Source organism: Pseudomonas sp. S37 (assembly GCF_016658545.1).
Lineage (GTDB): Bacteria > Pseudomonadota > Gammaproteobacteria > Pseudomonadales > Pseudomonadaceae > Aquipseudomonas.
Genome location: NZ_JACVZC010000033.1, coordinates 1 through 49,114, shown reverse-complemented (window position 1 = coordinate 49,114; position 49,114 = coordinate 1). Strand labels below are relative to the sequence as shown.

Here is a 49,114-nt window from a genome sequence, read left to right as displayed (position 1 = left end):
CCCCCCCCCCCCCCCCCCCCCCCCCCCCCCCCCCCCCCCGCTCCTACAGAGTCCGCGAAAGGGCTATGCTCAACTGTCGCGGCGCAAATCAGGCGGGATCGGGAGGTCTTCTTTCAAAGGCTCCGGCCGCTTGCCCTTGCCCGCGCGGTACTGGCGGATCTGGAACACATAGGCCAGCACCTGCGCCACCGCCAGGTACAGGCCGGCGGGGATTTCCTGCTCGATTTCGGTGGAGTAGTAGATCGCCCGCGCCAGCGCCGGCGACTCGAGGATCTGAACCTTGTGCTCCACGCCAATCTCGCGAATCTTCAAGGCCACGAAATCCGTGCCCTTGGCCAACAGCAACGGCGCCACCCCACCCTTCTCCGGGTCATACTGCAAGGCCACCGCATAGTGGGTCGGGTTGGTGATGATCACGTCTGCATCGGGTATTGCGGCCATCATGCGCCGCTGCGATGCCTCCCGCTGCAGCTGACGAATGCGCTGCTTGACCTCAGGCTTGCCCTCGCTGTCCTTGTATTCGTCCTTGACTTCCTGCTTGGTCATTTTCAGCTTCTGGTGCGCCTGGTACAGCTGGAACGGAACGTCCGCCGCAGCAATCAGCAGCAACCCGGCGGCCATCCACAAGGCACTCCAGCCCACCACTTGCAGGCTGTGAATGATCGCCTGCTCCAGCGGCTCATTGGCGATCGCCAGCAGCGCCTGGCGGTCATTGGACAGCACCACCACCGCAACCACCAGAATCACGAAGAACTTGGCCAACGCCTTGAGCAGCTCGGTCAGGGCATTGACCGAGAACATGCGCTTGATGCCCGACAAGGGGTTCATGCGGCTGAACTTCGGCTGCAGCAAGCTACCGGAGAACAGGAAACCGCCCAACGCGATTGGCCCGATGAAGGCAACCACGAATAGCAGGACCAGGATCGGCTGCACCGCCCAGATGGCCATCTTGCCCGACGCCAGCAAGAAAGCCGCCATGGCCCGCTCATCGACGATCATGTCGCGGGTCAGGCTGAAGTTCATGTGCATGATGGCCAGCAAGGTTTCAGCCAGGTGGCCGCCAAAAGCCAGCAAACCACCGGCACCCGCCAGTGTCACCGCCACCGTGTTCAGCTCCTTGGAGCGCGCGATCTCGCCTTTCTCGCGGGCAGTGCGCTTGCGCTTGTCGGTGGGCTCTTCTGTCTTGTCCTGGCCGCTCTCGCTTTCTGCCATGCTCAGCGCGCCCTTGCCAGTTCACGCAGCCATTGCAGCGCTTCGCTGGCCAATGCCTGATAGTGGGAGAGGATATCGGCCAGGCCAATCCAGAAAACCACCATGCCCATGACCAGGGTCAGCGGAAAACCGATAGAGAAAATGTTCAGCTGCGGCGCGGCGCGGGTCATCACGCCGAAGGCGATGTTCACCACCAGCAAGGCGGCAATTACCGGCAGGATCAGCAGCAAGCCTGCCGCGAATACCCAACCCATGCGCCCGGCCAGCTCCCAGAAGTGGTTGACCACCAGCGCGCTGCCCACCGGCAAGGTGGTAAAGCTTTCCGTCAATACCTCGAACACCACCAGATGGCCGTTCATCAGCAGGAACAGCACGCTCACCAGCATGGTCATGAACTGGCTGATCACCGTGACGTTGACGCCGTTGGCGGGGTCGACCATGGACGCGAAGGCCATGCCCATCTGCACCGCGACAATCTGCCCGGCAATCACGAACGTCTGGAACAGCAACTGCAGCGCCAGGCCGAACAGCGCACCCACAATGATCTGCTCGGCGCACAGCAGCAGGCCATTCAGGCTCAACGGGTCGAATTCGGGCAGCGGTGGCAACGCCGGCACGATGACCACGGTAATGGCCACGGCCACGTACAGGCGGACCCGCGCCGGCAGCATGCGGGTACCGAAGATCGGCATGGTCATCAACACCGCCGTCACCCTGAACAACGGCAGGATGAAGGTGGCGACCCAGGTGCCGATCTGCGTGTCGGTCAGCTCCAGCATCGCCGCATCAACCTATCAGCTGCGGAATGTTGGTGTAGAGTGTGGTGATGTATTCCATGAATTTCTGCACCAGCCACGGCCCGGCAACGATCAGGGTGATCAGCATCACCAACAGGCGCGGCAGAAAGCTCAGGGTCTGTTCGTTGATCTGCGTGGCGGCCTGGAACATCGCCACCACCAGGCCCACCAGCAGGCTCGGCACCACCAGCACGGCCACCATCAGGGTGGTCAGCCACAGGGCATCACGGAACAGGTCGACAGCGACTTCAGGTGTCATCGGCGGCTCTCCTTGACGGCGTCAGACGCCGCCGAAACTGCTGGCCAGGGTACCCATGATCAGCGCCCAGCCATCGACCAGCACGAACAGCATGATCTTGAACGGCAACGAGATGATCAGCGGCGACAGCATCATCATACCCATGGCCATCAGCACACTGGCCACCACCATGTCGATGATCAGGAACGGGATGAAGATCATGAAGCCGATCTGGAACGCGGTCTTCAGCTCAGAGGTGACGAACGCTGGCACCAGAATGGTCAGCGGCACCTGGTCGGGGCCGGCGATGTCGGTGCGCTTGGACAGGCGCATGAACAGGTCGAGGTCGCTTTGCCGGGTTTGCGCCAGCATGAAGTCCTTGAGCGGCCCCTGGGCCTTGTCGATGGCCTGCTGGGCGGTCATCTGCTCTTTCAGGTAGGGCTGCAAAGCGTCCTGGTTCACCCGGTCGAACACCGGGGCCATGATGAACATGGTCAGGAACAGCGCCATGCCGGTCAGCAACTGATTCGACGGTGTCTGCTGCAGGCCCAGGGCCTGGCGCAGGATCGAGAACACGATGATGATACGGGTGAAGCTGGTCATCAGGATGACGAACGCCGGGATGAAGCTCAGCGCAGTCATGATCAGCAGGATTTGCAGGCTGACCGAATATTCCTGCTGCCCGTCCGCAGTATTGGACAGGGTAATGGCCGGGATCGACAGCGGGTCGGCGGCCAGGGCCAATGGCGCGGCCAGCAGCAACGCCACCGCCAGCAACGGGCCCAACAACGTACGCAGCGCGCCGCTCATCACTTGTTGTCCTTAGGGTTCTTGCCCATCAACTCGATCAACCGCTGGGCAAACTCCGGCGTCGCCTGACGGGCGTTATCCGGCACTTGCACAGGTTCGGCCAGCACATGCAGGGCCTCGATGCTGCCGGGGGTATGGCCGATCAGGATCTGCTCCTTGCCCACCTGCACCAGCAGCAGGCGGTCACGCGGGCCAATGGCCCGGCTGCCGACAATCTCGATCACCTGCCCGCCCTTCACCGCCGTGCTCTGCAGGCGCCGCAGCAGCCAGGCCAGAAAGAAGATCAGGCCCACCACCAGCAGCAGGCCAAAGACCATCTGTGCCAGCTGCCCGCCGAGGCTGCCCGGCGCAGCCACCGGGGTGGCGGCTGGCGTGGCGGCGGCCAGGCAGGCGTGGCTGACCAGCAGCGCGGCAAGCGCCGCGATGGCGCGCATCGTGCCCTTCACTCAGCGCAGCTTCTTGATGCGTTCGCTAGGGCTGATCACGTCGGTCAGGCGGATGCCGAACTTCTCGTTGACCACGACCACTTCGCCATGGGCGATCAGCGTGCCGTTGACCAGCACGTCGAGTGGCTCGCCGGCCAGGCGGTCGAGTTCGATCACCGAGCCCTGGTTGAGCTGCAGCAGGTTGCGGATATTGATCTCGGTGCTGCCCACTTCCATGGAAATGTTCACCGGGATGTCCAGGATCACGTCCAGGTTCGGGCCTTCGAGGCTGACGTTTTCGTTCGGCTTCGGCGAGCTGGCGAACTCTTCCATCGGCAGGCGGCCGGGGCCACCGCTGCTGCCGGTGTCACCGCCCAGCAGTGCATCGATGTCGGCCTGGCCGGCAGCACCGGTTTCTTCCAGCGCGGCAGCCCACTCATCGGCCAGCGCCTGGTCCTCTGGGGAGGTGATCTCGTTTTCGTTAGCCATGGTTTCCTCGACAGGCATTCAATTCGTTGTAAGCGACCGGCACGCCGTCAGCGGCGTTCGATCGGGTCGATGATCTGCAGGGCCAGGTTGCCCTTGTGCGAGCCCAGCCGAGCCTTGAACGCCGGCACGCCGTTGGCGCGCAGCACCAGGTGCTCGGGCAGCTCCACCGGGATCACATCGCCAGGCTGCATGTGCAGGATGTCGCGCAGCTTCAGCTGGCGCCGGGCAACCGTGGCGGTCATTGGCACGGCCACATCCAGCACATCTTCGCGCAGGGCCTTGACCCAACGCTCGTCCTGGTCGTCCAGGTCGGACTGGAAACCGGCGTCGAGCATTTCCCGCACCGGCTCGATCATCGAGTACGGCATGGTCACGTGCAGGTCGCCGCCACCACCGTCCAGCTCAATGTGGAAGGTGGAAACCACCACTGCCTCGCTGGGGCCGACGATGTTGGCCATGGCCGGGTTGACCTCGGAGTTCATGTATTCGAAGGACACCGGCATGATCGCCTGCCAGGCTTCCTTGAGGTCGACGAAGCACTGGTCCAGCACCATGCGCACCACACGCAGTTCGGTCGGGGTGAACTCGCGGCCTTCGATCTTGGCGTGGCGGCCATCGCCGCCGAAGAAGTTGTCCACCAGCTTGAACACCAGCTTGGCGTCGAGGATGAACAGCGAAGTACCACGCAGTGGCTTGATCTTGACCAGGTTGAGGCTGGTCGGCACATACAGCGAATGCACGTACTCGCCGAACTTCATCACCTGCACGCCACCCACGGCCACGTCGGCCGAACGGCGCAGCAGGTTGAACATGCTGATACGGGTGTAACGGGCGAAACGCTCGTTGATCATTTCCAGGGTCGGCATGCGACCCCGCACGATACGGTCCTGGCTGGTCAGGTCGTAGCTTTTGATGCTGCCTGGCTCGGATGCACTCTCGGTCTGCACCAGCCCGTCGTCGACGCCATGCAACAGGGCATCGATCTCATCCTGGGACAGCAGGTCCTGTACGGCCATTGCGGACTCCTACTGCAATACGAAATTGGTGAACAGCAGCTGGTCGATGACCGGCTTGCCAAGTTCCTTCTGCGCCACTTCCTGAACCACTGCGGTTGCTTTCTGGCGCAGCATTTCCTGGCCTACCGGGCTGCTGGCGAGGGTGTCGAAACCTTGCCCGGAGAACATCATCACCAGGTTGTTGCGAATCACCGGCATGTGCACCTTGAGCGCGTCCAGGTCAGCCTGGTTGCGCGCCTGCATGGCGATGCTCACCTGCATGTAGCGCTGGCGGCCGTTCTGGTTGAAGTTGACCACGAAGGCCGGGGTCAGCGCCTCGTAGATGGCCGCAGGCTTGACGTTGCTGGCTGCGGCTTCGGCGGCCGGCGCCGGCTCGCTCTTGTGCATGATGAACCAGGTAGCGCCCACCGAAAGGCCGATCGCCAGCAACAGGCCTACCACGGCCATGATGATCAGCTTGAGTTTGCCTTTAGTGGCGGGGTCTTTGACTGCTTCGCTATTCGCCATGCCAATAATCCGTCGTCCATCGGGGGTTCAAGGGAGGATGGCTTGGCTTGAGCAAGTGTTATGCCAGATTTTACCGAAGGGAGGTTTCAGCAGGGACAACTGTGCTGGCTTCTTCGCGGGTGAACCCGCTCCTACAGGTACTGCACAGCACTCCAGGCCAGTGGAAATCCTGTGGGAGCGGGTTTACCCGCGAAGAGGCCGGCACAGCGAAAACCAGGGTCACGCGTAATAATCGACCGCACTGTCACCCACAACCACCTGCTGCTCCACAGGCCGGGCACTGTCGGCCACCTCACCGCCCCCCTGCTCGGCCCGGCGCGCAGCCACCCCGGACAGGTTGCTGCCCTGCGCCTGCGCTTGCGCCTGCTGTTGCTGCTGCCCACGCGACTGGTCGGCAACGTTGACATCCGGCTGGGCCAGCCCCTGCTGGGCGAACAGCTCGCGCAGGCGGTGAACCTGGCTGTCGAGGGCGTCACGCACCCCGGCGTGGCCGCTGATGAAGGTGACTTGGGTGGCCTGGTCCGCCGCAACATTGACGCGAATGTCCAGGCGGCCCAGCTCGGCCGGCTCCAGCTGGATGTCGGCCGACTTGAGGTTCTGGCTGGACAGGTACATGACCCGGTTCACCAAACCCTCGGCCCAGGCGTTCTGGTTCATCGGCAACGGCTGGTGCAGTGGGCTGGCACTGGCCGGCACGGCGTTGGCGGTCTTGGCCGTGGCTGCCTGGGTCAGGCTGGCCAGGCGGTTGGCGAAATCGTCGATACGGGTGTCGCTGCTGGCGCTCTTGGTGTCCTTCAGGCCATCTTCGAGCAAGGCGCCGAAGGCCTTGTCACCCGGCTCGCCGCTATCGCCCTCGGCATTCTCGACCAGATTCGCCAAGGTATTGACGGCAGCCCGCCCGTCCTCGCCTTGAGCCTGTGAAGGATCAAGGGCGTGTGCCGAGGTACTGCCCTTGGCCTGGGCGCTATGCTCCAGCGCCAGGCGCAGGGTTGGCAGGTTGGCCAAGGGGTCGGCATCCGGGTCGAAGGCTTCTTCGACAGGCGGCTCTTCTGGCAGCGCTACCTGGGGTTGCGCCGTAGCGGCCTGCAGCACCGGCGCTACCGCCTCGGCCTGGGCCTGGATCAGTTGCGCGCCCGGCTGGGCGTCGGTGACCTGCCCGGCTACCAGGCTGGCGTCACGCAAGCCGGTATCAGCCTGGGCCGCATCGTCTGCTGGCAATTTGTTGCCGTCATCGGCAACAGCGTTTTTGTCGGCCGGGTCTTTCTTGCCGCCCGCCGCCGCATCAGGCTTGTCCTTGGGCTTGGCCTGGGCCACCTTGTCCTCCGCCCCGGCAGCCTTGTCGCGCCCCTGCCTGGCCATCACCTGGCCAAAGCCATCACCCTTGTCGCCCCGCGCCTGCTGCGGTTTGTCCGCCTGTACGGCGGCCGAACGCGAGGCGCTGGCAATGGCATTGGCTTGCAACAAAGGGTTGGGTGCGACAGGCATCGAGCGGTCTCCGCGCCAGGAACTTGAAAATCATCCGGGCAGAGAAAAGCAAGACTCGCGCCAACTCGCGCATCAGCCTGCGGAAATACGCTGTTGCTCACCACGATAGAAGCGCTGTACCTCGATGAATTCCTGATCGATGCGGCTGATCAGGTCTTCAATGCCATAAAGCGGGGGTCGCCGAGCACGCTCTTCCAGCTGCTGGCACAGGCTGGCCAGGGCCACCGCGCCCATGTTGCTGCTGCTGCCCTTGAAACTGTGGGCGGCCGCGCCAAGCTCCTCGGCGCTCTTGGCCGCGTGCAGCTGGCCCAGGCGGCGCTCCGAGTCGTCGAGAAACGTCTGCACCAACTGCAGGTAGCCATCCTCCATGACCTCACGCAGGTCACTGAGTACCTTGTGGTCAATATGCATGTCAGTCACTTGTTCACTCCTTGATCAAGCCAGATTATGCCCGAGCCACCCAGTGGCTCACCATACGAACGCCGCATGCGCGCAACGCCCACCCTCACTCCAGCGCGCCTCACTGGCCAGCCGCTGTACCAGGTTCAGGCCACGACCGCTCAGCCCCTGGTCCCGCGCAGGCCGCGCCAGCACCCGCTGCACATCAAAACCGGCACCACTGTCGCGGACCTCGATCATCAGACGCCCGCCGTCGCCATGGGGTTCAACCTTGAAATTGATGCTTACAAAACCATCGGTCAACGAACCCAGGCGCCGGGCGCGCTCCTGATAATAGTCGGCAAAGCCCTGAACATCGCTTTTCAACTGCGAGTCCAGCCCGAGCACACCATGCTCCAGGGCGTTGGAGTACAGCTCGCTGAGCACGCTGTGCAGGTTGCCGGTACGCGCGCGCAGGCCGTGAATTTCCTGCAGCAACTGCACCAGGTACGGGACCGGGTTGAAGCGTTTCAGGCTCTCGCCACGCACCTCGAAGCCCAGCGACCAGTCCAGCGGGCTTGAGCGGCCGCTATCAGCGTAGATCATGGGCGCCGGCACCCGCTCTTCGGCGCCGAACATGCGAATGTCGCACAAGCTGATGTCATCGCGCGGGCGCCCGCCAAAACGCTCCAGAGCCTGCATCAGCTCGTCGAACAGCTGCGCCGGCTCACGGTTGTCGGCCAGCACCGCACGCAGGCGCTGCACGCCGAACAGGCGCTCCTGGTCATCGGCAGTATCGAGCACGCCATCCGACAGCAACAACAGGCGCTCGCCCGGCGCCATCGGCAGCACTTCGGTGCTGTCATCGAAGCGCTCGGCGGCGAGAATGCCCAACGGCAGATGCCGCGAACTCAGCACCGACAGCACCTGGCCATCCACCGACAGACGATAGCCATCGGGCATGCCGCCATTCCACACCTCGACCGAGCCGCGCTGCATGCTGAGGTTGAGCAGCAGCGCGCAGCAGAACATGTCCACCGGCAGGATACGCTTGAGCTTGACGTTCATCTCGCGCAGGATCTGCGCCATGCCATAGCCCTTGGCGGTCATGCCGTAGAACACCTCGGCCAGCGGCATGGCGCCCACCGCCGCCGGCAAGCCGTGGCCGGTAAAATCGCCGAGCAACACGCGCATGTCGCCTGCCGGGGTGAATGCCGCCAGCATCAGGTCGCCATTGAACAGCGCATAAGGCGACTGCAGGTAGCGGATGTTCGGCGCCGACAGGCAGCCAGAGTGGGCAACCTTGTCGAATACTGCCTTGGCCACCCGCTGCTCGTTGAGCAGGTGGTGGTGATGCCGGGTGATCTGGTCGCGCTGCTCCAGCACGGTGGCCTGCAACCGGCGCAGGCGGTCCATGGCACGGATCTTGGCCGCCAGGATTACCGCACTGTAGGGTTTGGCCATGAAGTCATCGCCGCCCGCCTCCAGGCAGCGCACCAGGCCTTCTTCCTCGTTCAGCGAGGTGAGGAAAATGATCGGCACCAGTGCCTCGCCAGCCAAGGCCTTGATCTGCCGCGCCGCCTCGAAGCCGTCCATCACCGGCATCAGCGCGTCCAGCAGCACCAGCTGCGGGCGCCGCTCGACAAACAGCGCCACGGCCTGTTCGCCGTTTTCTGCGGTGAACACCTCGTGGCCCTGGCGGCGCACGATCTGCGCCAGCAGCAGCCGGTCGGCGGCACCGTCTTCGGCGACCAGCACGGTCAACGCCTGTTCGGCAGGCATGCGGGCGCTCAACTGATATCGAAGAGTTTTTCGAAATTGGAAATGGCGAGGATCTTGCGCACGTCGGAGCTGGCGTGCACGACACGCACGTCCGATTCATCGCCGCCCGCGTGGTCACGCAGCAATAGCAACATGCCGAGCGCGGAGCTGTCGAGGTAGGTGGTATCGCTCAGGTCGACGACCACCGAATCGGGCCGGTCGGGCTGGCGTTCGTAGGCATCGCGAAATTCCTGATGCTTGCCGAAATCGAAGCGCCCCTTGATCTTGATCGTCAGCTTTTTCCCGTCCTGCGAAAAATCAGTCTCGACTGCCATGCTAGCGATTCCTTCGATGATGGCGGATGCAACACCTTTAAGGTTTAGCAGGCGATGATGGGGGCCGCAAGCGGATGTCGGGTCCTGGATTTAGCCTGTGCCGGCCTCTTCGCGGGTAAACCCGCTCCCACAGGATTCCCACCCATTTGAACATTGTGCAGAAACTGTGGGAGCGGGTTTACCCGCGAAGAGGCCGGCACAGGCTAAAGGTGATTCTGCCGCGGCAGGCGCTGGGACAGCTCGTCCAGCAAGCGCTGCTCGCGCTTGTCTTCAGCGCGCCGGGCCTCGTCCATGTAGCGCTGCACCAGCTTGCGCAAGCCCTCCACCCGGGCATAGGCCTGCTGCCAGGCGCCACGGGCGTTGTTGAGGTTGTTCTGGTGCCAGACCAGGCTCTGGCGCTGCTGGGTCATGGCCGTTTCCAGCTGCCCGAGGAAGCGCTGGTAATTGACCAGCCAACTGCCATTGACCCCCTGCCCGCCACGGTTGATCCACTGCAGCTGGTAGTCCTCGCGAAAGCGCTCCAGCTCGGCCAGCTTGGCCTGGGCCGTGGCCACCTGCTGCTGAAAGTGGCCCAGCCGCTGGGCGGCCTTGCGCTCGGCCTCTTCGGCCATGTCCACCACCGGCGCCAGGCGCACGGCGCGTCCGGGCAGTGCCATGGCCTATCAGCCTGCCGGGGGCGTGAAGATCGCCCCCAACTGTTCGCGGCTCTGCGCCATGCCCACGTTCTCGCTCAGCCCCTGGCGCAAAAACTCCACCAGCCTCGACTGCAACGCAATGGCCAGGTCGGTCTCCGGGTCGCCGCCAGCCACATAGGCGCCCACGCTGATCAGGTCGCGGCTTTGCGACAGGCGTGACCACAACTGCTTGAACTTCTGTGCCTGGCGCAAGTGGTCGGCATCGACCACTTGCGGCATTACCCGGCTGATCGAGGCTTCGATATCGATCGCCGGGTAGTGGCCCTCTTCCGCCAGCCGCCGCGACAGCACGAAGTGGCCGTCGAGCACGCCCCGCGCCGAGTCGGCGATCGGGTCTTGCTGGTCGTCACCTTCGGACAGCACGGTATAGAACGCCGTGATCGATCCACCACCCGGTTCGCCGTTACCGGCCCGCTCCACCAGCTTGGGCAGTTTGGCAAACACTGACGGCGGGTAACCGCGCGTGGCCGGCGGCTCGCCGATGGCCAGGGCGATTTCCCGCTGGGCCTGGGCAAAACGGGTCAGCGAGTCCATCAGCAACAATACGTTCTTGCCCTTGTCGCGGAAGTACTCGGCAATGCGCGTGCAGTACATGGCAGCGCGCAGGCGCATCAGTGGCGCATCGTCGGCAGGCGAGGCAACCACCACCGAGCGCTTGAGGCCCTCTTCACCAAGAATGTGCTCGATGAACTCCTTCACTTCGCGGCCCCGCTCACCGATCAGGCCGACCACGATGATTTCGGCTTCGGTGAAGCGGGTCATCATGCCCAGCAACACCGATTTACCCACGCCGGTACCGGCGAACAGGCCCAGGCGCTGGCCACGGCCGACCGTGAGCAGGCCGTTGATGCTGCGGATACCCACGTCCAGCGGCTTGCTGATGGGGTCGCGGTTGAGCGGGTTGATCACCGGGCCGTCCATCGGTACCCAGTCCTCGGCCTTCATCCCGCCCTTGCCATCCAGCGCACGGCCGGCACCATCCAGCACCCGGCCGAGCATGCTCATGCCCATCGGCAAGCGGCCGCCATCATCCAGTGGCACCACACGGGCGCCTGGGGCGATGCCGACAATGCTGCCAACCGGCATGAGGAACACCTTGGGGCCGGCAAAGCCCATGACTTCGGCTTCGACCTGTACCGGGTGGTAGCTGTCGTCGTTGATCACCAGGCAACGGCTGCCGACTGCGGCCCGCAGGCCTTCGGCCTCCAGGGTCAGGCCGACCATGCGCAGCAGGCGGCCCTCGACGACGGGCTGGGCCGGCAGTTCGATGGCCTCGGCGTAGCTGCCCAGGCGCTTGCCGAAGCTGGTGCGCTCAAGGCGCATCGGGGTTGCTCACGGCGCGCTCGACCGGCGCATCCAGGTCTACCGACACATCTGGCGCCGCCGGGTGCAGGGAATGGTCGTGCAACTGGTCGAACAGCTGCGCCACCGCTTTCTCGATGCGCGTTTCCATGCTCGCGTCGATGCGGCTGTGCGCGGTTTCGATACGGCAACCACCGGGCAGCAGTGCGCTGTCTTCCAGCAGCCGCCAGTTTTCTTCATGGCGTTCGCGCAGGGCCTTGGCCAGCTCGAAGTCCTGCGGGTTGAGGTGGATGCGGATGTTGTCGGCGCCCATGGGCAGCAACTTGAGCGCCTCGCGCAGCACCTGGGTGATCTGGCCGGAGTCGCTGCGCAGTTCACGGCCGATCACCTGGCGGGTCATGTGCGCGACCAGGTGCACCAGGGTTTTCTCGATCTGCGTGTCCTGCTCGGCGATCGGTTCCATCAGGTTGGCCATCAGCCGCTCGAGGCTGTCGAGCTTGGCCTTCAGGGCCTCTTCGGCCTCCTGGCGGACCTTGAGCTGGGTGCTGTGGAAGCCTTCGCGCTCACCGGTGGCGAAGCCCTCGTTATAGGCTTCCTGGCGGATGGCTTCGAGCTCTTCCAAGGTCAGTGGCTGGACTTCTTCCAGCGGCACTTCCTCGATTTCATCCTCAACCACTTCAGGTTCCGGCTCTGGCTCCGGGACGTACTCGGGTTGCGGGTCGAAGCTGGGCAACGCCCACACGTCCACGCCCTCGAGGTCGCGGGCGCGGATCAGGTCGCTGGGGTGGTGTTCTTTGGTGGGCATGCTGTCATGTTCTCAAACCATGTTCAGCCGACGCGATCCTTGTAGGAGCGGGTTTACCCGCGAATGCGTCGGCAGCGACAACCTCGATCTCCAGGGCCGACGCCTTCGCGGGTAAACCCGCTCCTACAAAGGCAGTGTCGGCCACTGGGTCGCGTACATATCAGATCATTTCCTCGGCGCCCTTGCCGCCAAGCACGATCTCGCCGGCCTCGGCCATGCGCCGGGCGATGGTGAGGATTTCCTTCTGCGCCGTTTCCACGTCGCTGACCCGCACCGGCCCCTTGGCCTCCAGGTCGTCGCGCAGCAGCTCCGAGGCACGCTTGGACATGTTCTTGAAGATCTTGTCCTTGACCCGCTCGTCGGCACCCTTGAGCGACACCACCAGCACGTCGGACGACACCTCGCGCAGCAGCGCCTGGATACCGCGGTCGTCGACATCGGCCAGGTTGTTGAAGACAAACATCAGGTCTTCGATCTGCTCCGACAGGTCGCTGTCGATTTCGCGGATCGCGTCCATCAGCGCACCTTCCACCGAGCTGTCGAGGAAGTTCATGATGTCGGCCGCCCGCTTGATACCACCCAGGGTGGTGCGCGCGGCGTTGGAATTGCCCGAGAACTGCTTCTCGAGGATCTGGTTCAGCTCTTTCAGGGCTGCCGGCTGCACCGTGTTCAGCGACGACACGCGCAGGACGATGTCCAGCCGCACCTTGTGGTCGAAGTTGCTCAGCACTTCACCGGCCTGGTCCGGGTCGAGGTAGGCGACCACGATGGCCTGGATCTGCGGGTGCTCGTAGCGGATCACGTCAGCCACGGCGCGTGGCTCCATCCACTTCAGGCTGTCCAGGCCGCTGGTGTTGCCACCCAGCAGGATCCGGTCGACCAGGCCGTTGGCCTTGTCCTCGCCCAGGGCCTGGTTGAGCATCTTGCGGATGTAGGCATCGGAGCCCACGCCCAGGCTGGTCTGGTCGCCGACGATGTCGACGAACTCGCTCATCACCTGCTCGACCTGGTCACGGTGCACATTGCCCATCTGCGCCATGGCCACACCCACCCGCTGCACTTCCTTGGGCCCCATGTGGCGCAGTACCTGGGCCGCATCGGTCTCGCCCAGCGAGAGCAACAGGATCGCCGCTTTGTCGACGCGGCTCAGCTTGGCGGTAACGGCTCGGTTGTCACTCATCGGCGTTGATCCAGTCTTTCACGACCTGGGCCACACGGCCCGGGTCTTCGGCCACCAGGCCTTTGATTGCGTTGAGCTGTGCCTCGTAACCCTCGCTCGGGCTAGGCAGCAGAATGCTTGTCGGGCCACCCAGGCTGACGCGGTCGTTGGCCAATTCGCCATCCAGACCGATCATGCCGCCCAGCTCCATGTCGCTATCCGAGGCAGCCTGCTTGCCGCCCCCTGTAATGTTGTTCAGCACCGGCCGCAGCACACCGAACACCAGCACCAGGATGAACACCACGCCCAGCACCTGCTTGACGATGTCCCAGAACCACGGCTGCTGGTAGAAGGCGATGTCGGCAATTTCCTCGCCACGGTCGGCGGCGAACGGCACGTTGATCACCGTCACGCTGTCGCCACGGCTGGCGTCGAAGCCAACGGCGTCCTGCACCAGGCGGGTGAAGCGTGCCAGGTCTTCGGCGCCCCACGGGGCACGCGTAGTGTCGCCAGTGGCCGGGTCGATCTTGACCTGGTCATCCACCACCACCGCTACCGACAGGCGGGTCATGCGCCCCTGTTGCTGGCGGGTGTGGCTGATGGAGCGGTCCAGTTCGAAGTTCTTGGTGCTTTGCTGACGCTTGTCTGACGGGTACGGCGCGAGCATCGGCTGGCCGGTGGCCGGGTCCATGATCTGCTGGCCGTTGGCATCCACCAGCGGCTGGCCGGGCTGGATGGCCGCAGCCGGGGTAGCGGCGCCACCGGTGGTTTGCGGTGCCGAGGCGGCGCCTGGCGGCTGGTTGCTCAGCGCGCCGGGTACACCTTGCGGGCCCTGGCTGCTGGCACGTTGTTCATCGACCGACTGCTCGCTGCGCAGCGCCGGCTGGTCGGGGTTGAACTGTTCGGCAGTCGATTCGACCGCGCTGAAGTCCAGGTCGGCAGACACTTCCGCCTTGTAGCGGTCATTGCCCAGTACTGGCTGCAGGATGTTGCGCACGCGCTGGGTGAGCATGCTTTCCATGCGGCGGCTGTAATCGTACTGCTTGCCGGCCTCGGTCAGGGCAGAATCCTGCAACTGCTCGGACAGCAGGTTGCCTTTCTGGTCGACCACGGTGACCTGGGACTTGTCCAGTTCCGGCACGCTGGTGGCGACCAGGTTGACGATGGCCATCACCTGCCCGGCTTCCAGGGCGCGGCCCGGGTACAACTCGACCAGTACCGAGGCGCTTGGCTTGCGTTCGTCACGCACGAACACCGAGCTCTTCGGGATGGCCAGGTGCACGCGCGCAGCCTTGACATTGTTCAGGCTGGACACGGTACGCGCCAGCTCGCCTTCCAGGCTGCGGCGGTAGCGGGTGGCTTCCATGAACTGGCTGGTACCCAGGCCCTGCTCCTTGTCGAGCAGTTCGAAACCGACGTTGCCGTCGGTGGGTGCCACGCCGGCGGCTGCCAGCTTCAGGCGCGCACGGGAGAGATCGTCGGCCTTGACCAGTAGGGCACCGGAATTGGGCTCCACGTTATAGGGGATGTCGGCAGCGGCCAGGGTGTCCATGACCTGCTTGGTGTCCATGCCCGACAGGCTGCCGTACAGCGGACGGTAATCGGGTTGTTGCGACCACAGCACCACGGCAAAGCCGATCGCCACGCTGGCCGCCAGGCCGACCATGAGGCCCACCTGACGCAGCATCGGCATCTGCGAAATGTTTTCCAGAAACGCCATGCCCGGGATCGGCGCTTTGGACGCAGGCTTGCCACTTTTGGCAGGGGCGTTATCGACGACTGCTTCAGCCATGGTTTACGTCCGTCCTCAAACCGGCATCTGCATGATGTCCTGGTACGCCTGGACCAGCTTGTTGCGTACCTGGGTCATGGCCTGCATCGACACGCTGGCCTTTTGCGACGCGATCATCACGTCGGTCAGGTCGACGCCGCTCTTGCCGATTTCGAAGGCATTGGCCAGCTGGGTCGAGGCCTGCTGGGTTTCATGCACCTTGCCAATGGCCTGGCCGAGCATGTCGGCAAAGGTACTCTGCCCCGGCGCCAACTCGGGCGCGGCAGTGACCTTGGGCAGCGACATGGCATCGGCCTGCATGGCCCGCATGTCCAACATCAGACGATTGAATTCAACACCTTGGCTCATGACCCTTCTCTCTCCTGCGGCCGCATTTTTTTGACACTCATGCGGCGGATAGCCTACGTAAAGCAACAAAGGTGCCAGCCTTGGAGTGACAAGCCGTAAGCTGCAAGCCACAAGCTGAAAGGCGCCCCAGCTCAAATCAGCTTGAAGCTTGGAGCTTATGGCTTGCAGCTCAGCCGAACAGGCTGGCTTCGACGTCAAACCCGGCATCGCGCATCTGCGCCAGCTTGTAGCGCAGGGTGCGCGGGCTGATGCCCAGGCGTTCGGCCGCCTCTTTGCGGCGGCCGCGCTCGGCGCGCAGGGTGTCGATGATCATCTGGTACTCATGGCGGCGCATGTCGTCACCCAGGCCACTGGCTTCAACTGCCAGCTCTGGCAATGGCGCAGTGCCAGCTGACAATGGAATGGCGCCTGCCAGACAGAAATCCGCCGCCTCGATCACCCCACCCTGCTGCAGGATCAGCGCCCGCTGCAGGGCGTTGTCCAGTTCACGCACGTTACCCGGCCAGGCATGCGCCTGCAGGCAAGCCCGCGCCTGCGACGACAGGCGTACTGGGGCGTGCTTCATCTTGGCCACATGCCGTGCCAGCAGGCGCTCGGCCAACTGCAGGATGTCACCCGGGCGTTCACGCAGCGGGCGCCAGGCCAGGGGGAAGACCGACAGCCGGTAGTACAGGTCCTCACGGAAACGCCCGGCTGCCACCTCACCGCCCAGGTCGCGGTTGGTGGTGGCCAGCACGCGAATATCCAGGCTGATCGGCTTGCGCCCGCCTACCCGCTCCACCTCACGCTCCTGCAGCACGCGCAGCAGCTTGGCCTGCAGGGCCATGGGCATTTCGGAAATTTCATCGAGCAGCAAGGTGCCGCCTTCGGCCTGCTCGAACTTGCCGGCCTGGGCGGCAATAGCGCCGGTGAAGGCACCCTTCTCGTGGCCGAACAGGGTGGCTTCAAGCATGTTGTCGGGAATTGCCGCGCAGTTGATCGCCACGAACGGCTGCGCAGCACGCGGCGACTGCTGGTGAATGTAGCGCGCCAGCACTTCCTTGCCGGTACCGGACTCGCCGGAAATCAGCACGGTGGAGTCGCTGCGCGCTACGCGCGCGGCCAGTTCGAGCAACTGGCGGCTGGCCGGTTCGCAGGCCACCGGGCCTTCGTCAGCAGTCACCCGGCCGGCCGCATGCCGCTCGACCAGGCTGAGCAGCGCCTTGGGCTCGAACGGTTTGACCAGGTAATCGGCGGCGCCTTGGCGCATGGCCTCGACGGCACGCTCGACGGCGGCGTGCGCCGTCATCAACAGTACCGGCAACTGCGGCTGCTGGCGACGCAGTTGGCTGAGCAACTGGTGGCCGTCCATACCGGGCATGTTCACATCACTGACCACCAGGCTGAAGGCATCGTCCCGCACCGCTTCCAGCGCCTCTTCAGCAGAGCCCACCGCCCGGTAGGCAAAGCCGCCGATTTCCAGGGTGTCGCCCAGCGCCTGGCGCAAGACGCGGTCGTCCTCGACCAGCAGCACATTGATTGGCATTACACAGCCTCCGCCCATTGCCCGTCGATCAGCGGCAGCTCCACCCGCACACAGGTGCCTCGGCCGACTTTCGAACGCAGGCTGATCGTACCCTGGTGTGCACGCACCACAGCCTGGACCACCGCCAGGCCCAGGCCGGTGCCCGTGGCCTTGGTGGTCAGGAACGGCTCCCCCAGACGCGCCAGCAACTCGGCGTCGATACCGCTGCCGGCATCACTCACGCACAGGTGCAAGGTGCGCTCGCGGCGGAACAGGTGCACCTTCAACCGCGCCGCGCCGACGCTGGCCTGCACGGCATTCTCGATCAGGTTGAGCAACGCACCGACCAGGGTATCGCGGTTGCACAACAGCTCACCCAGATGACTGTCGCACTGCCAACGTATGGCATGCCCTTGCACGTGGGCCTGGGCTGCCTGCTGCAGGGCCTGGAACAAGGCTTTCGGGGTAACCCGATCACCCAGCGGCAGCTCGCCTCGGGCAAATACCAGCATGTCGCGCACCTGGTGTTCCAGCTCGTGCAGGCGCTCCTTCAGGGTGCCGGCAAAACGCTGGCGGGTTTCCTCGCTTAACTGTTGCTCGCTATCGGCCAGGTGACTGGCGTAGAGCATGGCAGCCGACAGCGGCGTACGGATCTGATGCGCCAGCGAGGCGACCATGCGCCCCAGCGATGACAGGCGCTCGTGACGCGCCAGCTGGTCTTGCAGGCGACGGGTTTCAGTCAGGTCGTTGAGCAGCACCAGCTGGCCGGGTTCGGCGTCCAGCGAACGGGTGGCGATCGACAGGCGACGGCCGTCGCGCAGCGAGACTTCGTGGCCGTCGTCCTTGCGCGGGGCGAAGCTGCGGGCGATCACCTGGCGCCATAACTCACCGATCAGCGGCTCGCCGAGCAGTTCGCAGGCCGCCGGGTTGGCTTCATGCACCAGGCCCTGGCCATCGATCACGATCACCCCGCCGGGCAGCAGGTCCAGCAGGTTCTGCAGGCGGTTGGCCAGGCGCTCCTTTTCACTCAGTTCAGCGATGCGCTGGGCGCTGACCACGGCCAGTTCGCCCTTCAGTTCGCTGACCCGAGCTTCGAGCAGGCTATAGGACTGGCTGAGCTGGCTGGACACCTGGTTGAACAGGGCGAAGGCGTGCTCGATACCCTGGCGGCTGTCCTGCTCGACCGGGGTTTGCCCCTGCTGATCGGGGGCTCGGGATAGGTGGGCGGCCTGGGGCATCGTGCTCTCTCGCGTGGCTGACCGTCATAAAAACGGTGTGGTGCCAGCGGTGTAGCAATAGCCGTGCCGGAGATGGGGGTTTAGTGCTTGGCGCGGGATTTAGGGTGGAGCGCAAATCGAGCGCCGCCCGCGCGGCGCTTCGCGGCTAAAGCCGCTCCTACAGGGTCAGCGCTGGCCTCAAGCCTTGCGCCATACCTGTGGGAGCGGGTTCACCCGCGAACGGGCCGGTACAGGCGACCGCCAGGCTTCAATCCTCAGCCTGGTCCTCGCCGCCCTGGCGGCTCATTCCATACTTGCGCATTTTCTCGACCAGGGTGGTCCGGCGAATGCGCAAACGTTCAGCCGCGCGCGCAACGATACCGTTGGCATCGTCCAGCGCCTGCTGGATCAGGCCTTGCTCCAGGCTACCCAGGTAGTCCTTGAGGTCGAGGCCTTCGGGCGGCAGCATGGCGTGGCTGCTGAAGTTCGGCGTGTGGCCGTTGATCGCCACGCGCTCTTCCAGATCGCTGCGCAGGCTGTCGACCATCTGCTCGTCTTCATCATCGACGTAGCGGAATTTCTTCGGCAGCTCGGACACGCCAATCACCCCGTACGGGTGCATGATCGCCATGCGCTCGACCAGGTTGGCCAGCTCGCGTACGTTGCCCGGCCAGCCGTGGCGGCACAGCGACATGATCGAGGCGGAGTTGAAGCGGATAGAGCCGCGCTTCTCGTGCTCCATACGCGAAATCAGCTCGTTCATCAGCAGCGGGATGTCTTCCACCCGCTCCCGCAACGGCGCCATCTCGATGGGGAACACGTTCAACCGGTAGTACAGGTCTTCGCGGAAGGTGCCGTCCTCGATCATGGTCTCGAGGTTCTTGTGCGTCGCCGCGATGATGCGCACGTCAATGCTCTGGGTCTTGTTGCTGCCCACGCGCTCGAAGGTGCGCTCCTGCAGCACGCGCAGCAGCTTGACCTGCATCGGCAGCGGCATGTCGCCGATTTCGTCGAGGAACAGGGTACCGCCGTTGGCCAGTTCGAAACGCCCGGCACGGCTGGTGATCGCCCCAGTAAAGGCGCCCTTCTCGTGGCCGAACAGTTCGCTTTCCAGTAATTCGGCCGGGATCGCACCGCAGTTGACCGGCACGAACGGCGCTTCGCGGCGCTTGGAGTGATAGTGCAGGTTGCGCGCCACCACTTCCTTGCCGGTGCCTGACTCACCCAGGATCAACACACTGGCGTCGGTATCGGCAACTTGCTGCATCATCTGCCGCACATGCTGGATGGCACGGCTGGTGCCGACCAGGCTGCGGAACAGGTTGGGTTCGCGCTGGCGGCCGCGCTCGCGCGCCTGGTCGTACATCTCGCGGTAGACCTGGGCACGGTGCAGCGAATCCAGCAGCTGGCTGTAGCTGGGCGGCATTTCCAGGTTGGAGAGTACCCGGCGGCGCAGGTCTTCCGGCAGCTCGGCAGAGGAAATATCAGCTAAAAGCAGAACCGGAAGGAACTCATCCCAGCCAGCCACTGTCTTAAGCAGCCCGAGAAGATTTCCCGGAGCATTTACGGTGCCGACGAGCACGCACAGCACTTCGCGGCTCGAGGACAATGGCTCGACCGCCTGCTGCCAGTCATGGCTGGCGCACGCGAGGTTTTCTTCGCCGAGGAAGTTCAACACCACCGCAAGGTCGCGGCGGCGCGCGCTGTCGTCATCGATCAGCAGGATCTTGGTTTCACGCCACATGCAATAGCAACTTCCCTAGTCATATCGGCGCCCTGCAGGGGCGAGCTCGACATCATTCCGACTGAATGGTCAGTGTTCGGACGTCTGAAATTCGAAAACAGCCACTAGTAAAGTCAAAAATCACCACCCAGTCAAATTAATGGCGCATGGCTTTTTGCAACATCCGTGGTTACGAGAACAAATGGTATACCTTCGCGGCGTTTTTCGCCTGACGGATTTTCGTCATTTCATCGACCAAGGATTGACGCTCGCCACTTGCAACATCGATTAATTGGCGATACACCTCCAGCAACTGCTCAAGGCTGGCGCTGACGTCGGCCTCATTGCCCGCCGCCTCGCTCACCATGTCACCGATCCGCAAGCGACACTCCAGGTCCAGTTCCCCTACCGCTTCCCAGTCGCGATCGGCCAGCGCCGACAGCAGCATTTCCCGGGTTTGTTCGATGCGGGCGATTATTTCGCTCATGTCATCCACCTTTATCAGGAAGCCGGCGCCTGATCGCCGATTGCATCCCAACCTTCTTTCACGGTGATCATCAGGCGTGCGACTTCGTCAATCATGGCCGGGTCGCCCTTCAGGTTGGCTTCGGTCAGGCGGCGGCTCATGTAGACATACAGGCTATCCAGCTCAGCCAGGCTGTCGGCATGGTTTTCCAGGTCCAGCCCCTCTCGCAGGCCACCGATGATGTCGATGGCCTTGCCGATCAGAATGCCCCGCTGCGCGATGTCATTGCGCGCAATGGCGCCTTTGGCCTGAGCCATGCGGTCAAGCCCACCCTGCATGAGCATTTGTACCAGGCGGTGCGGACTGGCTTCGGACGTCTGCGCCACACCGTTGACTTTCTGGTATTGCCGAAGGGCCAACATCGGGTTCATGGATCTGCCTCGTTGCTGCGAAAAGGTTGCGTATACCTGTGTATCGCCAGTGCGTCAAAAAACTTTAGCGCCAACGCAAAAAGCCCGGAGCGTCTGTTGACGCTGCCGGGCCTCTGCCAAACAGGGTTACCGATCAGGAATTCTTGGCCTGAGCGTTGAGCGCATCGAAGACCGACTTGATCTGGTTGGCCTGGGCATTGAGCTTGGCGACCGCCGTATCCATTGCCACCCATTTCTTGGTCAGCGATTCGGTGAGCGCCTCGGTGCGACGATCCAGCGCAGTCTGCTGGTCGGCAAGGTTCTTGGCGACCTTGTCAAGGTTGGCCTTGCGCGTGGCCAGGCTACCGTCCGTGGCGTTGTACGGGTCGATTGCCTTGTTCATCCGCGAAATCAGGCCATTATCACCCGTGAACAGCTCCTGAACCTGCGAGCCCAGCTTCTTGTCGTTCATCGCCGAAGTAAACTTGACGGAGTTGAACTCCAGCGTGCCATCCTTGGTGGTGTTGATACCCAGCTGGCTTAGCGTGGTCAGCTGGTCACCGGAGCCCACCTCCGACAGCACCTTGCGAATGTCATTGACCAGCGCGCGCGTGGTAGGGTCGTTACTCAGCGGGCCGAGGGAGAGGTTGTCGTCCTCGTCACGCGTGGAGGTCGTCAGCGCGGTGATGGTCTTCTGCAGGGTATTGTAGGCATCGACAAACGACTGAACGGACTTCTTCAGGCCGTCGTTATCCTGCGAAACCGTGACACTGGTGGGGGTGGCAGTTGCGCCGGACTTGGCGCTGACCCCGGTCAATTCCAGGGTGATGCCACTGATGGCGTCAGTGATGGTGTTCTTGGCACTTTTGACCGCCAGGCCATCGATGGTCAGCTCTGCATCCTGCGCAATAGCGGTAATGTAGCCCCCGCCCGTATCACTCATCTGCTCGGTGCCGTCGATTTCCAACCCCGGGATACCGCTGACCATCAGGTCTGATCCCTTGCCCGTGGTTGTAGAGCTGAACACCAGGCGCGCACCACCCTCGCCGTTGACGACGTTCGCAGAAATACCCTGTACGCCCAGCTCCTTGTTGATCTGGTCACGCACAGACTGCAGCGTGGCACCATCAGGGACGTCGATTTCGTACGAGTTGCTACCCTGTTGGACAACCATCTTGCCTGCCGTTACGGCAGACGACGCACCACCGCCGAACGGCGGACTTGCGACTTTGGAGCCCGTTGCCAACTGGTTGACAGCGATATCGTACGTCCCGGCAACTGCAGTGTTGCCGGCAGTCACCTTGACCACCGATTCGTTCGCCGACTTGGCAGCATAGGCATTGAATGACGGCGTGGTCTTGTTATTCAGCTTTGCCATGGCGTCCTGAAACGCCGTGAGGGCACTGCGCAGCGAGCCAACACCGGAAATCATCGCGGCGTTGTTGCTGGTCTGCCGGGTAATCTGCGCTTTCTTCGCCGCAGTGTCTGCAGTTACCAGCACTTGAACCATGTTGCCGATATCGATACCGGTGCCCTGGCCAATACTGGAGACTATGGTGCTCGCCATCAGGTTATCCCTCTTTCTGAAACGTCAGGTCCCGCTCCTGCAAGACCGACATTGATCCTGCTTCAATGCGTTCTGTTTCGACTTAAACCTTGGCGTCGAACAGAAGGCTGTTCACATCGCTCAGGCTGTGAGCAATCCGCAAGGCCTCTTCAGAAGGCAACTGGCGAATCAGCTCACCGGTCTCGCTGGCGATTACCCTGACCACGATCTTGCCGGATTCTTCGTCCGTGGAGAATTCCAGGTTTCGTCGGCTAGAGCTTAAAAACTTTTCGATTTCCGAAACGGCGCTTTTCACCTTTTCGACATCATTGCTGTGTTCGGCAGCATTGATGGCTTTGGGTTCCAGCGTATCACTGCTGGCACTGGACGCATCCGTCGGCCGGGCAAACGGCTTGTCGCCTGCCGGCTCGGCTGGGCGGGCTGCCGCGTAGGACAGATTCAGCTTGACGCTCATGTCCATGTCTACCACCTCGTAACGAAAAAGCGGGGAAGCGCCTTAGTATGCACTCCCCCGCCGATCACCATGAGCGATTACTGAAGCAGCTTCAGTACGGCAGATGGCAGCTGGTTGGCCTGGGCCAGTACCGAAGTGGAGGCTTGCTGCAGGGTCTGCTGCTTGGTCAGCTGGGCAGTTTCAGCGGCGAAGTCGGTGTCCTGTACACGGCCACGGGCAGCTTCGGCGTTTTCGTTGATGTTTTGCAGGTTGTTGACGGTGCTGGTCAGACGGTTTTGTACCGCACCCAGGTCAGCACGGGTGCTGTTGATCTTGTTCAGCGCGTCGTCGATGGCGCTCATGGCCGCGGTGAAGGTCGATTCGGCAGACGAGCTGTCGGAACCGGTGATGTTCTGACCGGACAGGCCGCTCAGGGCGCCGCCAGTGTTCAGTGCATCGCTCAGGTTGATGGTGATCTGGTTGTCGCTACCGGTGTTGGAACCCACCTGGAAGGTCATTTCGCCAGCGTCGCCGTTCAGCAGGTTCTTGCCGTTCAGCTGAGTGGAGTTGGCGATACGGTCGATTTCCTTCAGCATCGACTGGAACTCTTTGTCCAGAGCGTCACGGTCTTCTTCGCTGTTGTTGTCGTTTCGCGACTGAACAGCCAGTTCACGCATACGCTGCAGAATGTTGGTCTGCTCTTGCATCGCGCCTTCAGCGGTCTGGGCGATGGAGATAGCGTCGTTGGCGTTTTTGATAGCCATGGTCTGACCGCGAATCTGCGAGGTCATGCGGGTAGCGATCTGCAGGCCGGCGGCGTCGTCTTTGGCGCTGTTGATTTTCAGGCCGGAGGACAGACGGGTCATCGAAGTGCTCAGCGCATCGGAAGCACGGTTCAGGTTTTTCTGAACGCCCAGGGAGGTAGTGTTGGTGTTAACAGTCAAAGCCATGACGATTTCCTCGTTGAATTGGGTACTACGGCTTCCGGCCTTGGCTGATAAGCCGGAGGTGGCACAGAGAACCTTCGTAATAGTTATCGTCGTCAGGGCGGCTTGCTTTAGGGTTTTTTCAAAAAAATTTGCTGGCCCCGTGCCAGCCCAATGAAATCAATGAGTTGACGCCAATTTACAGGCGCAATTTTCTGCAGGCTGGAAACGAAAACGCCGCCAGAGGTTGGCGGCGTTTTCAAGGCTGACGAGCGGTCAATCACGGCGCTCGATGATAGCCGAACCCCAGGACAGCCCCACACCAAAGCCACTGAGCGCGACACGTTTGCACGACGAGCCAAGCACGTGCTTTTCCAGCAGCAGCGGAATGCTGGACGACACGGTATTACCCGTTTCGACCATGTCCTTGACGAACTTTTGCTTGTACTCGCCATCATCAAAGCGCGCCGAAACAGCGTCTACGATCGCCGCGCTACCCTGGTGCAGGCAGTACAGGTCGATGTCAGACGCCTGCAGTTCGCTGGCCTGAAGCAATTGCTGCAGGTGAGCCGGCACTTTCACCAAGGCGAAGTTGTAGACCTGCCGACCGTTCATGAAGAACTTGCCATCGGTGGTGCGAAGGTGTTCGGCACCGGCACCGTCGCTGCCGAACAGCGACTTGCCCAGCTGCCAGGTAGCACCCTCACCCATCCAGGTGGCAGTGGCGGCATCACCAAACAGCATGGTGGTATTGCGGTCTTCGCAATCGACAATCTTCGAGTACGGGTCGGCGGTGATCAGCAGGCCGTTTTTCAGCCCCGCGGCTTCCATGAAGCCCTTCATGGCGTAAAGGCCATAGACATAACCCGAGCAACCCAGGGAGATATCGAAGGCGGCAACGGCTGTCGACAGCCCCAGTTTGTGCTGCACGATCGCAGCCGTGTGCGGCAAGCCTTCGGCATCGCCGTTCTGGGTGACGACGATCACCGCATCGATCGAAGCCGGGTCCAGCGACGGATTGGCAGCGAACAGATTCTTCGCAGCTTCGACACACAGGTCGGAAGTTTCCTGGTTATCGTCCTTGCGCGGCAAGAAGGTCGAACCGATCTTGCCGAAAATAAAGTCCTGGTCTTTGCCGAATTTCGCGCCCTGGGCGTAGTTATCCACCCCTTCGGTAGGCACGTAGCTGGCGATGCTTTTTATGCCAATCATATGGCTTCCCAATTCAATAACAGCGAAGTTCCCACTGCCTGCGCAACGGCAATACGCCAGACGATACGGTCGCGACCGATCCCTGAGCGTATTCCAGGTACAACGCAGCGGCTCCCGGTATTCGACAATATACAGTGAAGATGCGCGTTCTGACTCGTAAGTCACGCTCTTTTTGTCGAATGGACCTTCGCTGCATCAAACACCATGGCGCCGCCTGTCAGAACCTGGCAAGGGCGTCACCCAAGGCCTGTAGCACGCGCTGCTGGGTCGCCTTGGGCATGCCCCACCACAACGGCAGGCGCAGCAAGCGCTCGGAACTGTAGTCCGTGACCTCCATCGAGCCGTGGGTGCGCCCATAACGTTGACCGGCAGGCGACGAGTGCAGCGGCACATAGTGGAACACCGCGTAGACTTCCTGCTGTTTGAGCCTATCAAGCACTACTTGACGATCGATTCCAGGGGCAAGCAGGACGTAGTACATATGCGCATTGTGCTGACAGTGCTGCGGCACCACCGGGCGACGAAGCAGCCCCTGCCGCTCCAGGCCAGCCAAAGCGGCATGGTAGCCATCCCAGACAGCCAGGCGGTTGTCAGTGATGGACTGCGCCTCTTCCAGCTGGGCACACAGGAATGCAGCGATCAGCTCGCCCGGCAAGAAAGACGAGCCCACTTCCTGCCAGGTGTACTTGTCCACCTCACCACGGAAAAAGCGACTGCGGTCGGTGCCCTTTTCCCGGATAACCTCGGCTCGCAGCACTTGCTCCGGGGTGTTCACCAACAACGCGCCCCCCTCACCGGAGATCACATTCTTGGTCTCATGGAAGCTGTACGCCCCCAAGTCACCGATACTGCCCAGGGCTCTGCCCTTGTACGTCGACATCACGCCCTGGGCGGCATCTTCGACCACGTGCAGGCCATGCTTGCGGGCAATGGCCATCAGCTCATCCATTTCACAGGCCACACCGGCGTAATGAACGGGCACGATGGCCTTGGTACGCGGGGTTATGGCAGCTTCTACCAGGCGCTCGTCGAGGTTCAGGGTGTCGGCCCGGATATCCACGAACACCGGTACACCGCCGCGCAGCACAAAGGCATTGGCGGTAGACACAAAGGTGTACGACGGCATGATGATTTCATCGCCCGGCTGGATATCCAGCATCAGCGCGGTCATTTCCAGTGCCGCCGTGCATGAGTGGGTAAGCAGCGCCCTGGCACAGCCGGTTTGCGCCTCCAGCCACTGGTGGCACCGCTTGGTAAACTGACCATCGCCAGCAAGCATGTTGCCGAATTTGGCTTCGGCAATGTAGTAAAGCTCTTTGCCGGTCATGTGGGGGCGGTTGAAATAGATCTTGTCAGGGCTCATTACGGGTCTTCCGCAGTAAACGACGAAGGAAGGGAGGTGATAACGCCGCTCAACGCCCAGGGACCGAGCTGATCCGCCCGCCTATCTGGGTGCCTTTGTCGAGGTTTTCATAAAAGTAGGCATCGAAGCCGGCCAGGGCCATCGCCTGCTGCACCTGAGCGATGTCGTATTCAACACGGTGCAGCGCAAACGCCTGGCCGTCCCACGTAGCGAAGGCGGCGCGCGGGTCGCCGTCACGGGGCTGGCCGACCGAGCCTGGGTTGCAGTACTGCTTGCCCTCCCCCTGCCACTGGTACTGCACATGCGTATGCCCCGACGCGAAATGGCAGCCAGGCAGTGCGTCGAAATAGGCCTGCGAGGGGCTTAGATATTCATCCAGCGGGTCACCCCAGCCGCCATGCACAATGCTTACCCCATGCTGCACTGACTGCATGTCGAGGCTTTGCAGCCATGCCAGGTTTTGCGGGCTGATCACGCTGGCCTGGTAGTCCAGGCAGGCATTGGCGCTGTTGGAACGCGGGCAGCGCTGCGCCTTGGCGAGGTACCAGTCATGGTTGCCCATGACCGAAAACACGTTGCGCTCACGCAACGCGTCGCAGCACAGGTTCACCTGGCAGTAGTAGCCTGCGGTATCCCCCAGGCAGATGACCTGCGAAGCGCCCAGTGCATCCAGCCTTTCCAGCACGCTGCACAGCGCACTGTAGTTGCCGTGAACGTCAGAAATGATCCCGATCATGAACCACGTGATCCTCTATATAGCGGACGGCAAACCCCGACCTGATGGTGGGCGTAGATGGCGTGCGCTGCTCGAGATAGAACGCAAGGCACATTGCCGCTTCGTTGTAGCCGAACGCCCGACGGATAGAGCTGGTCGAGGAAATGCGCGGGTTGATTTCCAGCAACCGCCAGGTTCCGTCATCGGCACGGCGGAACTGCAGATTGGTCGGACCAACCGGCTTGAACGCCTGGCACAACCTGACGACGGCCTGCTCCAGGGTGGCGTGATGGCAAACGCGCGCCTTCGCCGTAGAACCGTCCGACGCCAGGCTGCGCTGAAACGTGATCATCGCACCGGCACCGCCCTGGCCATCGCCGAACACCGCCACCGTGTACTCCTGCGCCGCCGTACCGATGATCGGCTGAGCCATCAGAAAATCACCCAGCAGCCTGGCATGGGGAGCGAAGTCCTGCTCTTGCCTCACCCAGACCAACCCTTTGGAGGCGTAACTGCGGCGCGGCTTGAGCAAGAACGGCAGGCCCAGTGAAGCCTTCAACGTTGCAAAATCGCCGCCCAGTACACTCGGGATACGACAAGGGTCGCCCATCGCCACCAGGGCTTGGTCCATGGCCCATTTGTCCCTCGACAAGTCGATCAGCCGCTGGTCATTGAGTACCACCTGGCAGCGCGCCTGGCGCAGCAACGCACGGTGATCCGACAGCCAGTGCACGTCTTGCTCGATGCCGGGGATCAGCAGGTCCACCTGGTACAGCTCCAGCACCCTCAGCAACCATTGCCCATACCCTTCGTCTGCCGTCAGCGGAGCCTGCTCGAATACATCGCACCAGGCCCGACCGACCGCATCGTCGTAGATATCGGTACCCAGCAGACGTATTGACGGGTCCGCCTCGCGCAGCGACTTGAGCAGGCCGTAGCCCATGATGGCGCCGACGCCGGTCACCATGACGGTTCTCATGACTGCGCCTCCCGATGGGCCTTGATCAACTCGAAACCGGCGCGCATATCAATGCGCGGTGCGTAGCCGATGCGCGTGTACAAGTCGCTGGCCCATGCAGCAGCCGGCAGGTCCGGGATATCGGCCTTGTCCGGCAAAAAGCGCACATCGGCAGGGGTGCCGAAGGCCGCAAAAGCTGCCAGGGCGATTTCGGATAGCCGCAGATGCTGGGGGTGGCCGCAATCGTGTTCGCCCTCAATACCGCGCTTGGCAACCAAGGCGCAGATCTGCGCCAGGTCATCCACATGCAAGTAGTCACGCCGGGCATCGTTGCTGCCGTACAACTGCACAGGCCTGCCAGCGGCGGCACTGTCGGCAATGGCGTACAACAACGGTTGGTGGCTACGGCAACGAGCCTGGCTGTCGTAAACCTGGCTGATCCGCAGGATGGTCAAAGCCATGCCGCGCTGCTGGCAATACAGGCTGGCCACCTCTTCCGCATGGCGCTTGGACAGCGCATAGATCCCGTAATACGGGTCACCCGGCCGGTAGCCTGCCGAGCGGGAGGACAGCAGTACGAAGTGCCTGGCCCCACAGTGTTCGGCAAGCTGGCAGGCAGCCAAGGTGCCGACACTGTTGACCTGTTCTGCACGCAACAGCGCGGCGGGCTCCAGGCCGCCGAAGTCGGCGGCAGCATGTACGACCAGATCGAACTGGCCGGCATCGACGGGCAGCACGGGCTGGTTCAAGTCAAATGCGATATCGGCGTCGCGACGCCCGGCCAGCCTGACCGGCCCCAACTGCGCCAGTGCCTGCGCCACCGCACCGCCAATGACCGATGTACTTCCGATTACCAGGCTCTTCATGCGTCGGCAACCGCCGCTTCGAGCATCAGCGCACAACTGAGCTCGGGGTAGTCGATTGCTACCGTGCACATGGCCGTGGTGATCGCTTCACTCAGCCCCAGCAGCTTCATCTGCGAAGTCATGAATGGCTTGAGGAACAGGCCCTCTTTGCGCACCACGCGCAGGCCTGCCCGTTGTATTTCCTCGGTCAGGGTTTCCAGCGAATAGGCGCGCAGATGGCCCAGCTCGTGGTCACCCTTGCCCAGCGTCATCATGTCATCGAGCAGCCCGGCGGCATGGCCGAAACGTCGGTGCAGGGACTGCGCATTGGGCACCAGGACAAAGCAGCGCCCACCCGGGCTCAGGTATTGCTTGAACTTGCGCAGGATCAGTTGCGGATCTTCCACGTGTTCAAGGACGAAGCCCATGACGATCACATCGAAACGCTGTTCGGTGTCGAAGTGCTCGAAGTAGCCTTCGACGATTTGCGCCGGGCTGTGCGGGTAATGCGCCTTGAACTGGGCGATCACCGAAGCCGAGCCGTCAATCACGGTGTGAGACTTGAAATACCCGGAAAAACGGTTGGTCGAGAAGCCGTGGCCAATACCCAGCTCCAGCAAATCGAGCGTTGGCCCACACAGCTCCATGATGCGTCGCGGATACCAGTTGAGCATGATGTTGTTGTCATAGGCATAGCCGAAAGCGTCGCTGTAAGCGCCGATGAATGTATCAAGAGTGTTGTTCATAACTATCCGCTTCCGGCTTTTTGGCAGGGCGAGCCCACCGTTGTCAGTTTCAGCTTGCGTATGGCACTCAATCCGCCAGCCACGCCCGCCGCCATGCTTGCAGTCGCTCGCCTTCAAGCAACCACCCCTCACGCACCCTGCCCTGCAAGGCATCACCCAGGCACGCTGACGCCTGGCGGTCTGCCAGGTGCAGGCGAATAGCCTGTATCCAGTCCGCTGCGGTGTTGGCCACCCGCGTCAGCGGCAGCACATCGCCGCCCGCGAACCCCGGCACCCGGCTGCAGATAACCGGGTGGCCGCATGCAGCGTGCTGCAGCACCCGCAGGTCGCCAGAGCAGGCGTTGCCCAAGGTCTCGGCCATGGGCACCAATGCGAGGTCCAGGTCAAGCCCGAGCAACGCTGGCGCCAGGTGATCCGGCTCCACGGTGGGCCGCCAGGTTGTCAGCAGGGGCTGCAATGCCGCCGGGCAGTCGCCCAGCACCACCCACTCGACCTCATTGGCCAACGCCGGCACCACGTCGGCCAGCAGGTGCGCATCCACACTGCCGATCCAGCCCACGCGCGGCTTGCTGCCCTGAGCTCGCAGCGGGCGCAGGTCGGACCAGCTGGCAGGCAATGCGCTTTCCACCAGGCGCACGTCGTCATGTTCGCCGCGAAGCAGTTCGAGCAGCGCCGGACTGGCGACCAGCACACGGTCAGCGTGCATCATCCCCAGGCGCAGCCGTTGCATCAGCTCGTCTGCGTCCCAACCACCGGAAATGTTCATTTCCGGCAAGTAACCGTCCAGGTCATAGACCTTGAATGCCTGGGAAAACGCCCGCAGGCGGCGCAACGCCGAAAGCCCGGCATCACCCAGCGGTCGCTGAAGGATCACGCTCGCAGGCTGCAGGCGCTCGATCTCCACGAGGGTTGGCAGGCCAGCACTCAGCCCCCCTTCCAGGCTGCCACTGTCACGCAGCGCCTTGAATGGCTGGATTACCCGCGAGCGGCCCGCTTGCTGCTGATCAGCCGCGCAGGCGAGTACGCTTGGCACGCAGCCTTTCAACGGGCGCCAGCTGAAACCGTTGTTTTCCAGGGTTAAGCCCTCGCCGTTGCGCAGCGAGAAGTTGCTGTTGTAGCCAGCGTCGCTGGCCAGCTGTGGCAACCACCGTGCGTACAGCGCGTCTTCCTGCTCAGGGTCCGGCTGCGGGGTGGGGCTGTCATCAAGCAACAGCCGGGCATAAGGCGTCCAGACGTTCAGGTAGCCGCCTCGCACCAGCCTCAGGCACAAGTCGACATCGGCCCAAGGCGCCATGAGCGGATCCGCGTCGAAGCCGCCGGCCTCGATGAACAGCTCCCGGCGCAGCATCAGGCACGCACCGCCAACCGCAGGGCAGTTGCGCTCCAGCCACAGCTGCCCCAGCCAGCCCGGGGCTGTGGCGTTCCAACCTGCATACGCCGGCCCGACTGTACCGGCCTGCCCCAGTATCAGGCCTGCCTGGCGGACTTTGCCGTCGCGATCAAGCAACTTGCCCCCCACGGCGCCGACCTCGGGGCGCTGGGCATGATTGAGCAACGCATGCAGCCAACCGCGCTCGAGCACACGGCTGTGCACATCGAGCCAGACCAGATACTCACCGGTTGCCTCCTGCGCCGCCGCGTTGCACATGGCCGCACGCGGCTGCCCGGGCATGAAACGAAGCACCTGAACCCGACGGTCGTCCAGTTGCTCGATCATCTCCAGCCAGGCCAACAACGCCGGAGCTGCGCTACCGGGCTCGATCAACAGCACCTGGTAATCGGCATGGGCGGTCTGCGCCAGCAGGCTTTCCAGGCACTGCTGGAACTGCTGCAGTTCGCCGTCCAGGTAGATCAGGATGCTGACCGAGGCTGGCGTTTGATGGCCGTAATCGATGCGGTACGCGCCGGCGCCTACGTCGACCGGCATCACCCGGGCAGCCGGGTAACCGCGCGCCTGCAGGTGGGCCAGGATGACCGACTGCTCATCAGTGCAGCGCCCTTCCAGCCTTGCCTGGCCGATCAGCAGCGGTTCGCTCACATGGCCCACGCAGCCGGGCCCCTGCTCGACGAGCAGGCGCAACTGATACGCCAGCTCAAACGCACGACCGCCGGCATGATCGAAGCCACCTTGGGCCACGACGGCTTCGCGCCGGTACCACCAGTGCGGGGACATGGCCGCCGGGGTCGCCAGCAGCAAGTCCAGGCCAAGGTCCGGCCTCAGGTGCAGTTCAACCGCACCCTCCTCGCGACGGCGTGCTTCATCAGCGTATACCGCCAGGCACTGTGCAGGCGTATCCAGCAGGTGTACGGCAGTCATCAGCAGGCCACTGGCGATAAAACTCACCCCGGCCTCGACCACCATGAACCAGTCGCAGTCGCTCAGGGCCAGCCAGTCGTTGATCTGTGCCACAGGCTGCAGCGGGTCGCATGGCAACCAGCGCACACTGGCACCCGGCAGTTCGGCGCCACCCAGCACGGTCACCTGTGCCTGCTGGTACAAGCCGTGCGCAAGGCTGTGCAGGGTCTCGGCCAACGCCGCCGAATCACCGTTGTCGATCACCAGTACCGCCAGACGCGGACCGGCCGGCTTGGCCAATCGCTCGTTGAGCACTTTCAGCTGAGCCGGCTGCGGATAACGCTGGCGCAACCAGTCGAGCGCACCCAACCGGTTGCCGGCTGCTTCACGCCGCGCGGCGAGCTGGGTCTTGTCGATAAACACATCCAGTTGCTGCCAGAACGGCGCAGTGCGCTCGACATAACGGGGCAATGCCTGATCCAGGCTGGACCTGGCCAGCGCGACGGCATCGGGCTCATCGAGCATGGCAAAGCCGATGCAGCCGAAGAAGCTGTTTTCCAGGAATGTGCGGTCAATGCCCTGGCCGGGCATGAAAATCACCGGGCAACCACAGAGCACGGCCATCACGCAGGTCATCGACCATTCGTAGGTATACAGCACTTGCGCCGTGCGCAAGACGGCGGCCAGTTCAGGCAGCGTCAGGGCATTGGCAATGCTCAACAGTTTGATATCGGCAGGCAGCAGGCTGTAGTCGATCGACGCCAGTGGATGGCGGTTCTGGTAGAGATAACAGTCCTGCCGTGGGCCGTCAGAAGCACTCGGGCAGAACATCTCGATATCGATGGTCGGCAGGCACAGCAGATCGCCACCGGTACTGCCACGGTGTTCGGCAAGACGGGGGGCGTAATAGAACAACAGGTCATCAACCCGGGCATCCATGGGCTTGCCCGAAATGAAACCCTCGAAGTTCAGTAAAAAGCGCGCCACCACCGGCAGGTTGAGCGGGTTGCCAGAGATCACTTCCGGATACACCGCAATCGGCACTTTACCCGCAGCCCGGTGGCGCTCGGCAACCGCAGCGTCAAGCACCGGCGTTTTCAGTTCCGGGTTGATCTCCGTCGTACCGCACAGGTAGGCCTCACGCCCATTCAGGTTGAGCAGATGGCAGAGGTAATGCAGCGAGACAATACCGGACGACGTCTCTCGGTAGCTCGGCGCAAGAATGTAATAGGGATGTTCCGGCTTGGCGAACATCAACTTCAAACGCACCAGTGCCTGATCGTGAGGTTGAGCATCCGGCTGCGTAGCATTCGACATCATTGAACTCCAAGTTCAGTTCAGAAAGGGCCAACCCGGGCGGCGAGCCGTCAGGAGCCCCGTCGTTCCATGAAAGCCGGGGCATCCGCACCCGTGTTGAACAGCAGGTCGATCACGCTGACCGCGTGCTGGAATTCGCCGTACAGTTGCGGGTACTCGTGGTAGCCTTCGTAACTCATGTAGGACAAACCAACCCCTGCCGCAGCAAACGCAGCCTGGTCCAGATAGCAGCTGGCCGCCGGCCCGGACAGGTAGTCGCTGGCCTGTAAGCGCTGGCACAGGTGGATCAACCGCTCGTTGCGGCCTTCCACCTGGCCCAGCTCTTCGGAGCGGTACAACGGCGTGTGCACACCCAGCAAGGGGCACAAGCCGGCAATCAGCAACTGGTTTATGTGGGACAGGTGAGTCAGGCCCGCAGCCTGCTCGTACAACGTGCGGATCCGGGTTTCCATTTCGCTGAAACAGCTGGCGCGCCGGTAATTCATCGCAATGGATTTCCAGTGCTTTTCGGCCCAGTTCGGGTTGCTGACCTGCACTTCGTTGATCAACTGCCCGAAGCCGCCTTTGACTGCGATAGTCAGCCACTGCCCGCCCTGGGCAGTCTTGATCATGTTGCGGTTGCGCCAGTCCTGACGGGTGTACTGCACATCGTCGTAGAACACGAAGGCATCGACACTTCGGATCAGATCGAAGTAACCCTTCCACGGGATGTAGTTCGACTGCAGTACAGCCACTTTCTTTTGCATGCTTGACCCCGCCCAGCGCTCGAGAATCCGGCCCCCGCCTGTCAATAATTTGCCATCAGACATAAAAAAACCGGGCCTTGAGCCCGGTTGTAGCAAATCTCGCGCCAGTTACCCCAGCTGGGTCAGCCAATCCAGGCTGGCAGCAGGTACCTGACCGTGGCCGAACTGCAGCTGGCCATTGAAAGCCGCTGGCCAGCGCGCCGCCAGTGCCTCGCCCAGGTTGTCATCAGGCAGCGTCGCCGGGCTGACCAGCAACTGCGAACGCGGTGTCCACAGCACCATCAGGCCAGCCTCCCTGACCGCCAGACACAGGTTGATATCGGCACCCGGCACAGCCTGCAAGCCTTCGCAGGCTTCGAACACTGCCTTGCGCAACATGAGGCAATCAGCCGATACCGCTGCACAGCTGCGCACCGACGATGCCCAGCTATCCCCGGCGACTTGCTCAGCCGTCAGCCCACGCCATGGCAGATACACCTGGTTGCCGGCAAGCAGCTCATAACCGGCATGGGCGACGCGGCCGTCCTCGGCGAGCAGGCGCGCACCCACCACGCCAACCTCCGGGCGCTGGGCTTCGTTGAGCAAGCACTCGATCCAGGCTGGCGTGACCACGTTGCAACGCGCCGACAGCAGCAGCAGGTATTCGCCGCGGGCGTGCCGGGCCGCCAGGTTCAACAGCGCTTCCCGTGAAGCCCCCGGGTCGCCCCCCAGCAGCCGGACGCGGCCGGCCAACGCCTTACCCGCCACACCTTCGATATCGAACTGGTCGCTGGCACAGGCCAGCAGTATCTCGAAGCGTGGGTAGCGGGTGCGCTGCAGCACCGAGGCCAGGCATGCCTGCAATTGCCCAACGTCACCCTCGAACGCCAGCAGAATGCTGACCAGCGGCGTGCTGTCGAGTCGGTAGTCGACCACCAGGCCCGAGCTGCCATGGCTGCTGATCTGGCTGCGGTAGCCCAGTTGCGTCAGGTGCTTGCTGAGCACCGAAAATGCATCCTTGAGCAGTGCCGGCGAAGCCTGCTGACCGATCACCAGGAAGTCGTCCATGTGTGCCAGGCAAGCAAGCCCCTGCGCTTCGACCAACCGCAGCAGCAGGTCGAGCTCAAGCGCGTTGCGACAGGCCTCACCATAGCCACCCAGGTCAATAACCGCTTGGCGACGCACCAGCCAGTGCCGCGACATCAGCCCCGGCTGACTGCGCAGAAGGTCCAGGTCAGCCCCGGGGCGTACCACGCTGTGCAGCCGCCCTTCACCGTCGCGCTGCACTTCATTGGCCGCAATCGCCTGGCAGGCCGGAGCCTCTGTCAGTTCCACTGCCAGGCGCAACAGACCACCGGCAAGCAATACGTCGCCTGCTTGCAGCAGCATCAGCCACTCGCTCGGCAACTGGCGAATGGCCTGGTTGAGGTGCGTGACCCAGTTGCTTTCACTGACGTGAATGAAATGCAAGGTATCGCGTGCAGTGGTGATGGCAGGCGGTTTGCCAGCCTTGAGCACCAGCAGCTTGAAGTTGCGCAGGCCGCTGGCCAGCAGGCTGTCGAAGGTGGCTTGCAGCGCCTCATCGTCATTTTGCAGGTCCAGCACCACGAAGGCGATCTGCGCAGCGGGGTGCTTGCCCAGATGCGCCAGAACGCGCTGGCGCCCGGCCTCATCCGGGGTGCCGGCGGCGACTGCGGCGATCACCTGACCGGACGGTGTGTCCTCCAGGTCCGAGTGGCTTGCAATACCGGGCACTTGCTCAAGGCGCGCAAGCCAGCCAACCAGCTCTGCGGCAGGCACTGCGTCAGCGTCGCCGGCAAGCATCGGCAACAGCCTGCGGCACACTTGCGCATTGAACCGGCTCAAGGCCAAGGCTTGCCAGTAGCGGTGCAGCAGGCTCTGTGGCGTATCGTTGGGGTGCTGCTGAAGCAGGTCGCGCTGGCGCACCCAGATACCCTCCAGGGCATGCCGGTGCGCGGCACCGGTCGGCCAGGCATGGCTGAGGAACTCCAGCGCTGTCAGTTCCGCGAAGAGCGCGCTGTTGTAATAGGGCAGCCCCACCTCCTGGCGCGATTCGAATTCGCGCTCAGGATCATCGATCACGCTGCGCCAGTGGGAGGTAAAGATCAACGGTGCAGCATCAGCATCATAGGTGTTACGCACGAACTGGTTGAGGACGTCGAAGCCCTCCGGGTCGGCGCAGAGCCCATAGTGGTCGGCGTCCCAATTGCGCAATGTGCGCACCAACCGGGCCAGGCGCTCATCGCGGACGACCTGGGTGCAGGCAGCAGAGGCATGCTCGGCTACCACGCCGGTCTGCGGCAAATACGCGACAGGCCCCTGGGCCAGAATGGCGAACGACAGGGCCACCTGCAAACCGGCCAGATCCAGATCGCCAGGCAACTCCGCCAACGCGGTTTGCAGGGTGGACAAACGCATCACCGCCCGCCAGGCATACTGCCCGGCATTGGCATACTGGGCGAGCCTGGCCCGGCCGTCGCTCGATGCTGCAGGCTCGAAGGGCACGCCGATCCGGTAGTACGCAACCTGGTCACTGGTCGACGCATAGCCCAACGCATAGCCTTGCGCAGCGACAACTTCAGGCTGGGCATGCAGGCACGTGGCGGCGTTATCCAGCGCAGACGCCAAAACGAAATCAGTATCCAGTGCCAGCACGACGTACGCGGTCGCCACGTGGTTCAGCGACTCGCCGAGGGCTTGCGCAGCCGTGCAAGCCTGCGCTTCAAGCGCCACACAAGACACGCCGGCCTGTTGATAGTAGTGCCGGGCACGTGCGCGGCTGGCCGCCTGACCCTGCCCCAGCAGGACCACGGTCACCTCATTGCGCGAGCCGATTGCGGTTTCGATCATAAAGCACCTGTTCAGTTATCGTTCACGCGCAGGCTCATGCCCGCGCCCGGGGTTCAGTCCGCCAGCCAGGCGTTGGCCCAATGCTGCAAATGGTGCGGCATCAGCATGTAGTCTTGCAGCACAGCGTTACGCAGGGCATCGCCCTGGCGATAGCTGGCCTGTGGGTCGGCCAGGTGCATGCGGATCGCATCCAGCCATTGTTCAGTGGTGTTGTCCTTGACCCGCGTGCAAGGCAGGTAGCCTGCATAGGCTTTGGTATCAGTACAAATGACCGGGAAGCCGCAAGCGCCGTATTCGAGCAGGCGCAGGTTGCTCTTGCAGTCGTTGAACAGGTTCTGCTCCAGCGGCGCCAATGCCAGGTCGAGGTTCAGGCTGGCCAGCTTTTGCGGGTACTCGGCCATGTTGATGGCCTTGTGGAATTCCTTGACGTAAGGCTGCAAGGCCTCCGGGCACATGCCAAAGAACACCCAGTCGACTTCATCGGCCAAGGTCTTGACCACGTCCAGCAAAAGCTCCAGGTCACCGCGGTGGCTGGTGCCACCCGCCCAGCCCACCCGGGGCCTGGCACTGGTCTGCCGCTGACTGGACATGCCCGCCCACAGCTCGGCCGACAGCATGTTGGGCACCACACGGATATCCCGATGCATGCTTGAAAGCGCGTCAGCAAGAGGCTCTGTGGAACACACCACGCGGTCACAAGACGCAATGGCCGTAGCGACCAGCTCGCCGATATTGCCGGGCAGGTTGCGAGCGTGATCGTTCTTTTTGGGCGGCTGGATGATGTAATCGTCCAGCTCATAGATGCGCCGGGCATTGGAAAAACGCTTGAACCGCTCGATTTCCTTGATATTGGCCGGGGTATAACGGCATTGCAGGATCATCACATCGGGCTTCATGCGTTCAAGCTCGATCAGCCCGGGCGTTGTATGGTTGATCCGCCCCTGGATCCAGCCTGCACGCTCAAGCTCCGTGAAGGGGTGGATGACGCGGTAATGCCCGATTGCTGTGGTGTTGGTAGGCAATGCCAGCACGGAGGGCATTGCGCGTGCAATGAACGGGTCCCATCCGCTGCGCAGCCCTGGCTCGAAATTGAAGTTGGCAAGCTTGAGGCTGAGGTTGTCGTTATAGGCCGGGTCACGGGCGATCCGGTGCAACCAGCGTTCGTAGAACACGTCCTTGTCGGCCTGCACGCATTCATCTGACACAGCCTCCACCCTGTCACCCGGCAACTTGAGCACCCGGGAAAACGGCGTCCAGACCGCCAGGTAACCTTTGTCACGGGCGCGCAAGCCAAAGTCGGCGTCGAACAACCCGACTTGCAAAGCAGACGCATCCAGGCCTTGCAACTCGTCGAACAGCGCACGCCGAATGACCAGACAGTCCAGGCTCAGGGCACTCCAGTTCTGCACCAGGCGCTGGCGGCCCATGTAGCCATCGGCACTGAAAAGGCCGCCCATGAACGGTGTGCCCGCCGTGCCGCCATTAAGGCCAAGCACCAGGCCTGCGCCAACCACCTTGCCATCGCCGGCACAAATCATGGGGCCAACCAAGCCTACCTCTGGGCGCTGCGCGTGACTCATCAGGGCACTCAGCCACTGGCGCTCGAACAGTGCACAGGCATTGTCGAGCAACAGCAGATAGTCGCCCCGTGCGCAGAGGCTGGCCTGGTTCAGGGCGGCTGCGCGCCCCTGCGCCGTGACGTCGACGATCCGCAACTGGCCGTCGCCCAGCCCACGCATGGCGTTGAGCCAGGCATTTACATCAGCAGGCTCGTCACCACTGGCAATCACCAGCACCTCGAAGCGGCTGTACTCGGTGTGCTCAAACAGCGACTCGACGCAGCGCCTGAGTGCTTGCAGCTGGCTACCTGCCTGGATCAGGATCGACACACTGGCCTGCCGTTCATGCTGGTAGGTCACGCGGGTGACCAGGCTGCCGCCGACGCCCTCCACCACCGCATCAATACCGATACGACGCAGATGCGCCTCCACCACACCGCGGGCCTCGGCTTGCCCAAGTGGGTCACTCACCCAGTCTGCATAACCACATTCGCATTGCACCAGCATCTCGGCCACGTGCTCTACCACGTGCAGGCCATGGGCCTCGACCAGGCGCCACAGCGCATCCTGCGGGGCCAGCCGTGCGAAGTGGCTATCGAAACCGCCCAGCCCCTGCAGCGCCGCCCGATCGAACGCGAGGGTGCGCCCCACATAGGGCAGGCTACGCATCAGGTCGAGGTTGAAGTCCGGTTTGAAAATAGGGTTGCCGGGGGCCAGGTCGTCGAAGGTGTCCTCGTCGCTGTAAAGGCAAAGGCTTTCGCTGCGCAGCGCCATACGCTCGGCCATGATCACCAAGGCATGCGGCTGCAAACGGTCACCGGCGCGCATCAGCAGGATCCAGTCGGCAACCGCCGGGCTGGCCAGCCAACTGTTGATCCGCTCGAAATCATTGCCGCCCACGGCCAGGTACTGCACGCCGGGCGCCTCCACCCTGTCGAACGCGTCGGGGGCCAGGACCAGCACCCGGCGGGCTGGGTAAGACTGTACAGCCAGGCTGTCCAGGGTTGCACGCAACGCAGCCTGCTCGCCCGCCGCGCACGAAATGATCGGTACGATGGCGGGCTGTGCAGGCCATTGCTCGATCCGTTTGGGCAGCAACCGCAACTGCCCGGCTGACAGGTTTCGACACGCCAGCCACTCGCTGTACATCTCGGCGAAGCTGAGTGCGTGAGTGCCAACCTGCTGGGTGAAGTTGGCAACCTGGCTGGTGTAGAACCGGCGGATATCGAACTCATCCCAAACCTGTGCAGGGTCGCCTTCATAAGCGCCCAACGGCAGGAAACGCACCCAGCCGTTGGCAGGTGCCGACTCGCCGGTGCGCGCTGACAGCATCTGCTGCAGCCACTGAGTCTCGACCTTGTAAGCTTCGGTCATGCTGACATGATGGCTGAGGCGGCCGGCGTGGATACGCTCGACGCTCAATACCTGCTCCAGGCTGGCAAGGTGCCCACGACGCAATAGGCAGGTGTACAACGCCAGATCCAGTCGCGCAGCGAAGCCCTGCCCCTCCTGCACCAGCTGGGGCAGGTATTCCTGGACCTGGGCACGGCGGAACAGCGCATGGCTCAGCCCCCCGAACAGATTGGGGACATTGTCGACGATGCTTGCCAGCAGGTCCGTTCCGAACAGCACGGCACTGTAGGGCGCGATCACACTGTTAAGCGCCCGCGAAGGCAGCAGTATGTCATCTGCGGAACAGACCAGGCGCTGGGCAATCACCATGCGCACATCCTGCCACTGGCTCATGACCGATGCCTGGCGGCTGATGCAGCTGTCCAGCAACAGGTCGTCGTCGCACAGGAACTTGACCAACTCGCCGTTGCAGTGTTCCAGGCAGTTCAGCAAATTGCGCGCAAAACCCAGCCGCGCCGGGTTGCGCCTGTAGCGCAATGGCACTGCTGCGTCCTTGCCCAGCTCAATGCAGATTGCCTCGATCTCGGCACTGGCACTGTCGTCGCAAATGACAAGTTCCAGATTCGGGTAGTCCTGGGCCAGCGCACTGGCCAGCGTGCCACGGAAAAACTCGGCGTTGTAAGCAGGGATGGCGATACTGACGAGAGGTTGCTCAGACACGGTGACGACCTTGATAGAGGGGCGATGCGCTTGGAAAGCCGGCAGCCACGAGGGCGCCGCCGGCGGAGGCTCAGCCGCAGCACCCTGGTGTCATGGCCGACGAAGACCCAGGCAGGTCAGATGTAGTTCATCAACGACAAGCCCGAGATTTTCGCATACGCCTGCAACGAGGCCTGCAGCATGTTGGTCTGCATCTGCAGACGGATCAGCACTTCGGCCGGGTCGCTGTTGCGGATCGAGCTTTGCGTCTTGGTGTTCTCGGCACCCAGCGCTTCGTTGGTTTCGGCCTGCACGTCAATCGCCTGGCCGCGACCACCGATCGAGGCAATCGAGGACGTGACCTGGTTGGTGGCACTGGCAATGTTGCCAATCGCCGAGTCCAGCGAGGCCAGGAAGTTCTGCTTGGCGACCGGGTCGTCGTCGACCGGGGTGCTGAGCGCCTCCCGCAACTGGCTGATGGTATCGAGCACGTTCTGGGTCTGGTGCGTGTCAACCTTGATGCCGAAGCTGTCACCGGCGGCTGGCGTGCCGGAGAATTCGAATTCGACGCCCATTGCCGTTGCCGTGTTGCCGCTCAAGGTGCCTGTGGAAATCGGCTTGCTGTCGGCTGTGACCGGCGAGGCATAAAGCTCGAAGGCACTGGCGCTGGTGAACTTGAGCACGGCGCCTTCGGGGAAGGCTGATTTGTACTTGGCCGGGTCGGTGATGGTGGCCCCGGTTACCTGGGCCGAAGAGCTGTTGCCAGCGCTGCGGGTACCGGTAATTTCGTCGGCTTTGGCGCTGAGGGTAAACGTATGGCCAGCGATGGCAGCATCCGGGTCGGCCTCATCACCCTCCTTGAAGGTGATATCCAGGCGCAAGTCCACCCCGCGGAAATTGATCGTGGTGTTCTGCCCGTTGGGGTCGAACTTGCCGCCCTGGCCCGCTTCCAGCGTCACATCCTTGCCGTTGACGTCGGTGATCTTCAGCTGGGTGCTGCTGGTGAATTCGACGGTGTAAGGCTCGCCACTGCGGAACTTGTCGTTGAACGTCGCGCTGCCGGTCACCTGGCCGTTGGACAAGTTCACGCGGCCGTCATCGGTGGCCGGCGAAACCAGACGGGTCTCGCTGCGGCTGGTATTGAGGGCCTGCTCGAAGGCGTCGTAACCGGTCTCGTTGGTCGCCAGTGTGAGCATGTCGCCGACCTGCAGCTTCAACTGGCTCTGGTCACCCTGATAGGTGTAGGTGCCGTTGGCATTGCGCACGTAGGGCGGCGTGTCGCCCTTGGAACCCGAGAACAGGTAAGCGCCGCTCTCGTCCTTGCTGTTCATCAACGAGAACAGTTGCTCCTCCAGCGATGCCAGTTCGGTAGCGTTGGCCTGGCGGTCGGCGTCAGTGAAACCGGCGTTGCCAGAGCTGATCGCCAGTTCGTTGACGCGCTGCAGGATCGTGCCGATCGAACTCAGGGTGCTTTCGGCGGTGCCCAGGGAATTTCGCACGTTGGTGATGTTACGGCCATACTGGTCGAGCATGTTCTGCTGCTGTTGCAACTGCAACAAGCGCGCCGCCCCTACCGGGTCATCTGCACCACTGCGCACGCGAATGCCGTCCGAAGCCTCCTGCCGCGTCTTGTCCAGCGTGGAGAAGCTGCGCTGATAATTGGCGCTGTTGCTGTTGTAGAACTGCGAAGTGGAAATGCGCATGGTCTACTGCTCCTTAAAGGGCATTGATCAAGGTGGTGAAGGTTTCCTGTGCCGCCTTGATAATCTGCGACGACGCGGTGTAATACTGTTGGAACTTGACCAGGTTACCGGTCTCTTCATCAAGGGATACGCCCGACACCGAACTGCGGCTGTCCAGTGCAGAGGTGTGCAAGGCACCGGTTGCGTCGGCGTCCATTTTTGCCTGGCCAGCGCTGCCCCCTACCCGCGACACCAGCTTGGCGTAGGCATCGGTGAAGCTGATGCCTCGGCCATTGGCGCCCACTTCGACGGTCGACTTGGTTTGCAGGTCGATCACCGATTGCGCATTGCGGTTGTCCGCCGACCCCGCCCCCGTGAGGGATACGGTATAGCTGTCGCCATTTTTCGGCGCCCCTGACACACTCATTTCGAAGGTGAACGTGTCGCCGGTTGCATTGCCGTTACCATCCACCATCGGCACCGACAGCTGCAGTTTGTTTTCTTGCCCCGGGATGACCGTGCCGCTACCGATCGAGTTGCCCTTGGCATCGTACATCGTGTAAGTCTGCGGCGACGTGGTGTCATCGCCGAACACCAGCTTGACCGGCGTCGAGTGCTTCATGCCGTTCTGCAGCGCACTGAGTTGCGCCGGATCGTAGATATCCAGGTCGGTGGTCAGGCTCGGCTGGGTGATCTCACCGGTGCCCTGGTTGCCCGAGCCGCTGGTCGCAGTCAAAGGCGCCGCCAACGCCAGCTTTTTCGGGTCGGTCAGTACCGCGTCGATACCAGCTGCCGCATTACGGGTGGGGGTGATCTTGAAGCTGTCGCCGGCCTTCAGGCCACCGCCATTGAGTGACAGGGTAAAGCCATCGATCACGGGTGGCGGCGTGGTACCCAGGTCGTAACTGCCCATGTCGGTACCTTCCGGCAGCTTGCGCACGCTATAACCGGTGGCACTGGTGAAGGTAACCTGGTAATCACTGGTGCTCAGCTTGCCCGTGTCCTTGATGGTGACATCCAGGTTGCCGGAGCCGGCGCTGTTGCCCTGCTTGGCAATACTGCGTTCGCTGATGGCCTTGGCACTGTTGATGTCGCCGAACAGCGAAGCGCCAAAGTTGCCGTTCTTGTCGATGCCCTGGGCCAACTGGCTGTTGATGGCATCGGCCACCACCAGGGCCACGCGGCCCAGCTCGTTGAGCGCAGGGTCGAGGGTTTCGGTGCGGTAACGGATCAAGCCACCAATCTCGCCACCGGTGGCGCTGCTGGTGATGTCCATCTTGGTCGAGCCACGATTGAGGATCAGGGCCATGCGCGTCGGGTCGGTCGCACTGGTTTCCACGCCCAGGGTCTGGGTGGTATTGCCCAGGACCAGTGACTGGCCGTTCTTCAGGTAAATGTCGTAGCTACCATTGCGCTCAACCACATCGGTGCCGATCAACGCGTTCAGCTCGCGCACTGCACCGTCACGCTGGTCAAGCAGGTCGTTGGGCTGCCCGGAGATGGCACTGACCCGGGAAATCTGGGTATTGAGGTCGGCGATGGTCTTGGTCAGGCTGTTGACCTGGTTGACCAGCGAACCCATGTTGTCGTTGAGGTTGCTGTTCTGTTGCTGCAACTGCGACGACAAGGTATTGAAACGTTTTGCCAGGGACTGGGCACTGCTCAGCAACAACTGCCGCGAGGCATCCTCGGTAGGCTTTGCTGCTGCGTCCTGCATGGCACTGAAAAAGCTCTGCAGCGCTGCGGTAATACCGGTGTCGCTGCCCGACAGCGCGGTATCCAGCGGTGTGATCTGGCTCAGGTAGGACGACGCTTCGCTGCTCAGGGAGGTAGTAGTACGCAGCTGGTTCTCAAGGAACGCGTTGTACACCCGACGCACGTCAGCCAGCGTGGTGCCACTGCCAATGAAGAACTGGCCCTCCTGCTGGCCACCTTTGGCCTTCTGCACAATCTGTTGGCGCGAGTAGCTATCAACATCAGCGTTGGCGATGTTGTTACCCAGGGTGTAGAACCCCGATTGCGCGGCACCCAGCCCCGACATACCAATGTTGATCAGACTCGCCATGGTTTCCTACCTTTAAATTTTCGTTGCGGTACCGAGCAGCGCGTAGTGCTCGTACGACTTCATCTGTTTTGCTATCTGCGAGATCTTGCTGGCGTAATTCGGGTCGGTGGCGTACCCGGCCTTTTGCAACTCTTGCACGAACTGTTCTGGTTTATCGGCGGCTTTCACCGCATCTTGATAGCGCGAATTGTTCTGCAACAGACTGACCAGGTCATGGAAGCTGTCCTGGTAGGAGTCGTACGAACGGAACGCCGCCGTCTCCTTGACGAACTGGCCATCGCGGAACTCGCTGGTAATCGCCCTCGCCTCGCCGCCGTCCCAGTTGCCGGTGGCCTTGATGCCGAACAGGTTGTGGCTGCTGCTGCCATCGGTGTTACGCATTACCGATTTGCCCCAGCCGGTTTCCAGCGCTGCCTGGGCCACCAGGTAGCGTGGGTCGACGCCGATGCGCCTGGCGGCCTGCTCGGCCATCGGCAGCATGGTGGCAACGAATTCGTCGCTGTCGGTAAACGCCTTGTTCGGCGCCAGTGGTGGCTGCGCCACGGCGCGGCCGACAATGCGCAGGCCGTTGTCCGGCACCGCAAACGCCCTGGCCACTTGCTGCCCGTCGCGTGCAGGCACCGCGGCGGTATTGGTGGTAGCCGCCGACGGCACGATACCGGCCAGCAGGCGGTCGGTGAGCTTGCTCGGCAGCGCCAGGCGCCGCGAGTTGAGTGCGGCGACATCATTGCGGGTAGCGCTCGCCTGCTCGGTATGCACGGGCTCGACCACTTTGTTGCCCCACAGCGCCGGGGCACTGCCCGCGCCGCGCGGGAACGGGCTGGTGTTGGCCGGCGTGCCCTTGTTCTTCGACAACTGGCGCACCAGCACGTCCTGCAGCCCGATACCGCCACCCTCGCGGGACATGCTCACGGCCAACTGCTGGTCGTACATGTCGCGGTACTGCTTGACCGTTTCGGTGTTCATCGGGTTGTCGTCGGCCAGCACGTCGCTGGCCTTGCGCGAGGCCTTGAGCATTTCGCTGATGAACAGCGACTCGAACTCCTGGGCCACCTTGCGCACATTCGCGTCGCTGTCGCGGTCGCCGTGCTTGAGCGAACTCAAGCGGTTGAGGTCGGTATAGGCGCCGCTGTCGGCACTGCCGGAAACCAGGCTCTTGCTATTCATCCGCGCCGTCCTCAGATCACGATCAGGTCGGCTTGCAAGGCGCCGGCCTGTTTCAGGGCTTCAAGGATGGCCATCAGGTCGCCGGGCGCTGCGCCCACCTGGTTCACCGCACGGACGATTTCATCCAGCGTGGTGCCCGGGCCGAACTTGAACATCGGCTTGGCTTCCTGCTCGGCGTTGACCCGCGAACGTGGCACCACGGCGGTCTGGCCATTGGAGAAGGCCCCCGGCTGGCTGACGATCGGGTCTTCGGTAATGGTCACGGTGAGGCTGCCGTGGGTCACCGCTGCCGGCGACACCTTGACGTTCTGGCCAATCACGATGGTGCCGGTACGCGAGTTGATGATCACCTTGGCCACCGCCTGGCCCGGGTCGATCTCGAGGTTTTCCAGGATCGACAGGTAATCCACGCGCTGGCTCGGGTCCATCGGCGCACTGACCCGCACCGAACCGCCATCTACCGCCTGGGCCACGCCCGGGCCGAGCAGGTCGTTGACCTTGTCGACGATACGCTTGGCGGTGGTGAAGTCGGGGCGGTTGAGGTTCAGGGTCAGGGTATTGCCCTGGTTGAAGCCGCTCGGCACCGCTCGCTCGACACTGGCGCCACCGGGAATACGGCCGGCCGATGGCACGTTGACGGTGATCTTCGAGCCATCACGGCCCTCGGCGTCGAAACCGCCCACCACCAGGTTGCCCTGGGCGATGGCGTAGACGTTGCCGTCGATACCTTTAAGCGGGGTCATCAGCAGGCTACCGCCGCGCAGGCTCTTCGAGTTACCGATCGACGACACGGTAATGTCCACCACCTGGCCCGGCTTGGCGAACGCTGGCAGGTCGGCATGCACCGACACCGCCGCGACGTTTTTCAGCTGCACGTTGCCGGAACCGGCCGGCACCTTGATGCCGAACTGCGACAGCATGTTGTTGAAGGTTTGCAGGGTGAACGGCGTCTGGGTGGTCTGGTCACCCGTACCGTTCAGGCCCACCACCAGGCCGTAGCCGATCAACTGGTTGGAGCGCACGCCAGAAATGCTGGCAATGTCCTTCAGGCGCTCGGCCTGCGCCGCGAAGGCGCAGGACATGAGCAGGGTTGCGGCAATCAGCTGCCTCACGTTGAACATGGTCATCCGTACTCAGAAAGGCCAAAGCGGGCTGATGAAGAAGCGGTCCAGCCACCCGGGCTGGCTGGCATCGGCGAACGAGCCGGTACCGGAATAAGTAATGCGCGCATCGGCCACACGGGTGGACGGCACGGTGTTGTCGGTGGCGATGTCGTCGGCGCGGACCATACCGGCGATGCGCACCAGCTCTTCGCCGGTGTTCAGGGTCATCCACTTCTCGCCACGCACGGCGATAATGCCGTTGGGCAACACTTCGGCCACGGTGACGGTAATGGAACCGGTCAGGGTGTTGCCCTGAGTGGCCTTGCTGTCGCCCTTGGTGGCGCGGTCACCGCTGTAGCCGGCTTCCAGCGACAGGTCACCGCCGCCGAACGGGTTATTGGTGTTCGGCGTACTGCCGAACAACGACGTCAGGCCAATGTCGGTCTTGCTGGTCTTGGCGATCTGCGAGCCGGCGTTCTTGCTGGCCGACGTGCGCTCGTTCAGGGTGATGGTGATGATGTCCCCCACCCGGAACGCCTTGCGGTCGCTGTACAGGTTCTGTTCGAAACCCGCCTGGTAGATCGAGCCGTTGTTGGCCGCCGCCGGCAACGGGGTGCGCGGCAGTACCGGCGCGTAGTACGGGTCGTTTGGCTTGGGCGTCGGGCCGACGCAACCTGCCAGCAACACCGCCCCCCCCAGGGCGAAAACGGACAACAGACGATTCATGACACTTACCTCACAGGCACAGGTGTAACAACAGAACAGGGCTTACAGTTGCTGGGTAACGAACGACAGCATCTGGTCGGCGGTAGAGATGACTTTGGAGTTCATCTCGTAGGCACGCTGGGTGGTGATCATGTTCACCAGCTCTTCCACGGTGCTGACGTTGGAGTTTTCCAGCGTCTGCTGCAGGGTGGTGCCGAAGCCGTTCAGGCCCGGGGTACCGACCTGTGGCGCGCCACTGGCAGCCGTTTCAAGGAACAGGTTGTCACCGATGGCCTGCAGGCCGGCCGGGTTGATGAAGTCGGCGGTCTGGATGTTGCCGATCACCTGCGCAGCCGGGTTGCCGGCAGTGGTGATCGACACGGTGCCGTCCTGGCCCACGGTGAAGGTTTGCGCATCGTTCGGCACCACGACCGCAGGCTCCAGGGCAAACCCGTTGGCGGTGACGATCTGGCCATCGGAGTTCAGGTGGAAGGTGCCGTCACGGGTGTACGAAACAGTGCCATCCGGCTGCAGCACCTGGAAGAAACCACGCCCGTTGACAGCCATGTCCAGCGGGTTTTCGGTGGTTTGCAGGCTGCCGGTCTGGAAGTTTTTCTGCGTGCCGACGATGCGCACACCGGTACCGACCTGCAGGCCGGACGGCAATTCGCTGTCCTGGGTGGACTGCGCGCCAGGCTGGCGTTTGATCTGGTACAGCAGGTCCTGGAATTCGGCACGATCACGCTTGAAACCGGTGGTCGAGACGTTGGCCAGGTTGTTGGAGATGACGGTCAGGTTGGTGTCCTGGGCGGACAGGCCGGTTTTAGCGACCCAAAGAGCCGGAAGCATTCAGTATTCTCCTCGTGCGCCTGTTTTACGGCACCCGTTCAAAAGTGGTTAGCCGAGTTGCAAAACACGCGCCATGGCTTCGTCGCCTTCCTTGGCCGCGTTCATCATCTTGACGTGCAGTTCGAATTGACGGGACAGCGCCAGCACCGAGGTCATTTCTTCAACCGCGTTGACGTTGCTGCCTTCCAGGAAGCCCGACACCACCCGCACATTGACGTCGGCGGCGGCTGGCTGGCCATTCTGGGTATGGATCAGGCCGTCCAGGCCCTTGCTCAGGCCTTTGGTGTCGGGGTTGACCAGCTTGATGCGGTCAACCTCGGCCATCACCCGCGGGTCTTCGCCCATGGAACGGATGCTGATGGTGCCATCGGCACCCACCTCAACCTTCTGCTCTGGCGGGATGGCAATCGGGCCACCGTTGCCGATCACCGGCATGCCGTTGCCGGCACGCAGCACGCCGAGCGCATCGATGTTCAGGCTGCCGGTGCGCACATAGGCCTCGCTGCCATCGGGTGCCTGCACAGCGATAAAGCCCTTGCCGGTTACCGTCACGTCCAGGTCACGGCCGGTTTCCACCATCGGCCCCTCGCTGAAGTCAGTGCCCGGGCGCTCGGTCATGGCAAAGGCACGCGCCGGAAAGCTGTCACCAAACACCGGCATCGAGCGCGCCTGCTCCAGGTCGCGCTGAAAACCATTGGTGGAAATGTTCGCCAGGTTGTTGGCATGAGCCTTCTGCGCCAACGCGTTCTGGCTGGCACCGGTCATGGCCACGTAAAGCATCTTGTCCACAGTCATCCTCCACTGCACTGGCGGGCGTTTGCCGCTCACCGTTGCTATGTGGGCTAGGAAGCAAGTTCCGAACCAACTTGTGAAAATCGGTTAAAAGCCCGTGGATAGGGGGGTTAGGGGAATGAGCCAAGGGGCTGAACGTCGGTTATCCGGCGCCGGATTGCCGATAGCGGCAAGGCAACGCCTGAAGCTGCCGCGCCCGCCTTCATGGAACTGCGCATAACTCACTGAATTCCCAAGGACACTGTAGGAGCGGCTTTAGCCGCGAACACCGGCGCAGCCGGTGCCATGCACC

43 protein-coding genes are annotated in these 49,114 nt (G+C 62.7%); all 43 read right to left on the bottom strand.

Features of this window, described 5'->3' with window-relative positions:
- Positions 1–69: 69 nt before the first annotated feature.
- Positions 70–1,212, bottom strand: a complete 1,143-nt coding sequence (flhB, locus tag IAE39_RS13230) for a flagellar biosynthesis protein FlhB (RefSeq protein ID WP_201203026.1) — start codon at positions 1,210–1,212, stop codon at positions 70–72.
- Between the two features lie 2 nt (positions 1,213–1,214).
- Positions 1,215–1,991 carry a flagellar biosynthetic protein FliR gene (fliR, locus tag IAE39_RS13225; protein WP_201203018.1) on the bottom strand — a complete coding sequence of 259 codons (777 nt, stop codon included), beginning with the start codon at positions 1,989–1,991 and terminating at the stop codon, positions 1,215–1,217.
- Positions 1,992–1,998: 7 nt separating this feature from the next.
- Positions 1,999–2,268 carry a flagellar biosynthesis protein FliQ gene (fliQ, locus tag IAE39_RS13220; protein WP_012273497.1) on the bottom strand — a complete coding sequence of 90 codons (270 nt, stop codon included), beginning with the start codon at positions 2,266–2,268 and terminating at the stop codon, positions 1,999–2,001.
- Positions 2,269–2,289: 21 nt separating this feature from the next.
- A complete protein-coding gene (gene fliP, locus IAE39_RS13215; RefSeq protein WP_156858286.1) occupies positions 2,290–3,057 on the bottom strand; it encodes a flagellar type III secretion system pore protein FliP in 768 nt (255 codons plus the stop codon).
- Positions 3,057–3,491: a flagellar biosynthetic protein FliO gene (fliO, locus tag IAE39_RS13210; RefSeq protein WP_201203016.1), complete on the bottom strand. Its 435-nt coding sequence runs from the start codon at positions 3,489–3,491 to the stop codon at positions 3,057–3,059. The genes fliP and fliO overlap by 1 nt, the downstream gene beginning before the upstream one ends.
- Before the next feature lie 12 nt (positions 3,492–3,503).
- Positions 3,504–3,971, bottom strand: coding sequence for a flagellar motor switch protein FliN (fliN, locus tag IAE39_RS13205; RefSeq protein ID WP_201203015.1), 468 nt, complete (start codon positions 3,969–3,971; stop codon positions 3,504–3,506).
- Positions 3,972–4,018: 47 nt separating this feature from the next.
- Positions 4,019–4,987, bottom strand: coding sequence for a flagellar motor switch protein FliM (fliM, locus tag IAE39_RS13200; RefSeq protein WP_003254418.1), 969 nt, complete (start codon positions 4,985–4,987; stop codon positions 4,019–4,021).
- A gap of 9 nt (positions 4,988–4,996) precedes the next feature.
- Positions 4,997–5,494, bottom strand: coding sequence for a flagellar basal body-associated protein FliL (gene fliL, locus IAE39_RS13195; protein WP_201203013.1), 498 nt, complete (start codon positions 5,492–5,494; stop codon positions 4,997–4,999).
- A gap of 219 nt (positions 5,495–5,713) precedes the next feature.
- Positions 5,714–6,979 (bottom strand): flagellar hook-length control protein FliK, encoded by a 1,266-nt coding sequence (locus IAE39_RS13190; RefSeq protein WP_201203011.1) that lies wholly within the window; start codon positions 6,977–6,979, stop codon positions 5,714–5,716.
- 72 nt (positions 6,980–7,051) lie between these two features.
- Positions 7,052–7,399, bottom strand: a complete 348-nt coding sequence (locus IAE39_RS13185) for an Hpt domain-containing protein (protein ID WP_201203009.1) — start codon at positions 7,397–7,399, stop codon at positions 7,052–7,054.
- 48 nt (positions 7,400–7,447) lie between these two features.
- The gene (locus IAE39_RS13180; protein ID WP_201203007.1) at positions 7,448–9,139 is read right to left on the bottom strand and encodes a fused response regulator/phosphatase; all 1,692 of its coding nucleotides are present in this window, start codon (positions 9,137–9,139) and stop codon (positions 7,448–7,450) included.
- A gap of 8 nt (positions 9,140–9,147) precedes the next feature.
- Positions 9,148–9,453, bottom strand: coding sequence for an STAS domain-containing protein (locus tag IAE39_RS13175; RefSeq protein ID WP_201202999.1), 306 nt, complete (start codon positions 9,451–9,453; stop codon positions 9,148–9,150).
- 203 nt (positions 9,454–9,656) lie between these two features.
- The gene (gene fliJ / locus IAE39_RS13170; RefSeq protein WP_201202997.1) at positions 9,657–10,109 is read right to left on the bottom strand and encodes a flagellar export protein FliJ; all 453 of its coding nucleotides are present in this window, start codon (positions 10,107–10,109) and stop codon (positions 9,657–9,659) included.
- A gap of 6 nt (positions 10,110–10,115) precedes the next feature.
- Positions 10,116–11,471, bottom strand: coding sequence for a flagellar protein export ATPase FliI (gene fliI, locus IAE39_RS13165; protein ID WP_201202995.1), 1,356 nt, complete (start codon positions 11,469–11,471; stop codon positions 10,116–10,118).
- The gene (gene fliH / locus IAE39_RS13160; protein ID WP_201202994.1) at positions 11,461–12,255 is read right to left on the bottom strand and encodes a flagellar assembly protein FliH; all 795 of its coding nucleotides are present in this window, start codon (positions 12,253–12,255) and stop codon (positions 11,461–11,463) included. Before fliH ends, fliI begins: the two co-directional genes overlap by 11 nt.
- A gap of 160 nt (positions 12,256–12,415) precedes the next feature.
- Entirely contained in the window at positions 12,416–13,435 is a 1,020-nt protein-coding gene (fliG, locus tag IAE39_RS13155) for a flagellar motor switch protein FliG (RefSeq protein WP_003254434.1), read from the bottom strand.
- Entirely contained in the window at positions 13,428–15,206 is a 1,779-nt protein-coding gene (gene fliF / locus IAE39_RS13150; RefSeq protein WP_201202992.1) for a flagellar basal-body MS-ring/collar protein FliF, read from the bottom strand. The genes fliG and fliF overlap by 8 nt, the downstream gene beginning before the upstream one ends.
- Before the next feature lie 15 nt (positions 15,207–15,221).
- Complete coding sequence (gene fliE / locus IAE39_RS13145) at positions 15,222–15,554, bottom strand: flagellar hook-basal body complex protein FliE (RefSeq protein WP_003254438.1); 333 nt, start codon at positions 15,552–15,554, stop codon at positions 15,222–15,224.
- A gap of 169 nt (positions 15,555–15,723) precedes the next feature.
- Positions 15,724–17,079 (bottom strand): sigma-54-dependent transcriptional regulator, encoded by a 1,356-nt coding sequence (locus IAE39_RS13140; RefSeq protein ID WP_201202991.1) that lies wholly within the window; start codon positions 17,077–17,079, stop codon positions 15,724–15,726.
- Positions 17,079–18,296, bottom strand: coding sequence for a sensor histidine kinase (locus IAE39_RS13135; protein ID WP_201202990.1), 1,218 nt, complete (start codon positions 18,294–18,296; stop codon positions 17,079–17,081). The genes IAE39_RS13140 and IAE39_RS13135 overlap by 1 nt, the downstream gene beginning before the upstream one ends.
- 247 nt (positions 18,297–18,543) lie before the next feature.
- A complete protein-coding gene (fleQ, locus tag IAE39_RS13130) occupies positions 18,544–20,019 on the bottom strand; it encodes a transcriptional regulator FleQ (protein WP_201202989.1) in 1,476 nt (491 codons plus the stop codon).
- A 169-nt stretch (positions 20,020–20,188) separates the two neighbouring features.
- Entirely contained in the window at positions 20,189–20,485 is a 297-nt protein-coding gene (locus IAE39_RS13125) for a flagellar protein FliT (RefSeq protein ID WP_201202980.1), read from the bottom strand.
- Between the two features lie 14 nt (positions 20,486–20,499).
- Positions 20,500–20,895 (bottom strand): flagellar export chaperone FliS, encoded by a 396-nt coding sequence (gene fliS / locus IAE39_RS13120; RefSeq protein ID WP_201202979.1) that lies wholly within the window; start codon positions 20,893–20,895, stop codon positions 20,500–20,502.
- Between the two features lie 133 nt (positions 20,896–21,028).
- Positions 21,029–22,441, bottom strand: a complete 1,413-nt coding sequence (gene fliD, locus IAE39_RS13115; protein WP_201202978.1) for a flagellar filament capping protein FliD — start codon at positions 22,439–22,441, stop codon at positions 21,029–21,031.
- Between the two features lie 82 nt (positions 22,442–22,523).
- Complete coding sequence (locus tag IAE39_RS13110; RefSeq protein WP_201202969.1) at positions 22,524–22,901, bottom strand: flagellar protein FlaG; 378 nt, start codon at positions 22,899–22,901, stop codon at positions 22,524–22,526.
- Positions 22,902–22,972: 71 nt separating this feature from the next.
- On the bottom strand, positions 22,973–23,824 hold the full coding sequence (locus IAE39_RS13105; protein ID WP_201202967.1) for a flagellin domain-containing protein: 852 nt from the start codon (positions 23,822–23,824) through the stop codon (positions 22,973–22,975).
- A 252-nt stretch (positions 23,825–24,076) separates the two neighbouring features.
- A complete protein-coding gene (locus tag IAE39_RS13100) occupies positions 24,077–25,012 on the bottom strand; it encodes a ketoacyl-ACP synthase III (RefSeq protein WP_201202965.1) in 936 nt (311 codons plus the stop codon).
- 217 nt (positions 25,013–25,229) lie between these two features.
- On the bottom strand, positions 25,230–26,375 hold the full coding sequence (gene rffA, locus IAE39_RS13095; protein ID WP_201202963.1) for a dTDP-4-amino-4,6-dideoxygalactose transaminase: 1,146 nt from the start codon (positions 26,373–26,375) through the stop codon (positions 25,230–25,232).
- A gap of 49 nt (positions 26,376–26,424) precedes the next feature.
- The gene (locus IAE39_RS13090) at positions 26,425–27,111 is read right to left on the bottom strand and encodes a metallophosphoesterase family protein (protein WP_201202961.1); all 687 of its coding nucleotides are present in this window, start codon (positions 27,109–27,111) and stop codon (positions 26,425–26,427) included.
- Positions 27,092–28,069, bottom strand: a complete 978-nt coding sequence (locus tag IAE39_RS13085) for an ATP-grasp domain-containing protein (RefSeq protein WP_201202959.1) — start codon at positions 28,067–28,069, stop codon at positions 27,092–27,094. The genes IAE39_RS13090 and IAE39_RS13085 overlap by 20 nt, the downstream gene beginning before the upstream one ends.
- Positions 28,066–28,914 carry an NAD-dependent epimerase/dehydratase family protein gene (locus tag IAE39_RS13080; protein WP_201202957.1) on the bottom strand — a complete coding sequence of 283 codons (849 nt, stop codon included), beginning with the start codon at positions 28,912–28,914 and terminating at the stop codon, positions 28,066–28,068. The genes IAE39_RS13085 and IAE39_RS13080 overlap by 4 nt, the downstream gene beginning before the upstream one ends.
- A complete protein-coding gene (locus tag IAE39_RS13075; RefSeq protein ID WP_201202956.1) occupies positions 28,911–29,639 on the bottom strand; it encodes a class I SAM-dependent methyltransferase in 729 nt (242 codons plus the stop codon). Before IAE39_RS13075 ends, IAE39_RS13080 begins: the two co-directional genes overlap by 4 nt.
- Before the next feature lie 67 nt (positions 29,640–29,706).
- Positions 29,707–33,252: a glycosyltransferase gene (locus IAE39_RS13070; RefSeq protein WP_201202954.1), complete on the bottom strand. Its 3,546-nt coding sequence runs from the start codon at positions 33,250–33,252 to the stop codon at positions 29,707–29,709.
- A 50-nt stretch (positions 33,253–33,302) separates the two neighbouring features.
- Positions 33,303–33,998: a WbqC family protein gene (locus tag IAE39_RS13065; protein ID WP_201202952.1), complete on the bottom strand. Its 696-nt coding sequence runs from the start codon at positions 33,996–33,998 to the stop codon at positions 33,303–33,305.
- Positions 33,999–34,106: 108 nt separating this feature from the next.
- Positions 34,107–36,848: a glycosyl transferase gene (locus IAE39_RS13060; protein WP_236548551.1), complete on the bottom strand. Its 2,742-nt coding sequence runs from the start codon at positions 36,846–36,848 to the stop codon at positions 34,107–34,109.
- A gap of 53 nt (positions 36,849–36,901) precedes the next feature.
- A complete protein-coding gene (locus IAE39_RS13055; RefSeq protein WP_201202950.1) occupies positions 36,902–40,480 on the bottom strand; it encodes a glycosyltransferase in 3,579 nt (1,192 codons plus the stop codon).
- Positions 40,481–40,596: 116 nt separating this feature from the next.
- Entirely contained in the window at positions 40,597–42,162 is a 1,566-nt protein-coding gene (locus tag IAE39_RS13050) for a flagellar hook-associated protein 3 (RefSeq protein WP_201202948.1), read from the bottom strand.
- A 13-nt stretch (positions 42,163–42,175) separates the two neighbouring features.
- The gene (flgK, locus tag IAE39_RS13045) at positions 42,176–44,206 is read right to left on the bottom strand and encodes a flagellar hook-associated protein FlgK (protein ID WP_201202946.1); all 2,031 of its coding nucleotides are present in this window, start codon (positions 44,204–44,206) and stop codon (positions 42,176–42,178) included.
- A gap of 12 nt (positions 44,207–44,218) precedes the next feature.
- Complete coding sequence (flgJ, locus tag IAE39_RS13040; protein ID WP_201202944.1) at positions 44,219–45,373, bottom strand: flagellar assembly peptidoglycan hydrolase FlgJ; 1,155 nt, start codon at positions 45,371–45,373, stop codon at positions 44,219–44,221.
- A gap of 11 nt (positions 45,374–45,384) precedes the next feature.
- Positions 45,385–46,494 (bottom strand): flagellar basal body P-ring protein FlgI, encoded by a 1,110-nt coding sequence (locus tag IAE39_RS13035; RefSeq protein ID WP_442968438.1) that lies wholly within the window; start codon positions 46,492–46,494, stop codon positions 45,385–45,387.
- A 12-nt stretch (positions 46,495–46,506) separates the two neighbouring features.
- Positions 46,507–47,202, bottom strand: coding sequence for a flagellar basal body L-ring protein FlgH (flgH, locus tag IAE39_RS13030; RefSeq protein ID WP_201202940.1), 696 nt, complete (start codon positions 47,200–47,202; stop codon positions 46,507–46,509).
- A gap of 42 nt (positions 47,203–47,244) precedes the next feature.
- On the bottom strand, positions 47,245–48,030 hold the full coding sequence (flgG, locus tag IAE39_RS13025) for a flagellar basal-body rod protein FlgG (protein ID WP_012315556.1): 786 nt from the start codon (positions 48,028–48,030) through the stop codon (positions 47,245–47,247).
- Between the two features lie 48 nt (positions 48,031–48,078).
- Positions 48,079–48,819, bottom strand: coding sequence for a flagellar basal-body rod protein FlgF (gene flgF, locus IAE39_RS13020; RefSeq protein ID WP_201202938.1), 741 nt, complete (start codon positions 48,817–48,819; stop codon positions 48,079–48,081).
- Positions 48,820–49,114: the final 295 nt, after the last annotated feature.

Coding starts and splice junctions, on each gene's coding strand:
- IAE39_RS13105 (WP_201202967.1), bottom strand. CDS start 23,824: ATGGCTTTGACTGTTAACACCAACACTACCTCCCTGGGCGTTCAGAAA.
- fliF (WP_201202992.1), bottom strand. CDS start 15,206: ATGGCTGAAGCAGTCGTCGATAACGCCCCTGCCAAAAGTGGCAAGCCT.
- flgG (WP_012315556.1), bottom strand. CDS start 48,030: ATGCTTCCGGCTCTTTGGGTCGCTAAAACCGGCCTGTCCGCCCAGGAC.
- fliI (WP_201202995.1), bottom strand. CDS start 11,471: ATGCGCCTTGAGCGCACCAGCTTCGGCAAGCGCCTGGGCAGCTACGCC.
- IAE39_RS13100 (WP_201202965.1), bottom strand. CDS start 25,012: ATGATTGGCATAAAAAGCATCGCCAGCTACGTGCCTACCGAAGGGGTG.
- IAE39_RS13090 (WP_201202961.1), bottom strand. CDS start 27,111: ATGATCGGGATCATTTCTGACGTTCACGGCAACTACAGTGCGCTGTGC.
- flgK (WP_201202946.1), bottom strand. CDS start 44,206: ATGGCGAGTCTGATCAACATTGGTATGTCGGGGCTGGGTGCCGCGCAA.
- IAE39_RS13075 (WP_201202956.1), bottom strand. CDS start 29,639: ATGAACAACACTCTTGATACATTCATCGGCGCTTACAGCGACGCTTTC.
- IAE39_RS13110 (WP_201202969.1), bottom strand. CDS start 22,901: ATGGACATGAGCGTCAAGCTGAATCTGTCCTACGCGGCAGCCCGCCCA.
- fliM (WP_003254418.1), bottom strand. CDS start 4,987: ATGGCCGTACAGGACCTGCTGTCCCAGGATGAGATCGATGCCCTGTTG.
- fliR (WP_201203018.1), bottom strand. CDS start 1,991: ATGCTGGAGCTGACCGACACGCAGATCGGCACCTGGGTCGCCACCTTC.
- fliE (WP_003254438.1), bottom strand. CDS start 15,554: ATGAGCCAAGGTGTTGAATTCAATCGTCTGATGTTGGACATGCGGGCC.
- IAE39_RS13070 (WP_201202954.1), bottom strand. CDS start 33,252: ATGTCGAATGCTACGCAGCCGGATGCTCAACCTCACGATCAGGCACTG.
- flgH (WP_201202940.1), bottom strand. CDS start 47,202: ATGAATCGTCTGTTGTCCGTTTTCGCCCTGGGGGGGGCGGTGTTGCTG.
- fliS (WP_201202979.1), bottom strand. CDS start 20,895: ATGAACCCGATGTTGGCCCTTCGGCAATACCAGAAAGTCAACGGTGTG.
- IAE39_RS13060 (WP_236548551.1), bottom strand. CDS start 36,848: ATGATCGAAACCGCAATCGGCTCGCGCAATGAGGTGACCGTGGTCCTG.
- fliG (WP_003254434.1), bottom strand. CDS start 13,435: ATGAGTGACAACCGAGCCGTTACCGCCAAGCTGAGCCGCGTCGACAAA.
- IAE39_RS13080 (WP_201202957.1), bottom strand. CDS start 28,914: ATGAAGAGCCTGGTAATCGGAAGTACATCGGTCATTGGCGGTGCGGTG.
- IAE39_RS13065 (WP_201202952.1), bottom strand. CDS start 33,998: ATGCAAAAGAAAGTGGCTGTACTGCAGTCGAACTACATCCCGTGGAAG.
- fliO (WP_201203016.1), bottom strand. CDS start 3,491: ATGCGCGCCATCGCGGCGCTTGCCGCGCTGCTGGTCAGCCACGCCTGC.
- IAE39_RS13050 (WP_201202948.1), bottom strand. CDS start 42,162: ATGCGCATTTCCACTTCGCAGTTCTACAACAGCAACAGCGCCAATTAT.
- IAE39_RS13135 (WP_201202990.1), bottom strand. CDS start 18,296: ATGCCCCAGGCCGCCCACCTATCCCGAGCCCCCGATCAGCAGGGGCAA.
- IAE39_RS13035 (WP_442968438.1), bottom strand. CDS start 46,494: ATGTTCAACGTGAGGCAGCTGATTGCCGCAACCCTGCTCATGTCCTGC.
- IAE39_RS13175 (WP_201202999.1), bottom strand. CDS start 9,453: ATGGCAGTCGAGACTGATTTTTCGCAGGACGGGAAAAAGCTGACGATC.
- fliD (WP_201202978.1), bottom strand. CDS start 22,441: ATGGCGAGCACCATAGTCTCCAGTATTGGCCAGGGCACCGGTATCGAT.
- rffA (WP_201202963.1), bottom strand. CDS start 26,375: ATGAGCCCTGACAAGATCTATTTCAACCGCCCCCACATGACCGGCAAA.
- flhB (WP_201203026.1), bottom strand. CDS start 1,212: ATGGCAGAAAGCGAGAGCGGCCAGGACAAGACAGAAGAGCCCACCGAC.
- IAE39_RS13140 (WP_201202991.1), bottom strand. CDS start 17,079: ATGCCAATCAATGTGCTGCTGGTCGAGGACGACCGCGTCTTGCGCCAG.
- fliJ (WP_201202997.1), bottom strand. CDS start 10,109: ATGGCACTGCCCGGACGCGCCGTGCGCCTGGCGCCGGTGGTGGACATG.
- fliP (WP_156858286.1), bottom strand. CDS start 3,057: ATGAGCGGCGCGCTGCGTACGTTGTTGGGCCCGTTGCTGGCGGTGGCG.
- fliH (WP_201202994.1), bottom strand. CDS start 12,255: ATGCCCACCAAAGAACACCACCCCAGCGACCTGATCCGCGCCCGCGAC.
- IAE39_RS13190 (WP_201203011.1), bottom strand. CDS start 6,979: ATGCCTGTCGCACCCAACCCTTTGTTGCAAGCCAATGCCATTGCCAGC.
- fliN (WP_201203015.1), bottom strand. CDS start 3,971: ATGGCTAACGAAAACGAGATCACCTCCCCAGAGGACCAGGCGCTGGCC.
- fliQ (WP_012273497.1), bottom strand. CDS start 2,268: ATGACACCTGAAGTCGCTGTCGACCTGTTCCGTGATGCCCTGTGGCTG.
- fleQ (WP_201202989.1), bottom strand. CDS start 20,019: ATGTGGCGTGAAACCAAGATCCTGCTGATCGATGACGACAGCGCGCGC.
- flgJ (WP_201202944.1), bottom strand. CDS start 45,373: ATGAATAGCAAGAGCCTGGTTTCCGGCAGTGCCGACAGCGGCGCCTAT.
- IAE39_RS13125 (WP_201202980.1), bottom strand. CDS start 20,485: ATGAGCGAAATAATCGCCCGCATCGAACAAACCCGGGAAATGCTGCTG.
- IAE39_RS13180 (WP_201203007.1), bottom strand. CDS start 9,139: ATGCCTGCCGAACAGGCGTTGACCGTGCTGGTCGCCGAAGACGGTGCC.
- fliL (WP_201203013.1), bottom strand. CDS start 5,494: ATGGCGAATAGCGAAGCAGTCAAAGACCCCGCCACTAAAGGCAAACTC.
- IAE39_RS13085 (WP_201202959.1), bottom strand. CDS start 28,069: ATGAGAACCGTCATGGTGACCGGCGTCGGCGCCATCATGGGCTACGGC.